At 32.4% G+C, this 57,671-nt stretch carries 55 protein-coding genes (1 of these 55 cut by a window edge); 21 read left to right on the forward strand and 34 right to left on the reverse strand.

Annotated features, from left to right (window positions below):
• The 7 genes in view from hemE to hemB are tightly spaced (at most 24 nt apart) and all read left to right on the forward strand, a layout consistent with a single transcriptional unit that may run on beyond the window.
• Positions 1-309, forward strand: the 3' end of a protein-coding gene (gene hemE, locus Ollyesu_RS04600) for a uroporphyrinogen decarboxylase (RefSeq protein ID WP_279302625.1). The gene continues 717 nt to the left of window position 1, outside the view; 309 of the gene's 1,026 nt are visible here — the last part of the coding sequence; its start codon lies beyond the left edge, outside the window; the stop codon is at positions 307-309.
• 2 nt (positions 310-311) lie between these two features.
• Entirely contained in the window at positions 312-1,667 is a 1,356-nt protein-coding gene (locus tag Ollyesu_RS04605) for a potassium transporter TrkG (RefSeq protein ID WP_279302626.1), read from the forward strand.
• Between the two features lie 2 nt (positions 1,668-1,669).
• A complete protein-coding gene (locus tag Ollyesu_RS04610; protein WP_279302627.1) occupies positions 1,670-2,425 on the forward strand; it encodes an EI24 domain-containing protein in 756 nt (251 codons plus the stop codon).
• On the forward strand, positions 2,422-2,961 hold the full coding sequence (locus tag Ollyesu_RS04615) for a GNAT family protein (RefSeq protein WP_279302628.1): 540 nt from the start codon (positions 2,422-2,424) through the stop codon (positions 2,959-2,961). The genes Ollyesu_RS04610 and Ollyesu_RS04615 overlap by 4 nt, the downstream gene beginning before the upstream one ends.
• Positions 2,951-3,853 (forward strand): oxygen-dependent coproporphyrinogen oxidase, encoded by a 903-nt coding sequence (gene hemF, locus Ollyesu_RS04620; protein WP_279302629.1) that lies wholly within the window; start codon positions 2,951-2,953, stop codon positions 3,851-3,853. The genes Ollyesu_RS04615 and hemF overlap by 11 nt, the downstream gene beginning before the upstream one ends.
• Positions 3,854-3,877: 24 nt before the next feature.
• The gene (locus Ollyesu_RS04625) at positions 3,878-4,588 is read left to right on the forward strand and encodes a class I SAM-dependent methyltransferase (RefSeq protein ID WP_279302630.1); all 711 of its coding nucleotides are present in this window, start codon (positions 3,878-3,880) and stop codon (positions 4,586-4,588) included.
• Positions 4,589-4,592: 4 nt separating this feature from the next.
• On the forward strand, positions 4,593-5,582 hold the full coding sequence (gene hemB, locus Ollyesu_RS04630) for a porphobilinogen synthase (RefSeq protein ID WP_279302631.1): 990 nt from the start codon (positions 4,593-4,595) through the stop codon (positions 5,580-5,582).
• A 19-nt stretch (positions 5,583-5,601) separates the two neighbouring features.
• Here the strand turns inward: hemB and Ollyesu_RS04635 are convergent, their stop codons facing one another.
• From Ollyesu_RS04635 to Ollyesu_RS04650, 4 genes are read right to left on the reverse strand one after another with little or no spacing between them, the layout of a single operon-like run.
• Positions 5,602-6,816, reverse strand: coding sequence for a hypothetical protein (locus Ollyesu_RS04635; RefSeq protein ID WP_279302632.1), 1,215 nt, complete (start codon positions 6,814-6,816; stop codon positions 5,602-5,604).
• 2 nt (positions 6,817-6,818) lie between these two features.
• A complete protein-coding gene (locus Ollyesu_RS04640) occupies positions 6,819-7,271 on the reverse strand; it encodes a hypothetical protein (protein ID WP_279302633.1) in 453 nt (150 codons plus the stop codon).
• A gap of 3 nt (positions 7,272-7,274) precedes the next feature.
• Positions 7,275-7,994 carry a hypothetical protein gene (locus Ollyesu_RS04645; protein ID WP_279302634.1) on the reverse strand — a complete coding sequence of 240 codons (720 nt, stop codon included), beginning with the start codon at positions 7,992-7,994 and terminating at the stop codon, positions 7,275-7,277.
• Positions 7,991-8,230, reverse strand: coding sequence for a hypothetical protein (locus tag Ollyesu_RS04650; protein ID WP_279302635.1), 240 nt, complete (start codon positions 8,228-8,230; stop codon positions 7,991-7,993). Before Ollyesu_RS04650 ends, Ollyesu_RS04645 begins: the two co-directional genes overlap by 4 nt.
• A gap of 104 nt (positions 8,231-8,334) precedes the next feature.
• On the opposite strand from Ollyesu_RS04650, the gene Ollyesu_RS04655 reads away from it, so the two are divergent.
• From Ollyesu_RS04655 to Ollyesu_RS04680, 6 genes are all read left to right on the forward strand, one after another.
• Positions 8,335-9,420: a hemolysin family protein gene (locus tag Ollyesu_RS04655; protein ID WP_279302636.1), complete on the forward strand. Its 1,086-nt coding sequence runs from the start codon at positions 8,335-8,337 to the stop codon at positions 9,418-9,420.
• Positions 9,420-9,893: a methylated-DNA--[protein]-cysteine S-methyltransferase gene (locus Ollyesu_RS04660; RefSeq protein WP_279302637.1), complete on the forward strand. Its 474-nt coding sequence runs from the start codon at positions 9,420-9,422 to the stop codon at positions 9,891-9,893. The genes Ollyesu_RS04655 and Ollyesu_RS04660 overlap by 1 nt, the downstream gene beginning before the upstream one ends.
• A gap of 48 nt (positions 9,894-9,941) precedes the next feature.
• Positions 9,942-11,096, forward strand: a complete 1,155-nt coding sequence (locus Ollyesu_RS04665; RefSeq protein ID WP_279302638.1) for a serine hydrolase — start codon at positions 9,942-9,944, stop codon at positions 11,094-11,096.
• A gap of 11 nt (positions 11,097-11,107) precedes the next feature.
• Complete coding sequence (locus Ollyesu_RS04670) at positions 11,108-11,821, forward strand: 3'-5' exonuclease (protein ID WP_279302639.1); 714 nt, start codon at positions 11,108-11,110, stop codon at positions 11,819-11,821.
• Between the two features lie 263 nt (positions 11,822-12,084).
• The gene (locus Ollyesu_RS04675; RefSeq protein WP_279302640.1) at positions 12,085-12,414 is read left to right on the forward strand and encodes a DUF1877 family protein; all 330 of its coding nucleotides are present in this window, start codon (positions 12,085-12,087) and stop codon (positions 12,412-12,414) included.
• A gap of 151 nt (positions 12,415-12,565) precedes the next feature.
• Positions 12,566-13,021 carry a nuclear transport factor 2 family protein gene (locus Ollyesu_RS04680; RefSeq protein WP_279302641.1) on the forward strand — a complete coding sequence of 152 codons (456 nt, stop codon included), beginning with the start codon at positions 12,566-12,568 and terminating at the stop codon, positions 13,019-13,021.
• Positions 13,022-13,128: 107 nt separating this feature from the next.
• Here the strand turns inward: Ollyesu_RS04680 and Ollyesu_RS04685 are convergent, their stop codons facing one another.
• Positions 13,129-15,666, reverse strand: a complete 2,538-nt coding sequence (locus Ollyesu_RS04685; protein WP_279302642.1) for an immunoglobulin-like domain-containing protein — start codon at positions 15,664-15,666, stop codon at positions 13,129-13,131.
• Positions 15,667-15,847: 181 nt separating this feature from the next.
• Between Ollyesu_RS04685 and Ollyesu_RS04690 the strand changes: the two genes are divergently transcribed.
• A complete protein-coding gene (locus Ollyesu_RS04690; RefSeq protein ID WP_279302643.1) occupies positions 15,848-17,536 on the forward strand; it encodes an ABC transporter ATP-binding protein in 1,689 nt (562 codons plus the stop codon).
• A 282-nt stretch (positions 17,537-17,818) separates the two neighbouring features.
• Here the strand turns inward: Ollyesu_RS04690 and Ollyesu_RS04695 are convergent, their stop codons facing one another.
• From Ollyesu_RS04695 to Ollyesu_RS04725, 7 genes are all read right to left on the reverse strand, one after another.
• On the reverse strand, positions 17,819-18,445 hold the full coding sequence (locus tag Ollyesu_RS04695) for a hypothetical protein (RefSeq protein ID WP_279302644.1): 627 nt from the start codon (positions 18,443-18,445) through the stop codon (positions 17,819-17,821).
• Entirely contained in the window at positions 18,445-19,098 is a 654-nt protein-coding gene (locus tag Ollyesu_RS04700; protein ID WP_279302645.1) for a 3-oxoacid CoA-transferase subunit B, read from the reverse strand. The genes Ollyesu_RS04695 and Ollyesu_RS04700 overlap by 1 nt, the downstream gene beginning before the upstream one ends.
• 82 nt (positions 19,099-19,180) lie before the next feature.
• Positions 19,181-19,882 (reverse strand): CoA transferase subunit A, encoded by a 702-nt coding sequence (locus Ollyesu_RS04705; protein ID WP_279302646.1) that lies wholly within the window; start codon positions 19,880-19,882, stop codon positions 19,181-19,183.
• Between the two features lie 86 nt (positions 19,883-19,968).
• Positions 19,969-22,338, reverse strand: coding sequence for a transglycosylase domain-containing protein (locus tag Ollyesu_RS04710; protein ID WP_279302647.1), 2,370 nt, complete (start codon positions 22,336-22,338; stop codon positions 19,969-19,971).
• A gap of 10 nt (positions 22,339-22,348) precedes the next feature.
• Positions 22,349-22,831 (reverse strand): gliding motility lipoprotein GldH, encoded by a 483-nt coding sequence (locus Ollyesu_RS04715; protein WP_279302648.1) that lies wholly within the window; start codon positions 22,829-22,831, stop codon positions 22,349-22,351.
• A complete protein-coding gene (gene ricT / locus Ollyesu_RS04720) occupies positions 22,818-24,077 on the reverse strand; it encodes a regulatory iron-sulfur-containing complex subunit RicT (RefSeq protein WP_279302649.1) in 1,260 nt (419 codons plus the stop codon). The genes Ollyesu_RS04715 and ricT overlap by 14 nt, the downstream gene beginning before the upstream one ends.
• Before the next feature lie 187 nt (positions 24,078-24,264).
• Positions 24,265-25,329 carry a rhodanese-related sulfurtransferase gene (locus Ollyesu_RS04725; RefSeq protein ID WP_279302650.1) on the reverse strand — a complete coding sequence of 355 codons (1,065 nt, stop codon included), beginning with the start codon at positions 25,327-25,329 and terminating at the stop codon, positions 24,265-24,267.
• A 433-nt stretch (positions 25,330-25,762) separates the two neighbouring features.
• Between Ollyesu_RS04725 and recA the strand changes: the two genes are divergently transcribed.
• The 4 genes from recA to Ollyesu_RS04745 all read left to right on the forward strand — a co-directional run bounded on the left by recA (position 25,763) and on the right by Ollyesu_RS04745 (position 29,360).
• Positions 25,763-26,767: a recombinase RecA gene (gene recA, locus Ollyesu_RS04730; protein ID WP_279302651.1), complete on the forward strand. Its 1,005-nt coding sequence runs from the start codon at positions 25,763-25,765 to the stop codon at positions 26,765-26,767.
• A 97-nt stretch (positions 26,768-26,864) separates the two neighbouring features.
• Complete coding sequence (locus tag Ollyesu_RS04735; protein ID WP_279302652.1) at positions 26,865-27,269, forward strand: hypothetical protein; 405 nt, start codon at positions 26,865-26,867, stop codon at positions 27,267-27,269.
• A gap of 30 nt (positions 27,270-27,299) precedes the next feature.
• Positions 27,300-27,842, forward strand: a complete 543-nt coding sequence (locus Ollyesu_RS04740; RefSeq protein WP_279302653.1) for a sigma-70 family RNA polymerase sigma factor — start codon at positions 27,300-27,302, stop codon at positions 27,840-27,842.
• A complete protein-coding gene (locus Ollyesu_RS04745) occupies positions 27,843-29,360 on the forward strand; it encodes a hypothetical protein (RefSeq protein ID WP_279302654.1) in 1,518 nt (505 codons plus the stop codon). It begins immediately after the preceding gene.
• Between the two features lie 80 nt (positions 29,361-29,440).
• On the opposite strand, the gene Ollyesu_RS04750 is transcribed toward Ollyesu_RS04745, so the two are convergent.
• Complete coding sequence (locus tag Ollyesu_RS04750) at positions 29,441-30,178, reverse strand: lysophospholipid acyltransferase family protein (protein ID WP_279302655.1); 738 nt, start codon at positions 30,176-30,178, stop codon at positions 29,441-29,443.
• 102 nt (positions 30,179-30,280) lie between these two features.
• Here Ollyesu_RS04750 and trpS point away from each other — a divergent pair, with 102 nt between their 5' ends.
• Positions 30,281-31,249, forward strand: a complete 969-nt coding sequence (trpS, locus tag Ollyesu_RS04755) for a tryptophan--tRNA ligase (protein WP_279302656.1) — start codon at positions 30,281-30,283, stop codon at positions 31,247-31,249.
• Here the strand turns inward: trpS and Ollyesu_RS04760 are convergent.
• Positions 31,246-35,760 (reverse strand): T9SS type A sorting domain-containing protein, encoded by a 4,515-nt coding sequence (locus tag Ollyesu_RS04760; protein WP_279302657.1) that lies wholly within the window; start codon positions 35,758-35,760, stop codon positions 31,246-31,248. The two genes, trpS and Ollyesu_RS04760, sit on opposite strands and share 4 nt — an antisense overlap.
• A 291-nt stretch (positions 35,761-36,051) precedes the next feature.
• A complete protein-coding gene (gene dprA / locus Ollyesu_RS04765; RefSeq protein ID WP_279302658.1) occupies positions 36,052-37,155 on the reverse strand; it encodes a DNA-processing protein DprA in 1,104 nt (367 codons plus the stop codon).
• A 106-nt stretch (positions 37,156-37,261) separates the two neighbouring features.
• Between dprA and Ollyesu_RS04770 the strand changes: the two genes are divergently transcribed.
• Both Ollyesu_RS04770 and Ollyesu_RS04775 read left to right on the forward strand, forming a co-directional pair.
• Complete coding sequence (locus tag Ollyesu_RS04770) at positions 37,262-38,197, forward strand: SPOR domain-containing protein (RefSeq protein WP_279302659.1); 936 nt, start codon at positions 37,262-37,264, stop codon at positions 38,195-38,197.
• A gap of 177 nt (positions 38,198-38,374) precedes the next feature.
• Positions 38,375-38,884, forward strand: a complete 510-nt coding sequence (locus tag Ollyesu_RS04775) for an acyl-CoA thioesterase (protein ID WP_111658880.1) — start codon at positions 38,375-38,377, stop codon at positions 38,882-38,884.
• Here Ollyesu_RS04775 and Ollyesu_RS04780 read toward each other — a convergent pair whose 3' ends face one another.
• The 19 genes from Ollyesu_RS04780 to Ollyesu_RS04870 all read right to left on the reverse strand — a co-directional run bounded on the left by Ollyesu_RS04780 (position 38,885) and on the right by Ollyesu_RS04870 (position 57,556).
• Positions 38,885-40,117, reverse strand: a complete 1,233-nt coding sequence (locus Ollyesu_RS04780; protein WP_279302660.1) for a peptidoglycan DD-metalloendopeptidase family protein — start codon at positions 40,115-40,117, stop codon at positions 38,885-38,887.
• 3 nt (positions 40,118-40,120) lie between these two features.
• Complete coding sequence (locus Ollyesu_RS04785; RefSeq protein ID WP_279302661.1) at positions 40,121-40,894, reverse strand: DUF4292 domain-containing protein; 774 nt, start codon at positions 40,892-40,894, stop codon at positions 40,121-40,123.
• Positions 40,894-42,258, reverse strand: a complete 1,365-nt coding sequence (locus Ollyesu_RS04790) for a tetratricopeptide repeat protein (RefSeq protein WP_279302662.1) — start codon at positions 42,256-42,258, stop codon at positions 40,894-40,896. The genes Ollyesu_RS04785 and Ollyesu_RS04790 overlap by 1 nt, the downstream gene beginning before the upstream one ends.
• 66 nt (positions 42,259-42,324) lie before the next feature.
• Positions 42,325-43,344 (reverse strand): sugar phosphate nucleotidyltransferase, encoded by a 1,020-nt coding sequence (locus Ollyesu_RS04795; RefSeq protein WP_279302663.1) that lies wholly within the window; start codon positions 43,342-43,344, stop codon positions 42,325-42,327.
• 84 nt (positions 43,345-43,428) lie between these two features.
• Positions 43,429-43,863 carry a dUTP diphosphatase gene (gene dut, locus Ollyesu_RS04800; RefSeq protein WP_279302664.1) on the reverse strand — a complete coding sequence of 145 codons (435 nt, stop codon included), beginning with the start codon at positions 43,861-43,863 and terminating at the stop codon, positions 43,429-43,431.
• Between the two features lie 49 nt (positions 43,864-43,912).
• Positions 43,913-45,337 carry an oligosaccharide flippase family protein gene (locus Ollyesu_RS04805; protein WP_279302665.1) on the reverse strand — a complete coding sequence of 475 codons (1,425 nt, stop codon included), beginning with the start codon at positions 45,335-45,337 and terminating at the stop codon, positions 43,913-43,915.
• A gap of 54 nt (positions 45,338-45,391) precedes the next feature.
• Positions 45,392-45,853 (reverse strand): hypothetical protein, encoded by a 462-nt coding sequence (locus Ollyesu_RS04810; RefSeq protein WP_279302666.1) that lies wholly within the window; start codon positions 45,851-45,853, stop codon positions 45,392-45,394.
• Positions 45,854-45,876: 23 nt separating this feature from the next.
• On the reverse strand, positions 45,877-46,338 hold the full coding sequence (locus tag Ollyesu_RS04815; protein WP_279302667.1) for a hypothetical protein: 462 nt from the start codon (positions 46,336-46,338) through the stop codon (positions 45,877-45,879).
• 168 nt (positions 46,339-46,506) lie between these two features.
• Complete coding sequence (atpG, locus tag Ollyesu_RS04820) at positions 46,507-47,367, reverse strand: ATP synthase F1 subunit gamma (RefSeq protein WP_279302668.1); 861 nt, start codon at positions 47,365-47,367, stop codon at positions 46,507-46,509.
• 75 nt (positions 47,368-47,442) lie between these two features.
• Positions 47,443-49,023, reverse strand: coding sequence for a F0F1 ATP synthase subunit alpha (gene atpA, locus Ollyesu_RS04825; protein WP_111658571.1), 1,581 nt, complete (start codon positions 49,021-49,023; stop codon positions 47,443-47,445).
• A 6-nt stretch (positions 49,024-49,029) separates the two neighbouring features.
• On the reverse strand, positions 49,030-49,566 hold the full coding sequence (gene atpH / locus Ollyesu_RS04830) for an ATP synthase F1 subunit delta (protein ID WP_279302669.1): 537 nt from the start codon (positions 49,564-49,566) through the stop codon (positions 49,030-49,032).
• A 7-nt stretch (positions 49,567-49,573) separates the two neighbouring features.
• The gene (locus Ollyesu_RS04835; protein WP_279302670.1) at positions 49,574-50,074 is read right to left on the reverse strand and encodes a F0F1 ATP synthase subunit B; all 501 of its coding nucleotides are present in this window, start codon (positions 50,072-50,074) and stop codon (positions 49,574-49,576) included.
• A gap of 94 nt (positions 50,075-50,168) precedes the next feature.
• Entirely contained in the window at positions 50,169-50,357 is a 189-nt protein-coding gene (atpE, locus tag Ollyesu_RS04840) for an ATP synthase F0 subunit C (RefSeq protein WP_013993139.1), read from the reverse strand.
• Between the two features lie 38 nt (positions 50,358-50,395).
• Positions 50,396-51,586 carry a F0F1 ATP synthase subunit A gene (gene atpB, locus Ollyesu_RS04845; RefSeq protein ID WP_279302671.1) on the reverse strand — a complete coding sequence of 397 codons (1,191 nt, stop codon included), beginning with the start codon at positions 51,584-51,586 and terminating at the stop codon, positions 50,396-50,398.
• A gap of 475 nt (positions 51,587-52,061) precedes the next feature.
• On the reverse strand, positions 52,062-52,286 hold the full coding sequence (locus tag Ollyesu_RS04850) for an AtpZ/AtpI family protein (protein WP_279302672.1): 225 nt from the start codon (positions 52,284-52,286) through the stop codon (positions 52,062-52,064).
• Positions 52,255-52,641, reverse strand: coding sequence for a polymer-forming cytoskeletal protein (locus Ollyesu_RS04855; RefSeq protein ID WP_279302673.1), 387 nt, complete (start codon positions 52,639-52,641; stop codon positions 52,255-52,257). The genes Ollyesu_RS04850 and Ollyesu_RS04855 overlap by 32 nt, the downstream gene beginning before the upstream one ends.
• Before the next feature lie 12 nt (positions 52,642-52,653).
• Entirely contained in the window at positions 52,654-55,200 is a 2,547-nt protein-coding gene (locus Ollyesu_RS04860; RefSeq protein ID WP_279302674.1) for a hypothetical protein, read from the reverse strand.
• A gap of 151 nt (positions 55,201-55,351) precedes the next feature.
• A complete protein-coding gene (locus tag Ollyesu_RS04865; RefSeq protein ID WP_279302675.1) occupies positions 55,352-56,062 on the reverse strand; it encodes an ABC transporter ATP-binding protein in 711 nt (236 codons plus the stop codon).
• Between the two features lie 24 nt (positions 56,063-56,086).
• On the reverse strand, positions 56,087-57,556 hold the full coding sequence (locus Ollyesu_RS04870) for a DUF5687 family protein (protein ID WP_279302676.1): 1,470 nt from the start codon (positions 57,554-57,556) through the stop codon (positions 56,087-56,089).
• Positions 57,557-57,671 lie beyond the last annotated feature (115 nt).

The raw sequence follows: 57,671 nt of genomic DNA on the forward strand, positions 1-57,671 counted from the left end.
TTTGGAAAAGGGTGTTGGTTTGCGTTAAACGAAATGTCAAAATCTGGTGCATCAGCATTAGGTATAGATTGGACGTGTTCTGCAAGAAACGCTCGTTATTTAACTGGTGGAAACATTACTTTACAAGGTAACTTTGACCCAACACGTTTGTTTTCGCCTCCAGCAGAAATTAAAAGAATGGTCATCCAAATGATTAACGAGTTTGGTAAAGACAAATACATCGTTAATTTAGGACATGGTATATTACCTAATATTCCATTAGAAAACGCGAAAGCCTTTATTGATGCTGTGAAAGAATATAAAGCTTAAAAATGGATAATTCGTTTAAAAGACTAACTAAAAGATATACGCTTTTAAAAAAAGGCTGGACACCTCAACAAAATCTTTTTTATGGTTTTTTAACTTATATTATACTAGGTGCCATTTTACTGTGTTTACCGATTTTTCAGAAAACAAGTGCTCCAATAATAGATCATATTTTTATAGCTACTTCTGCTGTATCTACAACAGGATTAGTAACAATCTCTATATTTGATACTTACAACTTTTTTGGACAATTTATTATCATGTCCTTAATTCAATTAGGTGGTATTGGTTATCTATCTTTTACCACTTTTATGTTATTATCTACTACCAGAAAAATGACCCTTTGGCATAAAAAAATATTATCCACAGAGTTTACATTACCGAAGACTATTAAAATTACCGATTTTATTAAATCAGTAATTTTATTTACTCTTATTATGGAAATCATAGGTGCTATCTTATTTTTTATTGCATTTAAAATGGAAAATATGGCTACATTAGAAGCCATTTGGTCCTCTATATTTCATAGTGTTAGCACTTTTTGTACTGCTGGTTTTAGTTTATTTAACAATAGCTTTATGGGTTATGTAGATAATGGTTTTATAAACTTCATAATTTCTATGTTAGCTATTTGTGGTTCGCTAGGTTTTATAGTAATCACAGACTTTGGAATGATAGTAAAAAATAAAAACCACAGATTAAGTTTTACAACAAAAATAATAATTTATGGCTTCTTAATTTTATTAACTTTTGGAACTCTCTTTTTTTATTTTTCAGAACCTTCAATCATAACTTTAGAAGGGAAATCAAGATTTTTAGCAGCTTTTTTTCAATGTATGACAGCTATGACAACAGTTGGTTTTAATTCTGTTGATTTTGGAGGATTTTCTCAGGCTATGATACTAGTTTGCTTGTTACTAATGTATATAGGTGCATCTCCATCTGGAACCGCTGGTGGTATAAAAATAACTACCTTAACTGCGGTATTTGCTATAATGAAAAGCAGATTAAAAGGTAGTAAAAACATAACATTTTTAGGAAGAGTTATTCCATATGAAAGACTATACATAGCAACTTCTGCATTTATATTTTACACAACTATAATTTTTATTGGAGGCTTTTTAATTATTTTATCACATGATTTAAAATTTGAAGATGTTTTTTTTGAAGTTGCTTCTGCGTTAGGAACCGTTGGAATAAGTCGAGGTATAACTGCTGATTTGACTATGTTTGGAAAAGTTATTATAATTGTTTTAATGTTTATTGGTCGCTTAGGTGTATTGACATTTGGATTAGCAATCTGGTCGAAAAATATTACCAATGAAGAAAGAGAAATTTTAAAAGAAGATATAGCTGTTTAATTATGATACAAAACATAATAAAAGGTATAAACGGTTATTCTGGTGCATTTGCACTTATTTCAAAGCTTAAGCTTTGGAAATACTTCTTTATACCTATTGTTATTAGTATTATTACTGCAACAATTATTGGTGTTTCGGCTTATGGATTCTCTGATAATATAGGTGGTTTTATCGCTAAAATTTGGTTTTGGGAATGGGGAAAAGAAACCTTTACTACTATCTCAACCTTTATTGGTGGTGTTATTGTTTTAGCAATTGGAATCATCCTATATAAACATATTATAATGGCATTGTCTGCTCCTTTTATGAGTCCAGTGTCTGAAAAAATTGAAGCACATTTAACAGGCGTAACTAAACACCATCACAGAAAAACCACATTTCAAGAACAACTTATACGAGGTATCCGAATAAATGTAAGAAACCTTGGTCGCGAGTTACTTATAACACTACCCATTTTGCTACTTAAATTTATTCCTGTAGTTAATATTTTTTCAACAGGATTGCTATTTTTAGTACAAAGCTATTATGCTGGGTTTGGAAATATGGACTATACTTTAGAGCGTCATTTTAATTACAAAGACAGTATTCGTTTTATAAAAAGAAACAGAGGAGTAGCTATTGGTAATGGTGTGGTGTTTATTTTGTTTTTATTTATTCCTGTTATTGGAGTTATTTTAGTTTTACCACTTAGTGTGACAGCTGCTTCTTTAAGTACTGTAAAACTGTTGAAAGTAAATCAACAAAATATAGAATCATGATTGGGACATTTGATAATTTTGAAATTAATCCAATCCATAGTGGTGACGCTTGGAAAGTTTGTGATTTAATGGTTGCCAATCAAGACCGCTTTCAGCGTTATTTCCCTAAGACTTTAGAGCAGAATTTAACTCCAACCTTATCGCAATTATTTGTTGAAAAAAAAGTCAAACAATTTAATAGTAAAGACGAATTTTTATTCACTTTAAAACATACAGAAACCAGAGATTTAGCAGGATTGATTTATATTAAAGAATTAGATTGGAATACAAAACAAGGTGAATTTGCTTATTGCATTGGCTACCCATTTGAAGGTCAGGGATTAACATCAAAAGCAGTCAAAATACTTTCTGATTATGCTTTTAATACCTTAGGTTTAAAAACACTTCAAATTATTGCTTTTAAAAACAATATTGGAAGCGTAAAAGTAGCCACAAACAATAGTTTTAAATGGGTTAAAACTATAAAACAAGGATTTACTCCTGTAGGTGAAAATCCTTTAGACATGGAGTTATACGAATTATACAATGAAAAATAAATTCTATCATTACATACAAGAATTACAAAACAGCATCACTTCTGGATTAGAAGCTATAGATGGTAAGGCTACCTTCCAAGAAGATATTTGGGTACGACCAGAAGGTGGTGGTGGACGCACGCGAGTAATTGAAAACGGAAACGTTTTTGAAAAAGGAGGCGTAAATATTTCTGGTGTACATGGTATATTACCAGACAGCATGCAAGCTTATTTTGGAGTCAAAGATGCCGATTTTTTTGCTTGTGGATTAAGCTTAGTATTACATCCAAAAAATCCAATGGTACCAACCGTTCATGCTAATTGGCGTTATTTTGAAATGTATGACAGAGATGGTAATATAGTAGACCAATGGTTTGGAGGTGGACAAGACCTAACGCCTTATTACTTGTTTGAAGAAGATGCTAAACACTTCCATCAAACGTGTAAAACAGCGTGCGATAAACACAATCCTGAGTTTTATCCAAAATACAAAGCTAGATGTGATGAGTATTTTTACAATACACATCGTAACGAAGGTCGAGGTATTGGTGGTTTATTTTTTGATTACTGTAAAGCGTCTAATGACATGAGTATGCAAAATTGGTATGATTTTGTGACCGAAGTTGGAGATAGTTTTTTGGAGGCTTACCTGCCTATTGTAGATAAAAGAAAAGATTTAGAGCACACCAAAGCACAACGTGATTGGCAAGAAATACGTCGTGGTCGTTATGTCGAGTTTAATTTAGTACACGACAAAGGGACCCTTTTTGGTTTAAAAACAAACGGAAGAATAGAAAGTATTTTAATGAGTTTGCCTCCACATGTGCAATGGGTGTACGACCACAAACCAGAAGCTGGAAGCGACGAAGAAAAACTAATTGAGGTATTACAAAATCCAATAGATTGGATTTAATATTATTTTTTGACTAAATACTTAATGAAAGATATATACAATCAAAAATTCATAGAAGAGCTCTTTAATAAAATGAGTGGTTCCTATGAACGTGTAAATTATATAACGTCATTTGGTTTCAGTGAACGTTGGAGAAGACAATGTGTAAAATCCATTGAAATAAAGAAAAATGATACAGTTTTAGACCTAATGACTGGCATGGGAGAATGTTGGAAACCTATTTTAAATACAATTGGTGTAAATGGTAAATTAATAGGTTTAGATTTTTCTGAAGGAATGTTAAATATGGCACATAAAAGGAGATCAAAATATCCTAACTACCAAATAAAACTTTTAAAAGAAAATGTTTTTAAAAACACAATTCAAAATAACTCAATAGATTCTGTTATATCTGGTTTTGGTTTAAAAACATTTTCAGACAAACAGTTGCATGACTTTTCAGATGAGGTAAATAGAGTTTTGAAAACTAATGGATCATTTTCTTTTATTGAGGTTTCAGTTCCCAAAAACAAGTTGTTAAAATTTTTTTATCTCAATTATGTGAGGTTTTTTATACCTATTCTAGGTTTTCTTTTTCTAGGCAATCCTGAAACTTATAAGATGTTAGGTGTTTATACTTCAAAATTTAATAATGCAGAAAGAGTAAAAGAAATCTTTGAAAAAAAGGGATTTAATGTTGAATATATAAATTATTTTTATGGTTGTGCAACAGGCATAAAAGGTCAAAAGAATTAAAATTATGTTCCCACTAAGAAGAAACCGAAGACTAAGAACCAACGAAGCTATTAGAAGTTTAGTTAGAGAAACTATTATCTCGCCTTACGACTTTTTAGTGCCACTTTTTATAGTAGAAGGAAAGGGTGTAAAAGAAGAAATTGCGTCGATGCCAAACTACTATCGATACAGTTTAGACTTGTTAGAACAAGAAGTCAAGGACCTTTGGAAACTGGGTTTAAAATCTGTTTTACTATTTGTTAAAGTACCAGACCAATTAAAAGACAATAAAGGGACTGAAGCACTTAATCCTGATGGATTAATGCAACGTGCCATTAAAACAGTTAAAAACGTATGTCCAGACATGCTAGTGATGACAGACGTGGCGTTAGATCCATACTCGTCTTTTGGACACGATGGAATTGTCTCAGATGGAAAAATAATTAATGATGATACTGCAGAAGTTTTAGCAGACATGAGTCTCTCTCATGCACAAGCAGGAGCGGACTTTGTGGCACCAAGTGATATGATGGATGGTCGTATTTTAACCATTAGAGAAGCGTTAGAGGACGAAGGGTTTATAGATACAGGAATCATGAGTTATTCGGCTAAATACGCATCTGCTTTTTATGGTCCTTTTAGAGACGCTTTAGATTCTGCTCCTGCAGATATTAAAGACGTGCCAAAAGACAAGAAAACCTATCAAATGGATTATGCTAACCGTTTTGAAGCCATTAAAGAAACCGAAATGGATATTGATGAAGGTGCAGATATTGTCATGGTTAAACCAGGTTTATGCTATTTAGATATTGTTAGAGAAATTAAAAACGTAGTAGATGTTCCAGTTGCAGTATATCAAGTGTCTGGCGAGTATGCTATGCTTAAAGCTGCAGCAGAAAAAGGGTGGTTAGATCATGATGCTGTGATGCTAGAACAAATTACAGCAATCAAACGTGCTGGTGCAGATGTCATTGCAAGTTACTTTGCAAAGGATGTAGTGAAGTTAATTTCTTAACTATGCTTATCTAAAAAAATTATTTAGAAGTCACAGACTCTCCAGAAGTTAACGCCCAATTTATACCAATGATAGTAACTAAATTGTTATCACTTATTGGAAAATCTTTACCAAATCCTCCTGTTAAACTCATTTTCTTATTGATTTGATACGTAATATTTCCAACAGAACGATATTGTTCGTCATCACCATCACGTTGTAAATATTCATATGAAAGATTGAATTTGCCTAACTCTAACTCTAACTTTCCACCTATATCCCAAAAATTAGTATCAAAATAATTTTGCTCTGCATCTATATTAAATCCGTTATCAATATATCTACTAATTGCATATAGATGAAAATAATTTTTATCGTTAAACGGAAGCGCTAAATCAAGGGTAAACCATCCTCCCAAACGTTTTGCGGAATTACTACTAAATGTATTCTCTTTAAACAATAAACTGTAAGCTACAGCTCCATCTAGTCTTAAAATAGGCTTGATGTTTTTTGGGTTATAATAGAATTTAACAATCCTTTGGCTGATATCATTAAAGTAAGCAGTTGCAAGGCTTTTCCCGTCAGTATATACTGATTTAAATTCAGGGTTCTGACTTAAGACCGTATTTGCGGTATCAATATAATTTTTTGGTATTGTTTTGTTCTTTACATATTCATCAGCCATTTCTCTAGTAACTATTAAATTTGAAAAAACAAGAACACTATTATATTTGTTGAGTGCAGCGTTAGCATAAGGTTGTCCTACATCACTTAATATATTAACTAGTTTATCGGTTTGTTTTCTACTATACAATTGTAATAGCGTTGTTCTTAACCCAATAGCAATTAATTTTTTTTCTTCTTCAAAACCTTCAAACGCTTTATTAGTGTAAGCTAGAGAAAACGAAGAATTAGTTTGAATAGGTTTTAAAATAGGATCAATAACATATTTTCCTTTGTTATTAGTTCTTAATCCACGATAATCTTTATAAGATTTATCTTTTGTATTTGGAATAAGCCAATACGGATTAGTTTCTAAAGCAATATTACCTTCAGAAAAGCCATTAGTTACATAAAGAGCTAAGCTTTTAAGGTTATCAGGTGTGTTTATAGCTGTTGGCGATTCTTCAATAATTGTAAATGCTGGATTAGCGGTACTTTCAAAATTGAAATCGTTGACCGAAGCTTGGTTGTCTTCTTGAGCGTTAACTATAATAACATTTAGCGATAGAAAAAAAATAAGAACTTTTTTCATATTTATTGGTTTAATGATTTGATAAATTCTCTATGAATACTTTTATGGTCTTTATTTAAAACAATTTCAATATTCTTTTCTACTGTAAACTGTTCAGCAGACACATTGTTATATTCATTTTCAAAATCAACAAGGGTAGAATAATACGTTTTACGGTTGTCTTGGTCATAAACACTATATCTAATAAGCGTTCTTTCCTTAACTTTTTCCAAGTTTGGCTCTTGATTTATATCTACTATAAAAATAAATTTTGCAGCTAAGATAGCTCGTTGTTCTGCTTGCTCTTTAGTAAAAGTTGCTGTATTAGAGTCATTGCTTAATACTTCAAAATCTGAATCATCATTCTTTTTTTTAAGTGCAAATACCGTAGGTCCAACTTGTTTTCCAATAGTTTCTACATCTGTAATGTTTATTGTTATCTTTTGATTGTTATTAAAAGTTTCAAATGCTTCCATAATCTATTTTATTTTACTGTTTAACACCTCTTTTACCTCGCTAATGTCCATCTTATAGTTAACTAATTTTGGGATTTTTATAGCTTTAGTAATAGTACTATCCTTAGTGGTTAATAACGTTAGTTCAATTATTTTATCCTCTGTAAATTTAGCTTCAATTGTTACTTTATTTTCACCTTTTAGTTTAGATACTTTTAATTGTTGAGTTTTTATAAAGTCTTTTAATCCTTCATCTTCATACCCAGAGATTGTATCTGCTCTAGCTTCAATTTTATCAAGTTTTGCTTGTGCAGCTTTATCTTTATTTAAAAAGTAAAAAGATATAGTCCCTCCTAAAATTATTGCAATTGTAGCTCTGGCAACCCAACGTTTGGCACTTATCACTTCTTCTTGTAGACCTTTGACTATTCTATTGTAAGCGTCATTTATTTTTAAAGGACTTCTTAAATCTAGGGTTTCTAATTGTGCTTTTTGACCAACTGATATTTTAAATTGAGCCAATAATAAAATAATATATGGTAAAATAAAGGCTAAATAAACTTTGTAATCTGTTGTCGCTGTAATTAACGAAGAGGTTAACCCAAGAAAAGTATAAAACCCTAATAAAGCTTTTAAATAATTACTTTGATTTTTTAAGTGTTTTTTTAAATTAGTAAACGTGTCATTTACTAATGCTTGACCTTTTTCTAACCAAAAAGTGTCAAAATCTTTTAGCTCGCTCATGACTCATTAGATGTTATAAACACGCGTTGTTTATGTCCTGAAGGACATTCTACTACGATATAGTCTGTAATAGTGCCTGTATTAGTTAGTGTATTTTCTCTTGTAGGTTTAAAGTCTAATTCTTCTACTGGTCTAGCAACTACAGTATCTATGGAAGAAATGACAACATTAAATTTAAGGGTGCAATCACCTTTAGAACAGGGCACCTCAGTGATTTTGTAAGTTTTAGTATCCATAATTTAAATATTAAAATTTGGCTACTAATTAGTGTATAGGGAATACTTTATTGACTACAAGTTAAAAAAATATAGCTATTTTTACAAAAACTATAATCTAATTAATGGCTTTACTAATCTTTTATGGAGTAATCTCCATCTTCTTTTCGTTTTTGTGCTCCATACTTGAAGCAGTATTATTAAGTGTTACACCAACTTTTATAAATGTAAAAAAACAAGAAGGTAAACACTACGCAACAAAACTTGAAGCTCTAAAAAGAGATGTGGATAGACCTTTAATAGCTATTTTAACTCTCAATACCATTGCCCACACTGTTGGAGCTATTTTAGTTGGTAAAGAAGCCGAAGGGTTATATGGTAATGGAGATGGTTATGGCGTATTCATAGTGTCTGCGGTAATGACTATATTAATACTAGTTGCTTCTGAGATTATTCCAAAAACTATTGGAGCGACCTATTGGAAAAGCTTAGCAAATTTTACTACTAAAGCACTTAACATTTTAATTTTTCCTTTAAAATGGACTGGTTTATTATGGTTGATGCAATTAACAACAAAATTGATAGGCGGTAAAGGTCATGGAAGTGTTTTAAGTCGAGAAGGGTTTTTAGTGATGGCAGATATGGCTCATGAAGAAGGTGTTTTTGAAAGTAACGAAAGTAAGATTATTAAAAATCTATTAACTTTTAAGGAAGTTTTTGCAAAGGATATAATGACACCACGTACAGTAATGAAATCTGAAAACGAAACGACTACAGTAGAAGATTTTTTTAGTAAAAACATGAATCTTCGTTTTTCCAGAATCCCTCTATATGCAGATACAGAAGACAATATTAAAGGTCTAGTTTTAAAAGATGAAATTTTTAAAGAAATGGCTTTGGGTAATGGTAATAAAAAACTATCAGACCTTAAAAGAGATATAATAATAGTCAATCGTGATTTGGCTATTCCAACCCTTTTTGAAAAGCTTGTCGAAACCAGAAACCATATGGCTTTAGTAGTAGATGAGTATGGTTCCGTAAGCGGAATTGTAACCATGGAAGACGTGATTGAAACCTTATTAGGCATGGAGATTATGGATGAAAGTGATAACGTTAGCGATTTACAAAGTTTAGCTAGAAAAAGCTGGGAAGCACGTGCTAAAAAACTGGGCATTATTGACCAAAACGGAGAAGTGTCCAAGCCAGAATAATGGAAGAATGCATCATCAAATCGCCTTTAGGTTACACCAAAATAGTAGGTGATAAAGATGGTATAAGTTCTGTAACAGTAATCAATTCAGAAGAAAAAGTAACCGATATTATTCCAGATGTTTTAGAAGATTGTGTGCTTCAGCTTAACGAGTATTTTGAAGGCACACGACAACAATTTAGCTTAAAACTAAATCCGCAAGGGACTATTTTTCAAAAACACGTTTGGGAAGAACTGCAAAACATCCCTTACGGAAAAACAACTTCTTACCTTTCGTTATCAAAAAAACTTGGAGACGTTAAAGCTATTCGTGCTGTTGCCAATGCTAACGGTAAAAACCCGTTATGGGTTATTGTTCCGTGTCATCGTGTTATAGGAAGTGACGGCAGTTTAATCGGTTACGCTGGCGGATTACACAGAAAGCAGTGGTTGCTAGAGCATGAAAGCCCATACAAACAACAAACCCTGTTTTAAATTCAATTCCTTTTAATTTTCTATATTTAATATTCTAAACTATTGTTAATGAAATTTTTAAAAAAGCTCTTAAAAATATTGGTTGTTCTTTTTGGATTACTAATCGCAATCCTTTACATCACAGACACAGACTATCTTCTTAAAGCTGTTCGTACCATTTATATGCGTGGTTATACTACTGCGTTTTTAGACGATTATAAGCGCTTTGATAACCAAGTGATTGAAAACGGAACACCTCTACCTTGGCCAAACCACAAAGATTACAATACAGCTACAGAAACTGAAACCTTACAAAAAGCTAATAAAGATTGGGGAACAGTAGCTTATGTTATTATTAAAAACGACAGTATTTGGTTTGAAAACTATTATGATGGTTATAACGAAAACTCCAAATCCAACTCCTTTTCTATGGCTAAAAGCTATGTGTCAGGATTAATGGGTAAAGCCATAATGGAAGGTTATATAAAAAGTTTAGATCAACCTGTTTGCGACTTCCTGCCAGCATTTTGCGATGGTGAAGCAGCAAAAATGACGGTTGGAGATTTATCTAGCATGGCATCAGGAACCAATTGGGACGAGGCTTATTACTCACCTTTATCAATAACCACACGTGCCTATTTTGATGATGATTTAAGAAAAGTAATGAATGGATTAAAAGTGGTTACAACACCTGGACAAGCCTTTAAATATGCAAGTGGAGACACACAAATGCTAGCGATGGTTATTGAAAAAGCAACTGGTAAAAAACTATACAATTACTTAACCGATAGCTTTTGGAAGCCATTAGGAAGCGAAAATCCAACCCTATGGCAATTAGATAGTGCAGAAGATGACTTAGTAAAGGCTTATTGTTGTATTGCGAGCAATGCAAAGGATTTTGCACGTTTTGGTAAATTATATAAAGACCATGGTAAATGGAATGAGCAACAACTATTAGATTCGGCTTTTGTGGCAAAATCACTAAAACCACGTTTCTCATCTAGTCCAGAATATGGTTACGGTTGGTGGCTTAAAAGCCAAAATGGAAAAGACTTTTATATGATGCGTGGACACCTAGGACAATATGTTATTGTACAGCCAGATGACAATGTCATTATTGTTAGATTAGGACACCAAAAATCTCCAGATGCTGGAATTGGTGCTTACACCAAAGATATATCGCTATATATTGATGAGGCTTATAAGATGATGAATGCTAAATAATTAAATGTAATATGATTTCTAAACTCAACCTAGAAAACATCCTATTTTTAGATATCGAAACCGTTCCAGAAACACAATTCTTTAAGGAATTAGACGCAACCAAACAAGAGCTTTGGGACGCTAAATCGAGCTACCAAAGAAAAGATGAATTTACTGCTGAAGAATTTTATAATCGTGCAGGTATTTGGGCAGAATTTGGAAAAATTATTTGTATTTCGGTTGGGTATTTTACTATTCAAGGCGATACGCGTTTGTTTAGAACCACGTCGTTTTATAGCGAAGAACGAGAACTTTTAAAAGAATTTAAAAACTTATTAATCTCTCATTTTAGTCAAGCAAAACATTTGCTATGTGCGCACAATGGAAAAGAATTTGATTTTCCGTACATAGCAAGACGAATGATAATCCATAATATAGAATTACCATATAAATTAAACTTATTTGGTAAAAAACCATGGGAAGTACCACATTTAGATACTTTAGAATTGTGGAAATTTGGTGACTACAAAACTTACACCTCATTAAAACTAATGACAAACGTGTTAGGTATACCATCACCAAAAGATGATATTGATGGCAGCGAAGTCTATCGAGTTTATTATGAAGAAAACGATATTGACCGCATTATCACGTATTGCGAAAAAGACACCATTGCTGTAGCGCAAATCTTTTTACGACTTCGTGGTGATAGTATTTTGAGTGATGAGGAGATTATTCATGTATAGTAATTAATAGTAAAAGTAATCATATCCCGAAAAACTCAAGGGATATTCATTATTTTAGTCATTATATAGCTAGTTGTACGCAATTTGAGGAACCTATAAAAACCTACTGAATTTGGGAATTGTTTGTGAATTATACAGAATGTCTGACTCAAAAATTGAGGAGCTTAAAAAAATGGAATCAGAAGTTGCGGAGGAATTTCTCGATGAAAATTTTGCGAATATTTTTGGCAAATATCATAAAGAAAATAATACTGTTTTTTTCAATGGACAAAGGTTGGGATATTACCAGATTCTTAATAAAACAAAACGACAATTCTGAAGATGGATTTTTAAAAATACTTGACTCAAAATACATTGAATCTGGAAAAGCAAAACGTGTGAATGAATTACTTTGTGGAATAAATAGCGATGGAATAAAAGAAGTTTGCGACCGAAAACTTATGGCTAAAAAGCAAGTTTATCTTGCGAAAAGATTAGAAAATTGGACTGAACAAAACTTCTGGAATTACATTTTACCTCATTTAGAGACATATAAAAAAGCATTTCAAAAAGCGGTAGAATTAAATCACGGAATAGTATTTCACTTTCACTAATGAATAAAAAACTGCGTACAACACCGTATATGATTTATTGCTAATTCTAGCCTACTTACGAAAATCCTCGCGGATTTTCTATTCGGTTTGTATTTGCTAAATTAGTCGCTTAAACAACATAACTAATCTTATACAAACACGTTAACCAAAAATGAAACCCACAAAATATATAATTCTTATTCTTTTATTATCACTCCTTTCAGCATGTAAGCAACAGGGTTGTATAACTCAGGAAAACATTAAAAAATTAGATGCCTCATGGGAAAAAGCACAATTAGAATTAGATTATGATTTTATTGAGTCCTTATTAGCAGAAGATTATATTTGGGTACATAATCATGCTAATACCATAGATGATAAAGCAGCTGTTTTAGAACGTATTAAACGCTACACAGCTAACAATAATACCGAAACCAAATCTAGAACCTCTAAAGACGTTAAGGTTATTATCACTAATAAAACTGCTATTGTAAGTGGTTATACAATTATAGATAGAGGTCCGAGTCCAGTTACCTATCATTTTATGAGGACTTATGTAGAAGTTGATGGCAACTGTTATCTTATTGCCAACCACACTATGGCTGTTCCAAAAAAAGAAAATGAATAAAAACGTTTTTTAAAATATTTAAATCCATTAATAAGAAAAATAAAAAAGTCCCAACTTTCGTTGGGACTTTTTAGCAATAACTTTTGTTAGTTTAGGGATTCAAATTGTTATTGCTTTAAGAATTTTCTAGTTTCTATAGTATCGTTAACTTCAAATTGTACTAAGTATAAACCAGCTTCTAGTTGACTTACATTAATTCCTTTTGATGTTGTAATACCTTTAGCTACTTGTTGTCCTAACATATTAACTACTGTAAACGGTAAGTTTTCTACGTTGGTCTTCACGAATAACGTGTTACCTTTTACAGGGTTTGGATATACTGAGATATCAACGCCTAGATGTTGTACAAACCCTTCGTTAGCAATTCTTGCTGTACCACATGGTCCAAGGTTTATCCATCCAGAGTTAGTTCTTTCATATAAAGTACCATTATACGTTACTTGATCTCCTGGAGAATAACTTGTACCACTGCTCCAAGGTGAAACTCCAGCACACTTATCTGCAGCTCCATTAGTTAAGCTTATTGCATCTACAGCCATGTCACCTTGCCAAGTGGTACCTGTAGTACCATCAAAACGTAGTCTAACAGCATCACCTGAGTATGACGATAGGTCTACATTAGCATCTTGCCAAGCATTACCTTGGTTTCCTGATCTTGTCCAAAGAGTTGTCCATGACGATCCATTATTAGTACTAATAGCTAGGCTTAAACTTCCCATAGCAGACGATCCGTACATGTGATATTTAAAGCTAAATGTTGCTTGATTTTGACCTGCTAAATCAAAACAAGGTGATACTAAAATAGCACGTTTGCTTGAATAGTTTGGTGCAGAAGACTCCATATAAGCATATTGTGATCCTGCAGCTGCGCTTGATGGTCCTGTGTTGCTTGAAGGTGTTGATCCGCTTCTTCTTGTCCAGTTAAAATCGTCTCCACTTCCTTGTGTCCATGCTCCGAAGCTAGATTCAAATCCTTCACTATAAGGGAAAGACGAAATTGCTCCTGTACATCCTGAAGGTGCAGGACTAACGACAATAGTTCTAGATACTTGATCCGCTGCATTACCTGCAGCATCACTTACGTTATAATTTCTAGTGTAAGTTCCAGCAGAGTTTGTATTAACTGTTCCAGTAATAACTATACTAGAGGTTAAATTACCATCTACATCATCTGTAGCTGTAGCTCCTAATTCGGTATATGTATCACCAACTGTTAAATTAATAGTTGCATTTCCGTTTAAAGTTATTACAGGTTTAACTGTATCTGCAGGAGCACTTCCTACACAAAAGTTTGTCACTTCAGAAGTTGTAAACGAACCTCCAGATGCTAAAGTAGTTGAACCATTAGTAACACTATAAGATCCATTTCCATAAGAACAGCAAATACCGTCTCCATAAGCATCAGTAATTGTAAAGTCATAACATCCATCTGGTAAACATAATGTTTCAGAAATTGTAGAACCATCTGCTTGAGAACCATAAGTCCCACCAGAAGCTACTGTTGTTCCGCTAGAATTTTTAATTGTCCAAGCTGTTTCTTCAGGATAATTATCAAAAGTAATAGTAATATCTACTTCGTTATCGTTACATGCAGTTTGACACGGAGAACATGAAGAACCTCCACAATCAACTCCAGTTTCATCTCCATTTTGAACACCATCTGTACAAGTTGGTGTTGTACCACCTCCTCCACACTTATCTGATAGTGCTAATGCAGCACGAGGACCTCCATTTAATAATGTCGCTCTCATACGTGCTTTTTGTCCTTGCGTGAATAAATTCATACATGAATCATTTGTGTAATCCATATAATTTTGAACCATATCTGTAGATCCACAAGACACCTTTCCTACTGGACATCCACCATTAGAGGTTTGATGCGTTGGTGTATCACTAACAAAATCGTTACCACAATTAGAGTCTCCCCAAATGTGTCTTAAATTTAAGAAGTGTCCTACTTCGTGCGTTGTAGTACGTCCTCCATCAAAAGGAGCAGAAACATTACCAACACGACCAAAATAATTGTAAGCCATAACAACTCCATCTGTAGCTGCGCTACCTCCTGGAAATTGAGCATACCCTAAAATGGTGTTTCCGCCACTTGTCATTTGTGGTACAATCCACATATTAAGATATTCGCTAGTATTCCATGGATTAACACCTCCTGTAGATGTTCTTTTCATGTCGTCTGTAGTTCCCCAATCTTGACGTGTAACCTGTTTTCTTGTAATACCTGTAGTTGCATTTCCATTAGGATCAACAGATGATAAACAAAATTGAATTTCAGAATCTGCAGCTTGTGACCAAGTATTGTCTGCATCAGGATTTGTACGTCTAAAATCCTCATTTAAAACATCTAATTGAGATTGAATTTGTGCAACACTTATGTTTTCTGTTGAATTTCTATATAATACGTGTACAACTACTGGAATTGTAATAATACTACCATCTATTCTGGCGTTTTGAGATTGTGCAATACGCTGTTGCGTGTAGGCTTCAATTTGATCCATTCGCTGCTGTAATGTAGGATCTAATTGTTTTCTGTACTCTAAATTTTCCATTGTCGAACAATTTCTTTCTTGCTGTGCAAAAACAGAAAAAGCCAATAAAAAACTTAAAATTGATAAAGTAATTGTTTTTTTCATGTGAATAATTTAATGGATTATGTTTTATATTGTTAATTTGACACTGAAATTATCAATTATTTACTTATAAATCATTTATTTTTTTAATTTTTTCGATAAAAAACATGTTAAAAAATACCATTCGATAACATGTGTGGTTTAACCCTCAATCAATTGAAAGAAATAAATTACTTTTACATAAATGAACAGTGTTTTACTTAATATAAATAACCTATCAATTAGTTTTAAAAATGATGGTATAAGTCAATCCATTATTAAAAACATTTCTTATTCTATATATGAAAATGAAATCGTTGGTATTGTAGGTGAGTCTGGTTCTGGAAAATCAGTGTCTTCTTTGGCTATACTTGGCTTATTACCAAAACGTATATCTAAAATCACATCTGGTCAAATTACATTTAACGAGTCAGATTTAACACAACTTAGTAATAAACAGTTTCAAACCATAAGAGGTCAAAAAATAGCGATGATTTTTCAAGAACCGATGAGTTCTTTAAACCCATCTATGACCTGCGGGAAACAAGTTGAAGAAATTTTGTCTCAGCACACCAAATTGTCAAAAAAGCAGATAAAAGACGAAACCCTTTTGCTTTTTGAAAAAGTAAAACTACCAAATCCAGAACGCGTTTATAAAGCTTATCCACATGAGATTTCTGGAGGGCAAAAACAACGTGTTATGATTGCTATGGCTATTGCCTGTAAACCTCAACTATTAATTGCTGACGAGCCAACCACTGCTTTAGATGTAACCGTTCAAAAAGATATTATAACTCTTTTAAAAGAGTTACAAGCCGAAACAAAAATGAGTATCATTTTTATTACGCATGATTTAAGTTTAATCTCAGAAATAGCTAATCGTGTACTAGTTATGTACCAAGGTGAAATAGTGGAGCAGAACAGTGTTGAAAACATTTTTAATGATCCTAAACACCCTTACACTAAAGCTTTAATACAATCTAGACCTTCTTTAAAAGTCCGTTTAAAGACATTACCGACTATTGCAGATGTTTTAAATGATACTGTTTCTAACACTATTGTGACTAGAGACATGAGACAAATCCAGCATAAAAAAATATATTCCAAAGCTCCATTATTAGAAGTCGTTAACCTTGAAAAAGAATATGTATCAAAATCTGGTTTTTTCGCCAAAGCGGAAACTTTTAAGGCAGTCAATAACGTTAGTTTTAAATTATATGAAGGTGAAACCTTGGGATTGGTAGGCGAATCAGGTTGTGGAAAATCTACATTAGGAAATGCTATTTTACTTTTAGATAAAGCTACAAAGGGACATATTTTATATAATGGAAAAGATATTACAAACTTAACTAAAGCCGAAACTAAAGCAATTAGAAAAGATATTCAAATTATATTTCAAGATCCATATGCTTCTTTAAACCCAAGACTTACCATAGGTAATGCTATTATGGAACCCATGAAAGTCCATAAGTTGTATACTTCTGATACTGAACGTAAAGCAAAAGCTATTGATATTTTGAAGCGTGTTGGTCTGGAAGAATCTGCTTTTAATAAATATCCACACCAATTCTCTGGTGGTCAAAGACAACGCGTAGGTATTGCACGTACTATTGCTTTGCAACCAAAGCTGATTGTATGTGACGAGTCCGTGTCTGCTTTAGACATTTCTGTGCAAGCACAAGTTTTAAATTTGTTAAATGAATTGAAGGAAAATTTTGGTTTCACCTATATATTTATATCTCATGACTTAGCTGTAGTCAAATACATGAGTGACCAATTATTGGTTATGAATCAAGGTAAAATTGAAGAGTTAGACGATGCAGATGTTATTTACAACTCGCCTAAAAAAGACTATACAAAAAAATTAATCTCAGCAATCCCTAAAGGGTTATAGCATAAATACTTTTTTTGTTAAATACAAAACACTGTTAATAAAACTAATCGTGTTTTGAATTCTTTTTTTTAAATTTTTTAAAAACATAGTAGGTTAAGTATTTGGTAAATTTGAAACAAAAAAGTTTAACATTTTAGGTTAAGTCATGGTAGACTTGGCTTTATGTTAAATGGTTAGGTTTGGGATTTCAAACATACAACCTCATTTTAAAATAATCAGACAAAAAGCATTATTTTTCGATGAAATACATATTATTTTAACATTTAATGGATTTTTCTTACATTAAAATGCTTTTTTCAATTGTTTGGTTGTTAAAACACCTCGTGTTGGATAATAGGTTCTTCCATAATTAGAGCGTCTATCTTCACCCAATCTAGCTGCAACTTGATTGGTCATTTTAATTACAAACACTTCTTCTGCATTAGGAAAAGATAAATCTCGTCCATCTGCATCTATTTTTTGACCTTTGGAAGAGTGGTCTTGTTTTCTATAATGGTAATCTTGTGTATCGTACAACTCGTTATAACAGTGTATTAATTCATGGGACAATAACGAGACTGGAGAGTTGTAGCCTTTATTGCGTCTAAACCATTTTTTCTTATGGTTTTTTCTAAAATAAACACCATGAGTGTCATAAAATAAAATGGTATTGTATTTTGGACTATACGCATTTTTTTGAGCAGGAATAATGGTGATGTTATTATCTGTATCTGCTACTAACACATCTATAACATCTATTTGGTGTGTTTGGTCGTCTTCTTTAAAAGTAATTGTTAATGCACTTGATTTTACTAGAAAATCTAAAGCTATAGTTGTGTTTCTTAAAAATCTATCATCTATTATAGAGTAATTTCTATTCTCTAGATAACGGTATTTTTTAAAAGTGTTTTCAAGAGTTTTTATCCGCATTATATAACCATTTCAGGGATATCACCTTCTACAATTAAAGTCCCTTCTGTAGCTTTTTTAATATCTTCAACCGATACACCAGGAGCACGTTCTAATAGCTTAAAGCCTTTATCTGTGACTTCAATAACTGCTAAATTGGTTACTATTTTTTTGACACATCCAACACCTGTTAATGGTAAACTGCATTGCTTGAGCAACTTAGATGCTCCTGCTCTATTAGTATGCATCATGGCAACAATAATATTTTCAGCACTAGCTACTAAATCCATTGCACCACCCATCCCTTTTACCATTTTTCCTGGTATTTTCCAATTGGCAATATCTCCATTTTCTGCAACTTCCATTGCTCCTAAAATAGTTAAATCAACATGTTGACCACGTATCATAGCAAAACTAGTTGCGCTATCAAAAAAACTAGCTCCAGGAAGCGTCGTTATGGTTTGCTTGCCTGCATTAATAATATCTGCATCTTCTTCGCCTTCAAAGGGAAAAGGTCCCATACCTAATACTCCATTTTCTGACTGAAATTCTACTTGTATATCATTACGTACATAATTAGCAACTAATGTTGGGATACCAATACCAAGGTTAACATAGTAATCATCTTTGACTTCTTTTGCTATACGTTTTGCTATTCCTGTTTTATCTAACATGTTTTTAGTTTAAAATTATAAGTATTTAAAATTGAAAGTCTGTCCACACAAACGCTAATAAACTTTAGCGCACTTACAACTTTTAACTTTTTTGTCTAACCGTTCTTTGTTCAATACGTTTTTCATAGGTTTTACCTTGAAAAATACGTTGTACAAATATACCTGGAATGTGTATTTGATTAGGGTCTAAATCGCCAACAGGAACCAACTCCTCTACCTCAGCAACTGTTACTTTAGCTGCTCCAGCCATACATGGGTTGAAATTTCTGGCAGTACCTTTAAAAATCAAATTTCCTGCTGCATCACCTTTCCAAGCTTTTACAAAAGCAAAATCGGCTTTAAAGGCATGTTCTAACACATACATTTTACCATTAAACTCTCTTGTTTCTTTGCCTTCTGCGACTTCTGTGCCATATCCTGCTGGTGTATAAATAGCAGGAAATCCAGCTTGCGCAGCACGACAACGTTCTGCTAAAGTACCTTGCGGAATCAGCTCGACATCCAACTCACCTGATAACATTTGTCTTTCAAACTCATCATTTTCTCCAACGTATGATGATATCATTTTTTTTATTTGCTTTTTTTGAAGTAATAAACCAAGCCCAAAATCGTCCACTCCTGCATTATTTGAAATACACGTTACACCCTTCACGTTACGTTTTACCAACTCTGCTATCGCATTTTCTGGTATACCACTAAGTCCAAAACCTCCAAGCATAAAGGTCATATTATCATTGACACCTTCTAGTGCTTCTTCTACAGAATTTACTGTTTTAAGAATCATTATTTTCTAATTTTAAAGTGGTTTAAATTTAAGAAATAAAAAAGCCATTCTAAAGTGAATGGCTTTTATTTTTATGATAAATAGGTTTAAGGTTGCATTTCTAATTCGTCTGGTACATCATCTTCTGGGAGATCCAATCCTGGTGAGTTACCATCATTTGGAACATAGTTTTCGCAGTTTACTTCAATAGATAAATTAGAAGGACGCGGAAAATCTGATTTTGACACGTTCAAAGTCTCATCTTCATAACAGCTTTTCATGTACATTCCCCAAATTGGTAAAGCCATAGCTGCACCTTGACCATATTTTGTTCTGCTAAAATGCGTCGCTCTGTCTTCTGCACCAACCCAGACACCAGTGACTAAGTTTGGTACCATACCCATAAACCAACCATCGGACTGGTTTTGAGTAGTGCCTGTTTTACCAGCTATAGGATTAGTTAGTTCATAAGGATATCCTGTAACCACTTCTCTGTAGGAAGCATCCCATTTATCTCTTCCAACGGTTCTTAATCTACTACCTGAACCAGATTCAACTACACCTTGCATTAGCTTTACAGTTACATAGGCAGTTTCTTCGCTTAACACATCTCTAGTTTCTGGTACAAATTGGTATAAAACCGTATCATTTTTATCTACAATTGTAGTGACCATAACAGGCTTAGTATACACACCTTGATTTGCAAATGCAGCATAGGCGCCAACCATTTCGTAAACACTTACATCAGGAGTACCTAAAGCAATAGAAGGTACTAATGGAATCTCTGAAGTAATCCCAAGATTCTGAGCTAATTCTGCTACAGGTTGTGGGCCAACTTTATCCATTAATCTAGCAGTAATAGTGTTTACAGAGTTAGCTAACGCTTGTTTTAAAGTTAGCTCTCCACTGTAATCTCCACTATTATTTTTTGGTGACCATGGTTCTGGATTACCAAATTTATTGGCTTCAATAGTTATTGGAGCACGAGGTAGTTTATCGCATGGTGACATATGCAACTGGTTAATTGCTGTTGCATAGACAAAAGGTTTAAATGTCGACCCTACTTGACGCTTTCCTTGCTTGACGTGATCATATTGAAAACTTCTGTAGTTCATACCACCAACCCAAGCTTTTACGTGACCTGTTTGCGGATCCATGCTCATCATTCCTGGATGTAAAAAGTGCTTGTAATAACGCATGGAATCTATTGGTTTCATGATGGTATCCACTTCGCTAGGTTGTCCATTTTTATCCCATTTAAAAACCGTCATTTTTGCTGGTTTATAAAATGACGCTCTAATATCTTTTTCGCTTTTACCTGCTTTTTTTAGTATTCTCCAACGTTCTCCACGACTCATTGCATTATACATCAATTGCTCTTCTTCTTCTTTAGTCAATCCTAAAAAAGGAGCTGTTGGATTTCGATCTGGCGTGTTTTGATGAAAAAACTCAGCTTGCAATCTTGGCATGTGTCTGGCAACTGCTTCTTCTGCATATTTTTGCATTCGTGAATCAATAGTCGTGTAAATTTTTAACCCATCATTATTGATGTTATATTTACTACCATCTGGTTTACGGTTTTTAGGATCGTTAATCCAATCTTTCATAAAGTCCCTTAGATATTCTCTAAAATATGTAGCAGTTCCTGCACTGTGTGAATCTGGAGTGTATCGTAACCCTAAGTCTGTTTTTTGCAGCGAGTCTTTTTCTTTTTCAGTGATATAACCGTATTTGGCCATTTGTGCAAAAACTACATTTCGTCTTGCTTTTGTTTTAATAGCTCGTTCTCCTTTATCTTTTAATGGATTGTATAGTGAAGGGTTTTTAAGCATCCCAACTATCATAGCAGATTCTTTTAAACTCAATTCTTTAGGTTCTTTACCTCCAAAATAAATTCTGGATGCTGAGCGGATACCATCCGCATTGTTATCAAAATCAACAATATTAAGGTATTGAGCTATAATTTCTTCTTTAGTGTATTGACGCTCTAAACGAATAGCAATAATCCATTCTTTAAATTTCTGTAACACTCTTTTAACCTTATTACTAGATGCTCTTTTGGTAAATAGTTGTTTTGCTAATTGCTGAGTAATTGTACTAGCTCCACCACTTCCTGGTTTTAAAATAGCTCGTAATGTACCACGACCATCAATACCAGAATGTTCTAAGTATCTCACATCTTCTGTTGCAATTAATGCATCAACTAAATGTTGTGGTAGTTCATCATAACTTACAGGAGTACGGTTATCTCTAAAATAAAACTTACCCAGTGTTTCTCCATCAGAGGAAATAACCTCAGTTGCTAAATTAGTTTTAGGGTTTTCTAATTGTGTGTGATCAGGCATTTCACCTAAAACTCCCCAAGACGCTAATAGAAACAGTAGTACTACTGAAAGTAATCCGCCTAAAAATAACATCCAAAACCAACGCACATACTTTTCGAAGCCTGTCTCTTCTGCTTTATTTGTCTTTGCCATATTTTGACTTTTATTCTGTTTTTTCTATTCTGAAACCTACATCTGTAATACCCTCTAGGTTTACAACACCATTGACCTCTCCATTATTCCGCATTGCATGTTTGATACTAACCGTATAAGTCCCATTTTCATTAAATATTACACCTTCTTTGTACCATAATTTATTGTTTTTAACAGCTGTTAACCCTTCGCCTAACCATTCTCCATTTTTTTGGGTCATTTCATACTCTAAGGTATCTGTCAAGGTTTTTCCATGAGGAAAATTCATTTCTACAATTAAGTATAAATTACTGAATTTATAAGCATTTGTGTTTCTAACATTTACAAATACATTGTAAGGTTTAATCGAGTCAGGCACATCAATTTTGAAGCTTACAATGTCTTCTTTATTCCAAGCTGTAGACACACTTTTATACTCGTCAAAAACTGCTTTAGAGTCACAAGACATAACAAGTACTAACAATAAAACAAATAGGATATTACTTGCTTTCATTGGTTTTATTATTATTGTTTTGTGCTTTTTTTCTATTAGGCTTTCGTTTTGGCTTCCTATTATTTGATGTATTATTATTATTGGTTTTAGCTTCAACGGTATTACGTGTTGATTTTTTATTACGGTTTCTATTGTTTTTACGTTTTTTATTGTGTTTTAGACTATCAAAACGTGTTAAACTATCTTGACCAACAACGTTTTCAAACTCTGTTTTAGTATCTATAATAAGATCTGCAGCATATTCTTCTAGGCTTGCTACTTTTTCTTTTTTCTTGTTTAATTCTATAATTTCTTTGGCTTGTGCAGCTGTAATTAAATGCCAATTCATCCACTCACCTTCATAAGCATACCACATATGACCCTTAAAAATATCTGTTTTTTGGCATACTGCAGTTCCTTTTTCTGTATATAATTTAGCGTCAGTTTTTGGAAATGCTTTTAAAGCATCTAAATACGAATCTAATTCGTAATTTAAACAACATTTTAGTTTACCACATTGTCCTGCAAGTTTTTGTGGATTTAATGATAATTGCTGGTAACGTGCTGCACTTGTGCTTACAGATCTAAAATCTGTTAACCAAGTAGAACAACACAACTCGCGACCACAAGAGCCTATACCTCCAAGTCTTGACGCTTCTTGACGGAAACCAACTTGTTTCATTTCTATACGAATACGAAATTCTCTTGCGTAAATTTTTATAAGTTCTCTAAAATCTACTCGTTCTTCTGCGGTATAATAAAACGTGGCTTTACTTCCGTCTCCTTGAAATTCGATATCTGAAATCTTCATTTGTAATTTCAAATCAATTGCAAATTGACGTGCTTTAACCTTCATTGGTTCTTCTTTATCACGTGCAGTGCTCCAAATATCAATATCTTTTTGAGAGGCTTTTCTATAAATTTTCCAAACGTCGTTTTTGGTGTCTATTTTTTTACGTTTAATTTGAACGCGAACTAATTCTCCCGTAAGGGTAACCATTCCAATATCATGACCAGATTGTGCTTGAGTTGCAACAATGTCTCCTATACTTAGTGTTAAATTTTCTGAATTATGATAGTAATGTTTTCTACCGTTTTTAAAACGGACTTCAACCCAATCAAAAGGTTTTTCTCCATTTGGAACAGACATGTTAGCTAACCAATCAAAAACGGTTAATTTATTGCAACTATCTGTGCCACATGTTCCGTTATTCTTACAACCTTTTGGTTGTCCGTCTTTACCTGTAGCGCAACTTTGACAAGCCATACTATTTATGTGTATATATTGAATCTTAAGGGTTTAGCCAAAAGATGACGATTAATAATTTAGTTGTACATACTAAAATGCAGTAACAACTCTTCTAATTTGTAAAGATAAGATTATTTAGATGACTTTAAAATATAAAAAAAGCACGATAACAATTATCGTGCTTTATGTTGTATTTAGTATGCAGTTACTTTTTAAGTGTTTCAAATATATTACGTAAATCCTTCTTATACGGTAAGTGATCTGCGCGTCCTTTTTTAAAGATATCGTTACTATTTCCTTGTCCTTTTCTAAGAGCTTTTTGCTCTTCGTATGGTAGTGCGTGAATGTTCTTACAGGTCGAAGAACAGCAGTTATCCATCTCTGTTTTACAGTCTTCACATTGTATAAATAATAAGTGGCATGCATCATTAGCACAGTTAACATGTGTATCACACGGTTTACCACATTGATGGCATTGCGCGATAACGTCATCACTAATTTTCTCTGCACGACGCTCATCAAACACAAAATTTTTACCAATAAACTTGTTTTCTATACCTTCTGCATTGACTTGTCTTGTGTACTCAATAATTCCGCCTTCCAACTGATAGACGTTTTTAAACCCTTTGTGTTTATAGTAGGCACTTGCTTTTTCACAACGTATACCACCAGTACAATACATAAGTAAATTTTTATCTTCCTTGTGCTCTCTTAAGTCTTCTTCAATGATATCCAAAGATTCTCTAAAAGTATCTACATCTGGTGTTATTGCTCCATCAAAATGTCCAATTTCGCTTTCGTAATGATTACGCATATCTACACAAACTGTATTTGGATTGTTTAACATGTCATTAAATTCCTTTGCAGATAGATGTACACCTTTGTTAGTGACATCAAAAGTGTTATCGTTTAAACCATCTGCTACAATTTTTTCGCGAACTTTAACTTTAAGCTTTAAAAAAGACATGTTGTCCTGTTCTATTGCAATGTTAAGTCTAAAATCTTTTAAAAAATCGATGTTGTCTAAATGCTGTTTAAAATCTTTAAAATGATCTGCTGGAAGAGATAGTTGTGCATTAATCCCTTCGGTAGCGACATAAATACGACCAAGGACGTCTAAACTGTCCCATTTAATAAATAATTGGTCTCTAAATTCTTGTGGATTACTAATGTGAGCATACTGGTAAAACGATAGTGTTAAACGTTCTTTACCTGCTTGTTTTATAAGTTCTGCTCTTTCATTAGCGCTTAATTTGTTGTACAGTTGCATGCTATACTTAGTTTAAGTGTTAATAAAAAGTTTTTGCAAAGGTATTATTTTTAGTGATCTAGACAATTTAAGGGTAAAAAAAAGTCCTTTACGCTTTGCAAAGGACTTTTAATAGACTAACTCGTTAATAATTTTTTAATGTTTTGGATTAAAAAATGTTACGAGTTAACCTCCATCGGCTTTACAACTACTATTAAGTAGAATAGCAACTGAAACGCCTAATGTTTTTGTAAAAACTAATCTTTTTAAATATTTCATACCTTAAAAATTTTCAAGGATTAACATTTTAAAAGTGGTATAAATAATTCTTTTTCATAGCATAATTTTTCCACTTCAATAAGTAGATGCAAAAACTTTAAAAAGGTTGCGTGAGAAAATTAAATTTCTTTAAAAAAGTAGTATTTTAGCATAGAAATTTTAATAAAAACGAGGTATGAGTAAAGAAAAAGACGCTAAACTAAAAGCATTACAATTAACATTAGATAAACTAGATAAAGCTTACGGAAAAGGGACTGTGATGAAAATGAGTGACGCAGCAGTGGTTGATGTAGATGCTATCCCATCTGGTTCTTTAGGTTTAGATATTGCATTGGGAGTTGGTGGTTACCCAAGAGGTAGGGTTATAGAGATTTATGGTCCAGAATCTTCTGGTAAAACAACGTTAACCCTTCATGCTATTGCAGAAGCACAAAAAGCAGGTGGAATTGCTGCTTTTATAGATGCAGAGCATGCTTTTGATAGATTTTATGCAGAAAAACTAGGGGTAGATATTGATAATTTAATTATATCTCAACCAGATAATGGTGAGCAAGCACTAGAAATTGCTGATAATTTAATTCGTTCTGGAGCAATTGATATTGTTGTTATTGACTCGGTTGCAGCCTTAACACCTAAAAGTGAAATTGAGGGTGAAATGGGTGATTCTAAAATGGGATTACATGCACGTTTAATGTCTCAAGCCTTAAGAAAATTAACTGCCTCAATTAGCAAAACTAATTGTACTGTAATATTTATTAACCAATTACGTGAAAAAATTGGTGTTATGTTTGGTAATCCAGAAACCACTACTGGTGGAAATGCACTTAAGTTTTATGCTTCTGTACGTTTAGATATAAGACGTTCTACACAAATTAAAGACAGTAATGGTGAAGTACTTGGTAACAAAACCAGAGTTAAAGTAGTAAAAAATAAAGTCGCACCACCTTTTAGAATGGCTGAGTTTGATATAATGTACGGAGCAGGTGTAAGTAAAGTTGGAGAAATATTAGATGTAGCTGTAGAAAAAGAAATAATTAAAAAGAGTGGGTCTTGGTTTAGTTACGATGACACCAAGCTTGGACAAGGTAGAGATGCTGTAAAGCTTATTATTAAAGATAATCCTGAACTGTTTGAGGAGCTAGAAGAAAAAATAAAAGTAGCTATTAAAGAGAGTCTTTAAAATACAAATCCCGATTAATTCGGGATTTTTTTAATTAGTGACGCAACCTTTTTGAAGTTTGTGCATCTACCAATAAACAAACTTGAGTTAATTTAAAATGAAAAAGCTTTTTACTGCTATTGTAGTCCTTTGTATGCTGTCCTCTTGTAGTTTGGATAAAAATCCTCCAGAAAGCTATTTAGAACCAGTTCCGATTTCAAGTGCATCTATGCCAGAATATTTTACTCAAGGTGAGACTTATCAAATTGATATATCTTACTTAAGACCTACAGATTGTCACTATTTTCATGATATTTATTCTGTAAGAGAAGATAATGTTATTACTCTTGCTGTTATCAATTCGGTATCAGATAATGGTAATTGTCAACCTAGTAATATGGCAAAAGAAAGTTCTTTTGAATTTTTAGCTTCTGATTCTGGTAGTTATACATTTAAATTTTGGCAAGGTGAGGATGACCAAGGTGAAGATTTTTATTTAATAATGGAAGTACCTATAGAGTAAAAAAAGTATTAACCAATACATTGTTTAAAATTGAGTTTAGACCAACTCATACATAAATGCAAATCCAATGATACTAAAGCACAAAGCGAATTATACCAGCTTTATTCAAGCAAGTTATTCTCTGTTAGCTTAAAGTATTCAAGTTCTCATGCAGAAGCAGAAGACAATTTACAAGATGCGTTTATTACTATTTTTGATAAAATAAAACAGTACAAAAACAAAGGTAGTTTTGAAGGTTGGTTAAAGCGAGTCACTATAAATACTGTGTTACAACGTTACAGAACACAAAAGGTATTTGACATAGTAAATGAAGAAGCAATAGTTGACGAAAATGTTGAGATTGAAGAGGATGATGTTAGTATAGATTTTTTATTAAAATGCATCCAAGAGTTACCAGACAGATATAGGTTAGTTTTCAATCTGTATGTATTAGATGGTTACTCTCATAAAGAAATAGCAGATATGTTAGCAATAACATCTGGAACAACAAAGTCTAATTTAGCAAGAGCTAGACAGATATTAAAAGAAAAAATAGTAGAATATAAAACGGGATTAAACTCCCAATCGTTATAAATGAGTACAAAAAAGAACATAGATCGTCTATTTCAAGAGAAATTTAAAGAGTTTGATGTCAAACCAGACCCAAAGGTTTGGCAAAATATACAATCTCAATTACAACAAGACCAAGATAAGTCTGTAGCAATTATTCCATTATGGCTTAAGCTATCTGGTATTGCTGCTTCTTTAGCCCTATTATTATTTTTAGGAAAGTCTATATTAAACGCTACTGACACTTCAGAACTACCATCATCAGTTGATTCGAATAATACAATTGACAATAAAAAACCTATAAATAATACTACAAAGGATGTTTTTATTAAACCTACAAAAGGGAATGATTCTAACACCCAAGACAACATAAATCATTCTAATACAATTGATAATTCTCAGATAGTCAACACTAATAATCCTAAAGCATTAGATAATCCAAACTCTAATTCTAGTGATAAAAACACTAACTACAATAAAGCTAACAAAACAACAATTAGTTCGGCAAATGTATCCAATAAAATCAACCCATTACATGTAAACCAACAAGACGCTATTTCTAATCAAAATAACACTAACACAGTTGCTAAAAACACCAATGTGTCGACTACAGACAAGAGTAATAGAATTAATAATAACTCAGACGTTGTTAACACAAATCTTAATAAAGATAAAAGTGTTTTAGACAATAATAAACTTGACAATAGCATCAATGACGCTATTGTCGAAAACAAAATAGAAGAACAAAATAAAGAGCAAGAAAAATCATCTATTGAGGATGCTATTGCTAAAAATAATACTGAAGACCTTATTGAAAAAGAGGAAGTAAATAACAGGTGGAGTGTTAATGCTAACATTGCGCCTGTTTATTACAACAGTTTTGGACAAGGCTCTCACATACATGAACAATTTAATCAAAATGACAAATCCGGACAAGTTAACACCAGTTATGGAGTAAAAGTAGGATATGCTTTAAATGACAAACTAACTGTTAGATCTGGTATTAATCGTCTAAATTTAAGTTACAACACAGAAGATGTTGTGGTTTACGAAAAAATTACAACCAATACAGACAACACTGCTACGCTTAAAAATGTAGATTTTACAAGCACAAGTAATGGTCATCAATTAAATATGATTAGTGCCAAAAATGTAAGTGTAATGGAGGTTAGTAAAAGCTTTAACGCAGCTATTAATCAAAGTATGAGTTATTATGAAATCCCTCTAGAAATAGAATACAAACTATTAGATAAACGCTTTGGTATTAATTTAATTGGAGGAATCAGTTCTTTTGTATTAAATGACAACGAAGTTATATCTGATTTAAATGGAACCAAAACAAAAATAGGAGAAGCTAATAATATCAATCCGCTTAGTTTTAGTACCAACTTGGGTATTGGTTTAAATTACAAGTTTAATAATACTTTGATTTTTAACCTTGAACCTACTTTTAAGTACCAATTAAATGCATTTAATGATACATCTGGTAATTTTAATCCATACATTTTAGGGTTATATACTGGATTTAGTTATAGATTTTAAGTTTAGTTTTTAGTTTAAAGTGTCCCTTTTAATAGGGAAAGCAATGATGAAAAAAGTTACTCTGTGTCAGAGTAACTTTTTTAATTTATTACACTATGTAATTCTTCTAAAATAATTTCTCTTGATTTTTGGTTCAGCGTTTTTGTGTCCTCAATAGTCAATTTTTCAGTTGGGATAAATTGATGCATTTTAGCTCTCATAATTCCAGGTCCACCACTAAAAAAAGTGTAAGAAAATCTTTGTTTATTATCCAGAAACGTAATAGGCACAATTGGAGTTTTGTGGTTAATAGCCAAACGGAATGCACCATCTTTAAACTCGTCTAACAAAATATGTTCTTCTGGAACTAAGCCTTCCGGAAAAATACAAATACTTAACCCTTGTTTCAATCTTTTTTGAGCTCTTAAAAACACAGCCTGTCTGCTTTTAGCACTACTTCTATCTACCAAAATACAAGTACGTTTATAGAAAAAACCAAACAATGGTATTTTTGCCAATTCAGCTTTACCAACAAATACAAACGGATTTTTAACAGTTACAAGCATGAGCATGATATCAACCATTGAGGTATGGTTAGCAATAAACATGTAACTTTTTTTTGGAACAGGTTTTTGCAAATATTCAATTTTGGTTATAAAACCCATACCTACTAAAATAAATCTTGCCCAAAAACGTGCTAGCTTAAAAAAATAAGGGTACCAAGACTCTTTTGAAATAGATAGTAATAAAACAGGAAATAAAATAATAATGGGTAATGCTACTAAAATGTAGAACCAAATACGATATAATGTCCAAAAAATATACTTAAATACTATCATTAGCTGTCAAAACTAATTAAATTTATTGAGCTATTCTACTAAAAAAATTACCTTTGCTTTCAAGTTTAATTAAAAAAGATTCCGCTTTAGCGGAATGTGAGCATGGCAAGAATACTTACAGGAATACAAAGTACAGGAACACCACATTTAGGGAATATATTAGGAGCATTAAAACCAGCTATTGCATTAGCAAATGATGCAAAAAACGAATCGTTTTTGTTTATTGCAGACTTACATTCTTTAACTCAAATTAAAGATGGTGAAACTTTAAGACACAACACTTATTCTACTGCTGCTACTTGGTTAGCATTTGGATTAGATATTGATAAAACTGTATTTTATAGACAAAGCGATGTGCCACAGGTTACTGAATTGGCTTGGTATTTAAACTGTTTTTTTCCTTTTAAGCGTTTGGAGCTGGCACACAGTTTTAAAGATAAAGCTGATAGATTAGATGATGTTAATGGTGGACTATTTACCTATCCTATGCTAATGGCTGCAGATATTTTATTATATGATGCACAGATAATTCCTGTTGGAAAAGATCAAGAACAACATATTGAAATGACGCGTGATGTTGCTTCACGTTTTCATGCAAAAATGGGAGACACTTTTGTGCTACCAGAAGCCAAAATCCAAAAAGACACCATGCTGATTCCTGGTACAGATGGCGAAAAAATGAGTAAAAGTAAAGGCAATATTATTGATATCTTTTTACCAGAAAAGAAATTGCGTAAACAAATCATGTCTATAGAAACTGATAGCACACCACTTGAAGACCCTAAAGATTGGTCAACTTGTAACTGTTTTGCTTTGTATAGTTTATTAGCTTCAGAAAAAGATATAACGACTATGAAAAATAATTACCAAAACGGTAATTACGGTTATGGTCATGCTAAGCAAGCTTTATATGAGTTAATCTTAGACACCTTTAAAACAGAACGCGAACGTTACAACCACTTTATGGCTAACTTAAATGAAATTGATGACGCTTTAGCTAAAGGCGCACAAAAAGCTAAGCTTGTTGCAGATGACGTACTAAAAAGAGTTAGAAAAAAGGTTGGGTATTAATTTTTAATAATTCTAACCATTTTAAATCTTTTGTTAATATCCTTTATTTTCAAAAAATAAACGCCTTCACTAAGATTAGATATATTTAATTGATTAGCATTTATTTCAGTTAAAATTAATTGCCCTAAACTATTATATACTTTTAATGAAGCTATTTCTGTCTTCGATTTTACTGTTAATATAGACTTGGTTGGATTAGGAAATACTGCAATGTCATCAATGGTGTTTTCTGAAATACCAAGTGATTCACAAGAATCAAAAACAACATCAAATCTATTTGCGAAGTTTCCAATTTCTGAAGAAAAAGAATAGGATTGAGCTGTTAAATTGTGACAAACATTTAGCGCATTATCTTTTAAATAAACAGTTTGATTATTAAAAAAATCACCTTGAAAATGATCAATAGATAAAGTAAATATTGTTGGTGATTGTATAGAGGAGAAGAACCCTAACGAAACGACTTCGTTTACAGTTAAACTACTAGAAGCTTTACCCTGAATGACAAACTTTTTATTGGATTGAGGAATGTTAAAATACACTAAAGCGTTTTGTCCTAAAGGCGCATGTTCAAAAGCATCATAGGCTTTTCCATCATCTGCATCTGAAGCATTGTTGACGTAACCTAATAAAATTTGACTATGTACTCCAGTGTCAGAACTTAGGTTAAACCATATTTTATTTTCCAAACTATTTGAAGCTCTAAAAAATTGATTGTTGTTATCAGTTACTCGCATTGTGTTATTAAAAAACACAGTTCCGTTAGATGAAGGTACATTATCTGAATAGTTGACAAAAACACCTTGAGCAGAAGGTATAAACCTATTAGGTACATTGCCTATATCTCCTCCCGCAATTTCACCTGTTAGATTAATCATTGCATAATCACTAGAATCAAAATTAAGTGCTTGGTTACCGTTTGCAGTTGCACTTGCACTGGTGTTATGTGACCATATAAGTATTAAGCCATCAATGACACCATCCGTATTTGTTCCAAGAGGATGATTATGCATGTTACGTTCTAAAAACGCATCTACATCAATAGCTGATGGATACGGATTACCAATAAAAATAGGATTATCGTCTCCAATTTCAAAATCATTTCTTGTAACTGGAACATTAATATTACCTGTATTAAAACAACCAGTAAAACTTAATGGTATTGGTGTATTACTAGACGCTCTGACAGCTAGACCTATTCCAGGTTCCAAAATTAAATTAGAATTGGCTAACACCCAATCGTCACCATTATCGTCTATCCCATCATATATTACTCCTAATCCTGGTACACAGGTATTATCATTAAAAGTCTCATAGCATGAATCCTGAAAATTAGCAGAATTAAACCAATACCTATAATTATTTATCAGCGTGTTATTGGACATTATATCACCTACTGTACTTCCGTTTAAAGGACTACTTATATAAGTTACCTCTGTATTGGAATTAGTTACTGCTGTTATTTTTTGAACTGATCCAGATCCATTTCCTTGTAAAAAGAACACGCCTGTATCGCTATTCTGCACAAAAGCACCTGTGTGATTGACTAGTATTTGTCCTGAAACAATCGTGTTATTTTCTACCTCAACATAATCTAATGAACTAATTTCTAACACAAAAGGTGCATTAATAGTTAGTGCACAAGCACTAAAACTATTAAAGGAAGATGTATTATAATTACCATTTATAATGGCTTCTTTAGTTAAATCTGGTAAACCGTTATCCCAAGTACTTCCATCCCAAGTGGTAGAATTAACACAAGGATTTGTACAGCTTATTAAAATGTTTTCTTGTGTTGTTAAACTACCACACTCGTTATAAACTGTATGTGTCACAGTATAAATACCTTCTGCTGGAAATACAAACACAGGATTGGTATATTGAGTATCATTACCAGCTCCTGTAAGATCAATAATTCCATCGTTATCAAAATCCCATTCATGGGTTTCGTAAGTTTCGTTAGCTAAAAAAGTGTAAGACAAACAATTTGAAACATCCACTGTATAAGTGAAATCTGCATTTTGAGGTGCTTCTGGTTGTACGTTAATAGTAATAGGAAGTACAACATCGCAAGCATTAGTGTTTATAGGCACGCTAAAAACACTATTAAACACACGTCTTAATTCTAGATTGACATTTGCCTGAATATCATTTAATATAACTTCGGCACTATTTAAATCGCTTACATAATAATTTGTAGTTACTAACGCGTTAGTTAGCTGAAAATGGTTAGATGGATCAGTAACATCCCAATATTGGTATTCTAGATTGGATACCAAACACAGTTCTTGACCCAATTCTGCATCTTGACCACAAATTAAATCGTAAGATGTTTGAATATTTGCACTATTAGTAACAAACTTATCTTCTATTAATTCTATATTATCAAATAAAACGCTACTATTAGTATTAGTGGTTGAATAAGCATTTAAAATTAAACTTTGATAATCATCATTAGCGGTAAAACAGAATAATGATTGTTCCCATTGATTGCTTGTAATATTGTTTTCTGAAGCAATTTGTTGAACAGGTAAACCGTTTAAAATATCTACAGTTCCACCACAGGAACCTCCAGTAAAACTACCAGAGTTAATAGCATTGTTATCACTTAAATAAACTTGGTAGCTTGCTGCTGTATTAATAATCCATTTATTTCTGTTAACCGAAAGTAAATAATTTACATTATTAAATACATTAACATTGGTCAATATTGCTTCCCCATTATTGGGTTGACCCGAAGTACAACCATATAACGCAACAGCGCCTTCACCTGTACTACCTGGAAGATTAAAATAATTAATATTACCACATTGTGATTCTGTACAAGGTATAGAAAAATCGTAAAATGAGGGGCTACCATTCATTGCAAACCAACCGTCTAATTCGCTTGGTCCATTTCCGTTAGTATTCATATGATACGCCATGTTGAATGGATTAAACGATGGTAAATTTGCTAATGTTGGATCTAAAAATTCAGAATTACATATTAAATTACAAGTACTAGCATTAATACAATTTAAAGTATTACAAATGGTAACAATGATATTTACATAAGCTGTATTACCAAAATTACCAGCAGTATCCATTGGTTTGTAGGTTAACTGAAGGTTTCCTACGGTATTTGGCGTTACTAAAAATGTTCGGTTAGGTGCTGTTCCAGTAAAGGTTGTTATTAAGTTTCCATTTAAGCTTAAATCTGTTACTTCTAGCTGTAATCCTAAGTCTGACACGTCATTACTCAATAAATCTTGTTCTAAAATGCTTAAAACAGAACCTTGACAACTATCTATGGTAGGTTGTGTTAATGGATCCTGAAAATCATTTACAGCAAAAACCAAAGGTGCACAACTACTGTACGACACAATATTACTAGGGTGATTACTTAAACTAGTTACAATTGCAGGATTACCAAACTCTATAATATTGTTATTTCCAAACTGAGTAGACAGATTATAGTCCAAATTACAAAACACGTCAAACTCATCTGGACTAGGTCGTCTTGGACTTTCTACAGTCACTGCATAAGCCATTATGTAGTCACTTACAGGAAAGTTACAGTCGTTGTTTAAATCTATATGGCTTAAACTAGATCCAGCAGAATAGGTTGCAGGAGTATGTACAGGTAAATCGTTATCTCCTAATCTAACTTCTGATGTGCTTGGACAGCCATTAGTAATAGTATTAATGTTTAACGCACTATTAAACACCCAATTGGTTCCAGTATTGACAATTAAATCGTCACCTAAATCATTATGCAATAAATTATCATATTTTAAGTAAGTGTTTCCGTTTTTAGGGTTTCCGTTTTCGTCTATTCCAGAAGCAAACCCTAATGCGTGCATAATTTCATGTAATAAAACTGCATACATGTCAAAAGAATTAGTGCCGAAAATTCCTGCTGGATTAGTATAATCACTGTACCACGAATGGAAAAAATTTACTTTAATGTAGCCATCCCAAGAATTAGCATCGTTAGAACCTGTATTTATGGCTTTCCAAACTTCACCTTCTACAATAGTTCCAGGTGGTACTGAAGCATAATTATAATAGGATGATGCAGATGCTAAAGTCTGGCTAACTGTATAATTAGATTCTATTTCAAATTTGACAGGTTCTACGACTCCTGTTGAAGGATTCTCAATGATAATTTGCTCTAAATCGGCAAATATTTGAGCAATAACATTTCTAAAATTTACATTATTATTAAAATCTGAAATACTTCCATCTAAAACATTATCAGTTAAATACACTGAAAATAATCCTTCTGGTGAAATATAATCTGGTGTTAATGGTATTGCTCTAAATTGACCTGTTTGAGTAACATTAATTTGTTTATGATGCTGATTTCCAAATCTATCCACTAAAACATCTTCAAGTTTATGCTTTAAGTTTTGATGATTGTCTAATGTAAAATGACTGTTATTTTGACATTGGTCAATAGCGTTAGTGTCCTCTATTTCTCCGCAGGTAAATAGCATTGGTTCTTCATTTTGAGCGTAAACACCTAGGCACATAATATATATGGCTAAGTTTAATAAAATTACACTCAATTGTTTTACCATGACTTACGGTATTGATAATATAGACTGTCCGCTTTTAGTAAAATTAATAACTAAAAAAATAGTAATCAATTTACTTATTTTGATTGAATACGTAACGCATTATATTTTTAGATTAAATATAAAAGTAAGCAGTAAACATGAGATAATTAATAGGAAACCCACTAATGCTGTTTTCTAGTACATAATCGTACATTATGACAAGATATTCGTCATTGATAATAATGTTCACAATCTAAAAATCAATTAAATAATCTCAAATAATTTTCCGGGAAGCTGTCTAATTACTCCTTTTAATTCCATGTTTAAAAGGATTCCTGCTAATTTATACGTTGGCATATTACAATTTAGAGCTATAACGTCTAACAGCTGCTTATCATTCTCTTTTAGATAATTGTAAACTTGTTTTTCATCAGTATCTAACTCGACAAATAATTGTTTTTGTACTGCAGGTTTTTTTAAATCTTCTAATTGCCAATTTAAGATGTAAGGCACATCTAACGGAGTTGATAGCAAATGTGCTTTTTGTTGTTTGATTAGATTATTACAACCCACGCTTTGGCTATCTGTTGTACGACCAGGAACAGCAAAAACATCTCTATTGTAAGAATTGGCTATGTCTGCGGTTACTAGGCTTCCTCCTTTTTCGGCTGACTCAATAACTATAGTAGCTTGGCTTAAACCAGCTATAACTCGGTTGCGCTTTAAAAAATTATTACGGTCAAACGCATCGCTACTCCAAAAATCGGTAAAAAATCCACCATTATTTTCGACCTCAGCTACATACTTTTTATGCACTTTAGGGTAAATCTGGTTTAGTCCGTGAGCTAAACACCCTATAGTTTGTAGTTTGTGTTTTATTGCTGCCTTTTGTGCTGTAATATCTGTACCATAAGCAAATCCAGAAACTATAATTGGGTTGTAAATAGCTAAATCTTCAACTAGTTTTTCGCAAAACGCAATACCAGAAGTTGTTATTTTTCTAGCACCAACAATACTAATAATATGCTTATTATTAAGGTTTATGTTTCCGCTTTCAAACAATAAAATTGGGCTATCAATACAATGCTTTAGGTTTTCAGGATAAGACTCGTCTGTAAAATAATGGTATTTAATGTTTTCGTCTTTAATAAATTTAAGCTCACTTTCTGCAGCTTCTAAATGGTTAGATTTATAAATTTCTTTTAAAATAATATCTCCAATACCATCAATTTTTAATAGATTTTGCCTCTTTTCTTTAAATACTGCTTCTGCACTTCCGCAATGGTTAATTAGCTTTTTTGCGGTTGTATCGCCTATTTTAGAGACGTGTTGAAGTGCCAAAATGTGCAATAATTGCTCGTCTTTCATGTTTTATATCGCTGATTTTGAAACTACAAGAAAAGAAATTTAAGCCTGTTAATAACTAATACCTGCTAAATTTTATTGGTTTTTAAAAATTTCTAACTTTGTTATTATGCAATTAGAACAATATATCAGTGATTTATTATACAGATATGACTGTGTTACGGTTCCAGAGTTTGGATCGTTTTTAACACAACGTCAATCTGCCGAAGTACACCAAAGTACCAATGCATTTTATCCACCAAAAAAACGACTGTCGTTTAACGAGCAAATACAAACCAATGATGGTTTGTTAGCACACTATATTGCAGATGTAGAAAAAATACCGTTTGAAACTGCTTTACAAAACTTATCTAAACGTGTTAAGTCTTTAAAATCTTATTTAATTGAAGGCGAAACGCTAAGCTTTGAAAATATTGGTGATTTAGTATTAAACAGTCATGGTAAAATAGAGTTTAGTCCATCATACCACTTAAATTATTTAACTGATGCTTTTGGATTGTCTCAATTTGTGTCTCCTGCTGTAACGCGTGAGGTATACAAAGAAGAAGTAGAAACTATTGAAAAAGTAGTCCCAATTGCTGTAACACCAGAAAAACGTAAAAGTAAATCCTATTTAAAATATGCTGCAATTGCAGTTGTTGCTTTAGGAATGGCTGGTTTTGGTTTTAATAACTACGTTAATAACGTCGACCAACACAATCAAATAGCTCAAGAAGAGGCTAATAAACAATTAGAAAGCAACATTCAAGAAGCTACTTTTGTAATTAGTAATCCGTTACCTGCTATTACGTTAAACGTTAATAAACAAACTGGAAATTATCATGTGGTTGCTGGTGCGTTTAGGGTAGAAGCAAACTCCGATAAAAAAGTTGCACAATTACAAGACAAAGGATTTAAAGCACGTAAAATAGGCGAAAACAAATATGGCTTACATCAAGTCGCTTATGCGAGTTATACAGACAGACAAGACGCCTTACAAGCTTTAAACACTATAAGAAAAGAACACAACAAAGATGCTTGGCTGCTTATTAAAAAGTTAGACTAAGTGTAACACTTTAAACCTATTTTAAAAGACCTTTTAATTAATATTGAAAGGTCTTTTTTATTTTAAAATGCTTAACTCTTAATTAATTCTAAATATTATGGCTGAAATTTTAAATCGGTTTACCTTTGTAGCTTAATTATAGTTCCGAGGTTTCGGAAACACATTCTTAAACAATTAATGGAAGCAAAAACACCTAAAGATTCTAGAACAATAATGACAGATATGGTTTTACCAGGTGAAACCAACCCAATCAATAATTTGTTTGGTGGCGAATTATTAGCACGAATGGACAGAGCTGCTGGCATTAGTGCCAGAAGACACTCTAGACGTATTGTAGTAACCGCTTCTGTAAACCATGTGGCTTTTAATAGAGCCATCCCTTTAGGTAGCGTGGTGACAGTTGATGCCAAGGTGTCTAGAGCCTTTAAAAGCTCTATGGAGATATATATTGATGTTTGGATAGAAGACAGAGAATCTGGCGTAAAAGCAAAAGCTAACGAAGCCATTTATACATTTGTTGCTGTAGATGAAACAGGAAGACCTGTACGTGTCCCAGAATTAGTCCCAGAAACCGAGTTAGAAATTGAACGTTTCCAAGGTGCTTTACGCAGAAAACAATTAAGTCTAGTATTAGCAGGTAAAATGAAACCTAATGATGCAACTGAGTTAAAGGCGCTTTTTGAGTAATTACATCTTATAAATCCATTCTGCAGGATTAACAGATTTGTTGTTTTTATATAAACTAAACCACAATAAGGTTTCGCCTTCACTATTAGTAAACACTTCGCCTATTTCTTGTTTAGTTTCAATAGTATCTCCAGGTTTTACGGATATTTTTTTAAGATTATGGTAAGCTGTAATATAATCTCCGTGTTTGATTAATACTGTTGGATTTCCTCTTTTTTGAACAATAATTTTTAGTACTTCGCCTTTAAAAACTGCTCTAACAATTGCGTTTTCTTCTGTTGCAATACGCACACCACTACTGTTAATAGTTAATGAAGCGTCAGTTGGATGGCGTTGTACACCATATTTTACTTTTACTAACCCTTTTTCTACTGGCCAAGGTAGTTTTCCTTTGTTATTTAAAAAGTCTGCTGCAATTAATTTAGCTTCTGCAGTCAATGCAAAGGTGGTCGAGGATTTAGCAGTAGTTGTACTTTTTCCTGCTTTTTTGTTAGAGTTGACTATAGCTTCTTTGATAATACGATCTATTTCTCGATCTATTTCTCTAGCTTCTTGCTGTTTCTTTTTAATCTGTGCAGTATATTTATTTAAATCTTTTTTTATGGCAGCCATCACTGTTTCATGCTGCTTCATATCTGCTTCCAAAGCTTTTTGGACGTCTTTATTTTCAGCAATTAATTTATCCTTATCTGCTTTTTGTTGAGCTAATTCTAAATTTAACTGTTGAAGCTTTAGGGTTTTTTGTTTAATGTCTTCGCCTTGTTGTTTTTGGTATTTAGAGTACTGATTCATGTACTGTAAACGCTTGTAAGCCTGCCTAAAATTACTAGAAGACAGCAAAAACATAACCCGATTCTGGCTTCTTTTATTTTTATAAGCAGTTTGGATGGTTTTAGCATAATTGGCTTTTAATACTTCCAACTCATCGCGTAATGCTGTTATCTTTTTTTGATTAGTATTAATCTCTCTATTAATCAAATTAGCCTGTTGATTAGTGACTTTTATCAAATTGCGTCTAACACCAAGCTTGTAGTTTAAATCTTCAATAATAGAGGTTTGACTTTTTTGTTTAGACTGGTTTTTAAACAGTAAATTATTAATCTGTTTAATTTGATTTTTTATCTCTAACCGTTTAGCTTCTAATTGGTCTATTTTGTTTTTTTGCGCTAAAGCGGAAGTACTGCCAAGTAGTACAAAACCAATCACTAAAACAAGTAAGGTGTTATACTTCATAAATTACAGCTCGATTTTTTTATAACCTGAAGGAATAGTAAACGGAAAACGAACCTCTTCGTTTAGCTTTACCGATTTTAATTCTAGGTTTATAACTAGTTGCTCATCATCTTCAATTGCAAGTATTTTAGTGCGCTCTGGTAGTGTTTTTTTATCGACTTCTTGATACGTCAAATAGTCAATATGTAAGATGCGTTTGTCTTTAGGTTGTGCAATTTCTTGGGAATCCATCTTAAAATGCGAAGGATTTACAAACAAGAACAACTCAAACAAGTCACGTTGTCTTTTAGGTTGTAAAATATATGATGTATCATTTGCTGAAATCTCATATGTATCATCTTCTAAATTAAACAATGATTGACCTAACAACATATTCTGAACTTTATAAAAGTCTAGATCTGTACCTAACAAATCACTTAAATAGGCAAAATCGCCATCAAAATAGGTGTTGTCCCATTTGTTGTAAAATGCCACTCTATTTGGTGTAATTAAGACTTTAGCAATGCCTAATTTGCTCATCCAAATAGTTTTATCTTTTTCCATTCTAAAACTAACTGTTGTTCCGTCAGATTTCCCTTTTTGAATGTATTCTAACTTTAGTTTTCCAACTAAAGTTGTAAAATCTGTTGTAGCCTTATTGCTGTTTTTAATAAGCTGTTTTGCTGTTAGTTTGGTGTTAATTTTACCATCAGACATTATGGTTTTTGAACCTTTACAGCCAGAAACTATAACCACTAAAAGAAGTATTGCAAACGTTATATTTTTTTTAAATGTCATTAATTTAAACCTTCTAATTTTTTAGCCTTATCACTAAACGTTTTTGCTTTAGAAAAATTGTTAGTCGCTGTGTAGGCTTTAGCCAATTGCTTATAAAAATCTATTTCCATTTTAGTATCTTCAATAATATAATCCAGACCCATTTCTAGGCTGTCAATTGCTTCTTTAGGTCTGTTTAAATAATTTAAAGCCACTCCATTGGCTAAATATAATACTGGTTGAGATGGAAAAACCTCTAACCCTTGATCACTTTTTCTTTCAGCTTCTTCAAACTGTTGTAAATCTATATGCAATAAGATGATGTTTCTTAAAATCCCAAAATTTTCTTCTTCTTTTTGAAGTGCTTCTTCATAAAAATTAAGTGCCTTCTGTTTTTCGCCTTTTAGCAAATAATATTGTGCTAATTCTACTAAGGTTTTACCGCTAGACTCTATTTTAGTTAACATTGCTGTCACCTCAACCAAATCAGTTTCATACTGTTGATTTTTACTAACAAACTTTACAAAATCTGCTAATACTTTTATTTTAGATTCTGGATTAATTTCTGAGCTTTGCAAAGCAATTTTCATAGACTGTATAGCTTTATCATTACTGCCTTCATCTAAATAAAATTTATATAATGCAAGATGTACCAACTCTGATTTAGGGTTAACTTCCAATAGTTTTTTGGCAGTTTCAAATGATTTTTTAACATCACCATTCTCGCTATAACGATAGATTAACCTTAGATAAGTGTCTTCAGACTCTGGGTTTTTATCAACGCGCTCTTCTAAATTTTCTATTTGGTCTTTTTTACGACCAGTCGCATTGTAAATTCGGTTTCTTAGTATATCGCGTTCTTTAGAGATTCCTAATTCATCATCCAACTCGTCTAAGATTTTTAAAGCCTCCTTAAAATCGCCTGTTTGCATATAGATATTAGCTAAATCTTCTTTGTAATCTGGATGGTATTTAACCAATTGCTTGACTGTTTTAATGGCTTTTTTGTATTCTTTTTGCTGAATATATGTGCTGTATAATTCATCTAAAAACCACTCATTATCAGGAATTTTGCTCACTGCTTCTTTTAATGCTTCTTCTGCAGCACCAAAGTTTTTAAGTTTATTATAGTTTTTTCCTAACTCGAAGTATAAAATAGCATCAGAATCGTCTAATTCTATACATTTTAGTAAGTTTTCAATTGCGCGTTGGTAATTTTCTATCCCTTTTTGCTTTAAGGCTTCAAAAAAATGTTCTTGATACGCATCGGACACATCACCTAAATCATCATTGGGAGGAGTATCTTCATCTATTTGCGCATGGTTGTGTAGAGGAAACATAAAGATTCCGAAAACTAGCATAAATATGTAAATAGATTTTTTCATTAATTTTCTGTGCTTAGACTAGCTAGTTAGGTAATTATCTTACCGTTTATCTTTAAGATTCAATTATTATTCCAAAACAGAATAATCGCCAATACTAATTTTAGTAAATGATCCATCAAACTTAACATGATTACCAATCATAGCCTCGTCTAAATTAGCATTTTTTATAGTAGTATGGTTCTGAATTAGGCTATTTTTAACGGTTGAGTTTTCAATAGTACAATTATTCCCAACTGATACATAAGGTCCAATTGTGGCGTTTTTAAGTATGACGTTGTCGCCTATATAACAAGGTTCTATAATCGTTGAATTTTCATTTTTAACAGATTTAGATACTAATTGCTCATCTCCATCAACCTTTAAAAAGCCTAGCATACGTTGGTTAGTTTCTAATGTTATGGCTTTGTTTCCGCAGTCCATCCACTCGCTAACCTCACCTGTTTTAAATATTTTATTATCTGCCATCATCCCTTTAATACCATCGTTGATTTGGTATTCTCCTCCATTAATAATGTTATTATCTAATACCTTTTGAAGCTGGTCTTTTAATTGACTAACTTCTTTAAAATAATAAATACCTATAACTGCTAAATCGCTAACAAACTGTTCCGGTTTTTCTACTAGTTCTACAATTTCTTTTTGCTCATTTAACTTAACCACACCATAAGCTTCTGGTTGATCCACTTGTTTTACCCAAATCACTGCATCTGCTTCTGGATCTAAATTGAAATCTGCACGAATTAAGGTATCTGCATAAGCAATAACTGCAGGTCCAGATAAACTGTCTTTAGCACACATAATGGCATGTCCAGTACCTAACGGTTGATCTTGTCTATAAATGGATGCTTTTGCACCTAAACTGGTTGCTAATTCTTTTAAACTTGATACTACCTCATCTCCAAACCATGCTGGATCGCCTAAAACAAAAGCTACTTCATTTATTGGTTGGTTTAATACCTTGGCAATATCTTTTACTAATCGGTGGACAATAGGTTGTCCAGCAACTGGAATTAGTGGTTTTGGTACTGTTAAACTATGTGGTCTTAGACGAGAGCCTCGTCCAGCCATTGGGACTATTATTTTCATATAATTGCCTACGAAAGCAGGTATCTTTTTAATTAAACTTTAATTATAATTAGGTCTCGACTGCGCTCGACCTGACATTCTCTTTTATTTTACTCCTGTGCTCCCAAAACCTCCTTCTCCTCTTGAGGTTTCAGAAAGCGTTTCAACTTGCTTCCACTCTGCACGTTCGTGTTTTGCAATAACTAATTGTGCTATACGTTCGCCATTTTCAATAATGAAATTTTCATTTGATAAATTGACTAAAATAACACCTATTTCACCTCTATAATCGGCGTCTATTGTTCCTGGAGCGTTTAATACAGTAATCCCTTTTTTAGCAGCTAAACCACTTCTTGGTCTAACTTGTGCTTCTAAACCAATAGGTAATTCTATAAACAAGCCTGTTTTAACAATAGTTCGTTCTAATGGTTTAAGCGTTATTGATTCTTGCATATTTGCTCTTAAATCCATACCTGCAGACGCTACAGTCTCGTAATGTGGTAAAGCATGATTGGATTTGTTGATTATTTTAATTTGCATATTATTTATTATTCCTAAACTCTTTGACTGCGCTCAGAGTGATACGTGTCTATTTTTTTAATAATTGTTTGAGTTCCTTTTTTTCAAAAAGAACAATTAATCCCAAAAATACTAAAACTAAAACGGTATTTAGATAATAGTTAGAATTGGTTTGTAAGGCTAATACAGATAGTACAATTGCAATACCTAAATAGACTAAAATTTGTTTTAGATTATAAGGTACTGGATAATGTTTTTGACCTAAAAAATAGGATATAATCATCATTATTCCGTAAGCTGCTAAAGTAGCCCAAGCTGCTGCTATAAACCCTATTTCTGGAATTAATAAAATATTAAATACAATGGTGATTATGGCTCCAACTATTGATAAATACATACCGTATCTAGTTTTGTCGGTTAGCTTATACCAAATGGCTAAATTGAAATAAATTCCTAAGCACAAATTAGCTAAAAGTACTATTGGCACAATTTGAATGGCTATCCAATAGCTTTCGTCTTTGACTAATAGCATTTTAAAAATATCTAAATACGCAATGATAAATACCAACATCAAACTTCCTGCAATTACAAAATACTTCATGATTAAAGCATAGGTTTCTTTGGCATTTTTTTCTTTGGCGTGCGAAAAGAAAAAAGGCTCTGCACCCAAACGAAAGGCTTGTATAAAAATGGTCATAAATACAGCAATTTTATAACAACCACTGTAGGCACCATTAATGTTTTTATCCATTAGATGTGGTAAAATCCATTTGTCAAAGTTTTCATTAATCACATACGCCAATCCAGCAACCATAATAGGCCAACCATAATTTAAAAGTTGTTTAAAGATGGTGATACTAAACTGTAGTTTAGTTTTAAAAAAGTAAGGTGTTAATAGTATAAATGTAAAAATACTTGCTGCTAAATTGGCTATAAAAATATATTGCACTAAATCGGTTTTATCATACCACGAAAAATCCATTCCAAACTTTGGTATTGCCCAAAGGAAGAAAAAATTAAGTGCAACATAAATCATAACATTTGCAATCTTAATTGAAGCAAATTTTATTGGTCGTCCTGTTGCTCGCAAATAGGCAAATGGTGCAACAACCAATGTATCTAATACTAGTAATCCAATTAAAAGTTTAAAGTATTTAGGGTCTATATCTAACCATACAGAGAGTTGCTGATTAAACAGCAATACACCAATTAAAAACACTACTGTGGTCACAATTAAACTAATAAATGTAGTGGAGAAGACCTTATCTTTTTCTTCAGATTTAGAAAAAAACCTGAAAAACGCAGTTTCCATTCCGTAGGTTAGCAACACATTAAAAAATGCAGCATAAACGTAAAATGTGGTGTTATCCGAGTAGCTTGTTGTTTTTAGTTTATCTGTGTGAAGTGGTACTAAAATAAAGTTCATTAGACGTGGTAAAACGGTTGCTAAACCATAAATAATAGTGTCTTTAAAAAACTTTTTTAGTACGCTCAAAGTAATTTGTTAATTAGGCTTAAATGTATTGAATTTGTAGCAGTTTAAAAAACCTTAGTCGTTTGGTGGACCATCAGGATAGTAAACGCCTTCTTTCTCTGCGACATACTCAACTTTATAGTATTTAGTCACGCCATTTTCAATGTAACTAATAGCACACTCTCTATTGCCTAATTTGAAAGGGAAAAAACCAGTTGTTGTTAAGGCATTATCCTCTGCGTTAGTCAATCTTTTAGTTAATCTGGATTTATACAACCCTTTACCTTCATGTAACTTACCTTTCATTCGTCTAAAATAAACACTATCAATTGTAATATTTTGTTCTGGAATAAGATTAGCAAAGTAGATATTAACACCCACACTACCTATTTTAACTCCAGTAGTCCAATTATTAAAATATGCACGAGTTATTTGTAATGGTGCCTCTTTTTGAAAAGCATATTGTGAGGGTTTACAACTAAAGATTGAAGTGATAATCAATAATAGCAATACATTAATTGTAATAGTAGGTTTCATTTTGTTTGGTTAATGGTTATTTATTAGTTTTTTGGAGGCGCACTTGGATATTGTTCTGCTGGTTTCTCTATGATGTTTTCAATTTTAAAATACTTGATATCACCATTTTCAATATAACTTAAAACAGCTTCATTTTGTTTCAAGTCAAAAGGTATTTTAGTCGTCGTCTCTTTAAAGCCTTCTTTTTGATTAGCTTTAGTTAAGATACGTCCTATATATAAGTTTGGATTATTTGGCTTTGTTTCTAACGCCATTTTATGTTGTCTAAAATACAAACTATCCAATTTCAAATTTTTTAATTCTGAGGTTACAGGAATAAATATATTAATACCTGAACCACCACCTCTAACACCAGCAACCCATGTTTGATAATAGGCTTGATCTGTTTTAAAAGACGCTTCTTTTTGAAGTTGTTTTGTACTTGAACATTGCATAAAAAGAATACTTGATAAAATAGTAACGCTTAGGTATTTAAAGAATTGCATAATTATGTTTTTTATAAAGGTAATTAATCAAAATGTATTCCATAAAAAAACCTTATTCAATTTGAATAAGGTTTTAGTGTATTATTATAGATTTCTGCCTATGTAGAAATGAAAAATTAGTTATATAAAGCTTCTCTTTATTGAAAATTTGACTCGCTATCGCTTCGTCTAATTGTTCAATGCTTCTGCACCTCCAACAATTTCAAGGATTTCATTAGTAATAGCTGCTTGACGTGCTTTGTTATAGGTTAACTTTAATTGATCTCTCAACTCGGTTGCATTATCTGTTGCTTTGTGCATGGCTGTCATACGTGCACCATGCTCGCTTGCAAAACTATCTCTAATCCCTTTGTATAATTGTGTTTTTAACGACTTAGGTATTAATTGCTCAACGATTTCAATTTTTGAAGGTTCAAAAATATAATCTGAATTGTTTTCTGATTCACCTTCAATTGGTACAATTGGTAAAAACTGCTCTGTCATTACAATTTGAGTCGCAGCGTTTTTGAATTTATTGTAAACGATTTCGATTTTATCAAATTCGCCTTCAGTAAATTTATCCATTAGCATTTCTGCTATGTCTGCAACATTATTAAAAGTTAAATCATCAAAAACAGAACTTTTATTGTCGATTACAATACCTTGTTTTGAAAATGCATCGTTTGCTTTTTTTCCAATTGCTAATACAGCTACTTTTTTACCAGCATATACATTAGAAATTAAATGCTGTGTTTGCTTAATAATGTTAGAATTAAAAGCACCACATAATCCTCTATTAGAAGTAATAGAAACAATTAATACATTGTTTACGTCACGTTGTTCTGCAAATTTACTTCCAGAATCTGCATCTAAAGTTGCACTTAAGCTTTGTAAAAGCTCTGTTAACTTATCTGCATAAGGACGCATTGCAGTAATCGCATCTTGAGCCTTCTTTAACTTAGCAGCAGATACCATTTTCATGGCACTGGTAATCTGCATCGTCGAAGATACTGAAGATATTCTGTTACGTATTTCTTTTAAATTTGCCATCTTTTATAGTATTAAGTATTAGTGTAAAGTTGATTTAGAATAAGTCTCTTAACACTAAATACTATTTACTTATTACTAGTTTCTATACTTAGCAGATAAGTCTTTTGCTACAGTCATTAAAGTATCTGTAACCTCATCTGTTAATTTTCCTGCTTTTAAAGTATCTAAAACACCTCTGTGTTTAGCGTTTAAGAACTCTAGGTAATCACGTTCAAATTCTTTTACTTTTTCAACTGGTACGTCTTTTAATAAGTTTTTAGAACCTGCGTAGATTATTGCTACTTGGTCTTCTACTGTAAACGGATCGTTTTGAGCTTGCTTTAAGATCTCTACGTTACGTTTTCCTTTATTAATTACGTTTAATGTTACAGCATCTAGATCTGAACCAAATTTAGCAAACGCTTCTAATTCGCGGAATTGTGCTTGGTCTAATTTTAATGTTCCAGATACTTTTTTCATAGATTTAATCTGTGCGTTACCACCAACACGTGATACCGAAATACCTACGTTAATTGCTGGACGTACACCAGAGTTAAATAAATCTCCATCTAAGAAGATTTGTCCATCTGTAATAGAAATTACATTTGTTGGAATATATGCTGATACGTCACCTGCTTGTGTTTCGATAATTGGTAATGCTGTTAAAGAACCACCACCTTTTACGATTGGTTTTAATGACTCTGGTAGGTCATTCATTTCTTTAGCAATTGCATCATTATCAATAATTTTTGCAGAACGCTCTAATAATCTTGAGTGTAAGTAGAAAACGTCTCCTGGATACGCCTCACGTCCTGGTGGACGACGTAATAATAAAGATACCTCACGATACGCAACTGCTTGTTTTGATAAATCATCAAATACAATTAATGCTGGACGACCAGTATCTCTAAAATATTCTCCAATAGATGCTCCTGTCATTGGTGCATACACTTGCATTGCAGCAGGATCTGATGCATTTGCAGCTACTATTGTTGTGTATGCTAAAGCGCCTTTTTCTTCTAAAGTTTTAGCAATGTTTGCTACTGTTGATGCTTTTTGCCCAACTGCAACATATATACAATATACTGGGTTACCAGCATCGTAAAATTCTTTTTGATTTAAAATCGCATCAATACAAACGGTAGTTTTACCTGTTTGACGGTCACCAATGACTAACTCACGTTGACCTCTACCTACAGGAATCATTGCATCAATTGCTTTAATACCTGTTTGTAATGGTTCTGTTACTGGCTCTCTGTAAATAACTCCAGGTGCTTTACGCTCTAAAGGCATTTCATAAGTGTCACCAGTGATTGGTCCTTTACCATCAATTGGGTTACCTAAAGTATCTACAACACGTCCAACAATACCTTCACCTACATTAATAGAGGCAATACGGTTAGTACGTTTTACTGTAGATCCTTCTCTAACTCCTACTGAAGTTCCTAACAATACAATACCTACGTTATCTTCTTCAAGATTAAGTACGATACCTTCTAATCCGCCATCAAATTCTACTAACTCACCATATTGTGCATTAGATAATCCGTAAGCACGAACGATACCATCACCTACTGTTAATACTGTTCCAACTTCGTCTAATGAAGCGCTAGCTTCAAAACCTGATAACTGTTGTTTTAAGATTGCTGATACTTCAGCTGGTTTTACTTCTGCCATTTTATTTTAATTTAAAGTAAATTCTCTTTTTAATTTATTTAATTGGTTAGCGATACTTGCGTTATACTCTGTATCTCCAACTCTTAATATGAAACCACCTAAAATGCTTTCATCTACTATATTTTTAATTGCAGTGTCTTTTCCTGTTAACTCTTTAACTTTTGCTAAAACTTTAGTTTCTAAAGCATCCGTTAATGGTACTGCTGTAGTCACAATTGCAATTTGACTTCCTTTTTGTTCTTCAAACAACCTTGTATAAGTTGATGCCACTTCTGGTAATAATGAAGTACGCTTATTAGCAATAAGTACGTCTATTAAATTGGTTGTTGCTTCGTTAGAATTTTTAAAAATTTCTAATAATGCAGACTTTTTAACTGACGAACGTATTACAGGACTGTAAAGCATATCTTTTAAGTCTTTACTTTGCGCTACAGTATTTGTAATTAGCTCCATATCAGAATTGACAACCTCAGCGGATTTCTTTTCTGTTGCTAAGCCAAGTACTGCTTTTGCGTAACGTATTGCTGCTCTTTCTCCTGCCATCTTTTGACTAGTTTAATTTTGCATCACCTAACATAGACTCTACTAACTCTAATTGTTTGTCTTTGTTAGATAATTCTTGACGTACTACTTTTTCTGCAATCTCGATAGAAAGACTAGATACATGACTTTTTAATTCAGCCATAGCAGATTTTTTTTCGCTTTCAATAGCAGCTTGTGCTTGAGCAATCATGTTGTTTGCTTGCGTTTGAGCTTCTGTTTTAGCGTCGTCAATCATTTTATTTTTAAGTTCTCTAGCTTCTTTAAGCATAGCTTCACGTTCTGCACGTGCTTCTTTTAATAACTTATCGTTATCTGCTTGAAGATTTTGCATTTCTAACTTTGCTTTTTCTGCAGCGTCTAATGCATCTTGAATACCTTCTTCTCTTTCATTTAAAGAATTTAAAATAGGTTTCCACGCAAATTTTACCATTAAAAAGATTAATAGTAATAATAATATAGTTTGAACTACAAATAGTCCTGGTGAAAAATCATTTAATAACTTGTCCATACTTAAGTGTATTTGAAATTTTTTCTTTTTTTAATTTAAAAACACAACCTGCAACCAACCGTTGCAGATGTGTGTTTTATAGTTTGTTTGCTGCTTATTTCCCTAAGAATAAAGCACCAAATGCTAACCCTTCTAAAAGTGCTGCAATAATAATCATCGCTGTTTGGATTTTTCCTGTTGCTTCTGGCTGACGTGCAATACCTTCCATTGCTTTTCCACCAATTTGACCAAGACCAATTCCTGCTCCGATTACGATTAAACCTGCTCCAATTAAATTGTACATAATAAATAGATTTATAGTTAAATTAAAAAAACTCTTATTTAAATGAAATCTGCTCTGACATCTTCTGCATCAGGGATTTCGTGACCATGCTCATCATGATCATGATCGTGATCGTGCTCTGCTACTGCCATACCAATAAATAATGCTGAAAGCATTGTAAAGATATAGGCTTGTAAGAAAGCTACTAACACTTCAATTAATGTTATAAAAAATGATAATACTAATGATAAACTTGTCGCACCAACTACTCCTAAAGATTTTTTAAGAGTGAACATAATTGCAATTAAGCTCATTACTACAATGTGTCCTGCAGATATGTTTGCAAATAAACGTACTAATAATGAAAATGGCTTAATAATTAATGCACCTGCTAATTCTATAATTGCTAAAACTGGTCTAATTAAAATTGGAACACCTGGCATCCATAAGATGTGCATCCAATAGTCCTTATTACCACTTGCTGTATATATAATTAATGTAAATATTGCCAAACATGCTGTTACAGCTAATTGTCCTGTAACGTTAAAACCTAATGGTGTTAATCCTAATAAGTTTAATATCCAAATAAAGAAAAATACCGTCATTAAATATCCAGTAAATCTTCTATAGTGCTTTTCTCCAATATTTGGTTTTGCAATTTCATCTCTTACATAAAGTACTAATGGCTCTAAAACACGACTAAACCCTTTTGGGATAGCGTTATTTTTGTATTGTTTAGCTAAACGAGAAAACCAAAACAACATTAATAATCCAACAAATAAAACTCCAACCACACTTTTAGTGATAGAAAAATCTAATACTTTGTGTGCGTTTGTTGCATGGTGCTCTTCATCAAAAGCGACTGTTGAAGCTCCTGCATCAAGCTCGTATATTTTAGAGTGAATTTTTGTGAATTTTAATCCGTTTTTCTCAACTATAACCTGTCCACTATCATCATGATGAAACTCGCTAGACATAAACGTAGTCAATCCATTGCTAGTCCAAATAATAACTGGTAAAGGGAAACCTATGTGTTTACGCTCTCCTGCATCGTTTGTGTAAGAGAATAAATGAAAATCGTGAGAATCTTGAATATGGTGTAAAATATACTCTTCTACCTCAGTTTTTGTATCCACTTGACCTCCATCATTTGCACCATCTTTAACTGGTGTTTCCGCTAATGCAATAGTACTTGCAAAAAGCATTGAGAGTAAGACGAAAAATTTAAAAGTTTGTTTAGCTACCTTCATTGTTAAAAAAATCAAAAAAACCGCGTTTTTAAATTCCGTGCAAAGGTAGGTAATTATTTGAAAATAAATTTAATTTTTCTTGAATAACTTTTTAGACTATTTTTTGTTTAAAATATTAGCTATAAAATACACTTCAAGAAACAGAAATAGAAATAGTGGAATTAACAAATTAAAGCTTTCCATTCTGGTTAAATCATCAAGTTTAAATATGGAATCTTTGAAAACGATTGCAAAAAACAACACTTTGGTAATAAGTGCAAAAATATACAAGAACCCTAGTTGTGTTTGCCATTTAGAAGAATTTGAAAGCAGTAAAAAAAGAGCACTTATTATAAAAGAAAATACAAAATGAAACGTATAAACTGGTAACAACAAAAACCTTAGATAAATAGAATTACTATTTAGTATGTAATCATGCAATACATAAGTTGCTACAAACAGCACTAGAAAAGCCAATAGAAAAAAAATAATTTTTTTAATCATTGTCCTTAGATAGTTTTAAAACTTGACTGATAACTAAGTACATAGATATAAAAACCGCTAGAAGCGTTACAACATTTTCCCAATAGGTGGTTTGGTATTTAGTGTCTAACCATTCTCCAAAAAGATTTCCCAACCATATAGTGGCTCCCATTTGGAAACCTACAGCAATAAATCTAACGTAAGGCTTAGGCTGTTTTTTGGGTTTTGGATCCGCCATTTAAGTCTTTTACTGTGGTTTTCATAACACACGTTACATTAAAGGTTGCTCCAGGTTCTACTGCTAGTTTTTGAGTTACAACATCACCTTCTATATGTGCAGTAGATTTTAACGTTAATGTTTCTGTTAACTCTAATGTTCCGTTTAATTTTCCTTCAAAATGCGCGTTGCTACATTTGAGTTTTCCAATAATTTCGCCATCTTTACCAATGACTACTTTTCCTGTTGTTTCAATATTACCTTCTATAATTCCGTCAATACGTAAGTCGCCTTCACTATAAAAGTCTCCAACTATTTTTGTGCCTTTTGCAATAATATTTTGAATAGAAAATTGCTCTTGCTGCTTATTTTTCATGGTTTAGGGAGATTATTTATTTGCTAGATATTCATTTAAATTTTTATGAATTTGAAGCGTTTTGTAATTGTCCGAAGAAATGCCAAAGTACGGTCTGGTTATTTTGTACTTGTCTTCAGTGTTTACAATATCTGCAAATCCTTTTGCGCCTTCCACACTTTTTAAACCATGAACCACAATAAAAGTAGTCTCTGGATTAAAAACATCTATAGATGTTGTTAAATCGTAATATTCAATTTTGGGTGTGATGTCGTCTAATGTTTTTTTAAAATCACTAATTGCTTCAGTTTTATTTTTATCAAACTGGAAAACGACTTTAAACGAAGACGATTCTGCATCTGGTTTAAAGGTTTTATCGCTAACCGATTTTAAGCTGTTAACAATTGCTTGCGCTTGTAGTCCTTCTTCTGTGTTTGCAAATGCCAATGCCACGTCATTTAGACCGTCCATATAAGCTTGATAACCATTTAATCTTCCATTTGCTGTAGCTTTAAGTAATGCAAACTTTGGTACGATTGCATCTCCATCAAAAAACTGCATGTATTGGTTTGATTTGGCAATAACTTGAGCATAATCTTGATTTTCTAGGAGTTTGTATGTAGCATCATAAAGGCTTTCGGGACTACTTTCATCTTTGGTTGCTGCTAATTCAGGATTTTTTAATATTTCTGCATATCTAGAACTTGCATAATTTGAAATGATATCTGTTTTTGTTGTTAGTGCTTCTTGCTCTTCGCCTAAAATTTCATAGATTTTATACAAATTATATTTAGCAGGTAGTATTAGCTTATTATCAGGATTACTAGCTAATAAGTTTAAAAATTTACTTTTTGACAATCTATATTCTTTAAATTTTTCTTTATAAATCAACCCTAATTGGTAGTATGCGTAATTGCGCTCTTTTCTGATGCTATCCAATTCTACTTTTGCAGAAGGAATTTGAGTCATGTAATACTGTGGGTCTAAAAAGGTTTCGTCTAATCCATTATCCGTTATAACATCTGGTCCAGTTTGATCATTAAAACCTCCTGTTCTTGTAGAAGACCATCTCCAATTATCTTCGTTTTTTCGGTCTCCCCAAACACGTGTAAACTCATTTTTACCGTAAGCTACTGTACTTGGATTGTAAAAATAAAAATTTGATGCCGCTCCAGGCAACCCTCCTCTAGGCTTGGTTACATTATTTGTAGGAATATTGGTTGTTGCTAAGCCTTTTTTACGTGCTTCAATTTCTAAACGTTCTTTTTCTTGTTCAGCTTTTTGTCTAAGTTCAGCTGTATATTCTGTAAAAAAGGTTAAACGTTCAGCTTCACTCATTTTTACTAGCTTTAAAATACTATCGTTAGTTTCTGCTAAGCCTTCATAATATATAACATCATCTAAGTTTTCGCGTTTACGCTTGATGGTTCTGTAAGGCTTACTATTTTCTACCATACTTATCATTGTACTATCAAAATAGGCACCTGCTATTTTATACTTGTTTCTGTCAAAATAAAAATCGCCTAAAGTCTCGTAGTTTTTGGCAATTAATATTTTATCTAGGGAGTTTTGTCTCAACGATTTATTATAATACGCAACCGCTAATGAATCGAACTTATTTGTTAGATGAAACTGAGCAATTTGATGATAAATTTTATCTAAATACGGACGGTTTTCTCTGTCTTTTTCAAGCTTAGTTAAATGCTTTAAAAAGGCTACTTTATCTCCTTTTTCGTAATCAAAATTCTTAGCTTTTTCAACTTCTGCTGCCATTAGATAACGACGTGGAATTTTTCTGTTTAACTCAATAACCTCATTAAACGCTAGGTTTGCGCTGTCTTTGTAGGTTAATGCATTATACAATTGCCCTTTTATAAAATGAAAGCGTCCTTTTTCGTCATTTTTTTTAGTGGCTTTAGCAGCAATTTTAATTTGAGTTAAAGCACTGTCTAAAGATTTTATGTTAATGTAAGCTTGAGCCAAAATAGATGTTGCATCTGCTAGTTCTTGATCCTCTAATTCTTCCTGCTCTAAAAGTCTCTTAAGGTTTTTTATGGCTAGCTCATCGTTTTCCAGACGAATATTGGTTTTTTCTCTCCAAACTTTAGCGGTATTAATTTTATCTGACGCTGGATATTTGTAAAGTATATAGTTAAACGCTTCTAAAGCTGGCACAAAGCGTTGATCAAAATATCTGGCTTCACCTAATAATAAATAGGCTTCGTCAATTTGTGGGTTATATTCTTTACCTTGAATATTCATCCCATGTTTTTGGATAGCTTTTACTGCTTTTTCTTCTGCTGTGGTAAAATCTTGGTTTTTAGACTGTCCAGGTAAGACGATGTCTTCTTCAATTTGCATACGCTCCACTGGAAGGATGTCCCAATAGTTGTCTTTGTAGCCATTATTTAAACTTTGACGACCTTGCTCCAACGCGTTATATCCATTGAAAAGTGCATTGTACTCTGCTGTAACCGCATGGAAATTACGATTAATGAAGCTGTTTTTTTTTCTGGAACAACTGGTTACAGTTGCTAAAGCAAGAACAGAAATTAGAGAGATTTTATGTGCTATTTTCAATGCTGGTTTATTTTTACGTATTACATAAACTCCTTGTAAGCATTTTTATTATATTAAAATGGCTCACAAGTGGGTAAAAATAAGCATCTTTTTGTCTTTTTGCCAAAAAAAGGACTGAAAGTTCAAAGGTCCTAATAGAACTAAGCGGATTTTATTCTTGATTTATTGCTCCACCAAAATGTGCTTCTAACTCTTTTAAAGTTGCTTGACTAGTTTGGATATCTTTAATGACATGACCTTTTTCTAGGACTACAATACGCTCGCAAACCTCTGTAACATGCATTAAATCGTGACTAGACACTAAAACAGTAGTCCCTTGTTTTTCGGCTAGGTTTTTAATAATTTTTTTTAATCTTATTTGTGTTGTTGGATCTAAGTTTGCAAAAGGCTCATCCAATACAATAACTTCAGGATTACCAATTAAAGCAGCAACAATCCCTGCTTTTTTCTGATTTCCTTTACTTAAATCGCGAAGGTATTTTTTCTTACCAATGACTTCGCCATTAAAAAACTCTTCAAATTGAGATAAAAAAGATTTGACGTCTGCTTTATTCATTCCTCTTAAGTCGCCAATAAAATCAAAATATTCTTCTGGTGTTAAATAGGTAATTAAAAACGATTCGTCTATAAAAGAGCCTGTAAATGTTTTCCATTCTTCGCTTGTATTTACAACAATATTATTGTTGGTGATTTTACCTGTTGTTGGTCTAATTAAATCTAATAAAATATTAAATAATGTTGTTTTTCCTGCACCATTATTACCCACTAATCCAAAGCTTTGTCCTGTTGGGATATCAATGTTTGAAACATTTAAAACTTCTACTCCTCTATATTTTTTTGATATATTATTTATTGTAATCATAATTGTTTGTCTTTAAATATTGAATTACTCTTCTTTTCCAAAAGCAGCGACCATTTCATGTTTGTCTTTGAGGTATTTGTTTTCAATGACATTCATAACATAATTTTTAAAAATTAATCCTAAAACACCAATAGTTGCTACTGCAATAAATCCAGAGTTTTGCCCAACAAACTTGTTAAATACCCAAAACACAAGCATTGGAAATAGCATTAGTGGAATAATAATTATAAATTGGGTTGCACTGGTCCCTTGTGTATTGCCAAACCCGCTTTTATTTAAGTCTATTCGTTTTCGGTTAAAAGAACCTGCAAACAGTAAAAACAGTGAGTTAAACCCTATGTTAAAAATGGCTCCAGCAGTAATCATTAAAAATACATCTAAACCAAAATATAAATACGGAATGCTTAAAAAGTATAAGATAGCTGTCATAGATACCATCAATACCCATTTAGATTCTAAAAATTTTCTGTATCTAAAACTCTGGGTCATTAACATTTTATAATGTGCACTATCCCAAGCTGGTATAAATTGTCCATAGTTTAAGGTAAAACCACCAGTGACAAATAATGCTGCAAACATTAGCATTGCTGGCATCTTTGTACTATATATATCATTTGTAAAGAAGATTAATCCGTAAAAAAGAAACAAAAAAGACATTAAAAACACCGTTTTAGTTCGTTTATTTCTCCAAATTAATCTGATGTCATTTTTTATAAATGGTGCAACGTCTCCAAACTTATCAGCCCAAGATAAATCAACAGAATTAGCCTCTTTTACTTTGGTTGCAACAGCTTCATCCAAATAGACTAGATGACGTAATTGCTTGTAGTTTAAGTAATATAGAATAGCCAAAATGATAATTATCGATAACGAATATATTGGATGAGCATAAATAGCATCAAACACTTGACCGCCTAAACCAACAACATCGAAAATTTCGAATTTTTGCAAACCAATTAAACTTACTAATACAACAACAATACCTACTAAAGCTACATTGTTTTTATTAATCAAGAAATTTAAAAAGTTAGCTGATTGAATAATTAAAATCATGGCAAACAACCATCCTAAAACTCCTATTACATTATAGCCTTCTTTTATTAATACTATCGAAAACGGTATGTAAAAAAACAAGCCTAAAATATTAAACCCAGAAAAAGCAGACTTACCTAAAACGTAATGCACTAAAGTGCTTTTTTTTATAGGTAGTGTTAGTAATGGTTTAATATTCATTACTGGTAACTTCTGCATTAAATATCTAAAAATTAAATCTCCTAAAATGGCAAAAAGTAAAAACGAATTTACTATTTGCAAAGGATCAGAATCTGGAAATTCTTTTTTAATAAGATAATATCCACCAATACCTATAGCTAAAAAAGAAAGTATAATATATAGTGCAAAAAAGCCCATAATTATTTTAACTGCTAGGCTTTTGCCAAAACTAGCCGAACGAACAAAAGACTTCCATTCTAAACTTAAAAATTTACCTATCATAGAAAACGGTTTTGGTTGGTTGTAATGTAAGTCTATAAAATTATGGATTTGTTACAAAATAATTTTTTTGGAAAGTTATATTTAGCAAGTATCTCAGCTTTGGTTAGTTGGATTT

It is taken from the genome of Olleya sp. YS (assembly GCF_029760915.1).
GTDB lineage: Bacteria > Bacteroidota > Bacteroidia > Flavobacteriales > Flavobacteriaceae > Olleya.

What these genes read in the sequence shown, in the direction of transcription:
- hemB (WP_279302631.1), top strand. Translation starts at nt 4,593, where the DNA reads ATGTTCCCACTAAGAAGAAACCGAAGACTAAGAACCAACGAAGCTATT.
- Ollyesu_RS04750 (WP_279302655.1), bottom strand. Translation starts at nt 30,178, where the DNA reads ATGATAGTATTTAAGTATATTTTTTGGACATTATATCGTATTTGGTTC.
- Ollyesu_RS04810 (WP_279302666.1), bottom strand. Translation starts at nt 45,853, where the DNA reads ATGAAACCTACTATTACAATTAATGTATTGCTATTATTGATTATCACT.
- Ollyesu_RS04635 (WP_279302632.1), bottom strand. Translation starts at nt 6,816, where the DNA reads ATGAAAAAAGTTCTTATTTTTTTTCTATCGCTAAATGTTATTATAGTT.
- ricT (WP_279302649.1), bottom strand. Translation starts at nt 24,077, where the DNA reads ATGGCTTGTCAAAGTTGCGCTACAGGTAAAGACGGACAACCAAAAGGT.
- Ollyesu_RS04870 (WP_279302676.1), bottom strand. Translation starts at nt 57,556, where the DNA reads ATGATAGGTAAATTTTTAAGTTTAGAATGGAAGTCTTTTGTTCGTTCG.
- recA (WP_279302651.1), top strand. Translation starts at nt 25,763, where the DNA reads ATGAGTAAAGAAAAAGACGCTAAACTAAAAGCATTACAATTAACATTA.
- dprA (WP_279302658.1), bottom strand. Translation starts at nt 37,155, where the DNA reads ATGAAAGACGAGCAATTATTGCACATTTTGGCACTTCAACACGTCTCT.
- Ollyesu_RS04775 (WP_111658880.1), top strand. Translation starts at nt 38,375, where the DNA reads ATGGAAGCAAAAACACCTAAAGATTCTAGAACAATAATGACAGATATG.
- Ollyesu_RS04660 (WP_279302637.1), top strand. Translation starts at nt 9,420, where the DNA reads ATGGAAGAATGCATCATCAAATCGCCTTTAGGTTACACCAAAATAGTA.
- Ollyesu_RS04710 (WP_279302647.1), bottom strand. Translation starts at nt 22,338, where the DNA reads ATGGCAAAGACAAATAAAGCAGAAGAGACAGGCTTCGAAAAGTATGTG.
- Ollyesu_RS04770 (WP_279302659.1), top strand. Translation starts at nt 37,262, where the DNA reads ATGCAATTAGAACAATATATCAGTGATTTATTATACAGATATGACTGT.
- Ollyesu_RS04715 (WP_279302648.1), bottom strand. Translation starts at nt 22,831, where the DNA reads ATGAAAGCAAGTAATATCCTATTTGTTTTATTGTTAGTACTTGTTATG.
- Ollyesu_RS04650 (WP_279302635.1), bottom strand. Translation starts at nt 8,230, where the DNA reads ATGGATACTAAAACTTACAAAATCACTGAGGTGCCCTGTTCTAAAGGT.
- Ollyesu_RS04645 (WP_279302634.1), bottom strand. Translation starts at nt 7,994, where the DNA reads ATGAGCGAGCTAAAAGATTTTGACACTTTTTGGTTAGAAAAAGGTCAA.
- atpH (WP_279302669.1), bottom strand. Translation starts at nt 49,566, where the DNA reads ATGGCAGGAGAAAGAGCAGCAATACGTTACGCAAAAGCAGTACTTGGC.
- Ollyesu_RS04705 (WP_279302646.1), bottom strand. Translation starts at nt 19,882, where the DNA reads ATGATTCTTAAAACAGTAAATTCTGTAGAAGAAGCACTAGAAGGTGTC.
- Ollyesu_RS04670 (WP_279302639.1), top strand. Translation starts at nt 11,108, where the DNA reads ATGATTTCTAAACTCAACCTAGAAAACATCCTATTTTTAGATATCGAA.
- Ollyesu_RS04785 (WP_279302661.1), bottom strand. Translation starts at nt 40,894, where the DNA reads ATGACATTTAAAAAAAATATAACGTTTGCAATACTTCTTTTAGTGGTT.
- Ollyesu_RS04795 (WP_279302663.1), bottom strand. Translation starts at nt 43,344, where the DNA reads ATGAAAATAATAGTCCCAATGGCTGGACGAGGCTCTCGTCTAAGACCA.
- Ollyesu_RS04640 (WP_279302633.1), bottom strand. Translation starts at nt 7,271, where the DNA reads ATGGAAGCATTTGAAACTTTTAATAACAATCAAAAGATAACAATAAAC.
- Ollyesu_RS04665 (WP_279302638.1), top strand. Translation starts at nt 9,942, where the DNA reads ATGAAATTTTTAAAAAAGCTCTTAAAAATATTGGTTGTTCTTTTTGGA.
- Ollyesu_RS04655 (WP_279302636.1), top strand. Translation starts at nt 8,335, where the DNA reads ATGGCTTTACTAATCTTTTATGGAGTAATCTCCATCTTCTTTTCGTTT.
- trpS (WP_279302656.1), top strand. Translation starts at nt 30,281, where the DNA reads ATGGCAAGAATACTTACAGGAATACAAAGTACAGGAACACCACATTTA.
- Ollyesu_RS04625 (WP_279302630.1), top strand. Translation starts at nt 3,878, where the DNA reads ATGAAAGATATATACAATCAAAAATTCATAGAAGAGCTCTTTAATAAA.
- Ollyesu_RS04700 (WP_279302645.1), bottom strand. Translation starts at nt 19,098, where the DNA reads ATGTTAGATAAAACAGGAATAGCAAAACGTATAGCAAAAGAAGTCAAA.
- Ollyesu_RS04695 (WP_279302644.1), bottom strand. Translation starts at nt 18,445, where the DNA reads ATGCGGATAAAAACTCTTGAAAACACTTTTAAAAAATACCGTTATCTA.
- Ollyesu_RS04735 (WP_279302652.1), top strand. Translation starts at nt 26,865, where the DNA reads ATGAAAAAGCTTTTTACTGCTATTGTAGTCCTTTGTATGCTGTCCTCT.
- Ollyesu_RS04610 (WP_279302627.1), top strand. Translation starts at nt 1,670, where the DNA reads ATGATACAAAACATAATAAAAGGTATAAACGGTTATTCTGGTGCATTT.
- Ollyesu_RS04615 (WP_279302628.1), top strand. Translation starts at nt 2,422, where the DNA reads ATGATTGGGACATTTGATAATTTTGAAATTAATCCAATCCATAGTGGT.
- Ollyesu_RS04685 (WP_279302642.1), bottom strand. Translation starts at nt 15,666, where the DNA reads ATGAAAAAAACAATTACTTTATCAATTTTAAGTTTTTTATTGGCTTTT.
- Ollyesu_RS04690 (WP_279302643.1), top strand. Translation starts at nt 15,848, where the DNA reads ATGAACAGTGTTTTACTTAATATAAATAACCTATCAATTAGTTTTAAA.
- Ollyesu_RS04780 (WP_279302660.1), bottom strand. Translation starts at nt 40,117, where the DNA reads ATGAAGTATAACACCTTACTTGTTTTAGTGATTGGTTTTGTACTACTT.
- atpG (WP_279302668.1), bottom strand. Translation starts at nt 47,367, where the DNA reads ATGGCAAATTTAAAAGAAATACGTAACAGAATATCTTCAGTATCTTCG.
- atpB (WP_279302671.1), bottom strand. Translation starts at nt 51,586, where the DNA reads ATGAAGGTAGCTAAACAAACTTTTAAATTTTTCGTCTTACTCTCAATG.
- atpA (WP_111658571.1), bottom strand. Translation starts at nt 49,023, where the DNA reads ATGGCAGAAGTAAAACCAGCTGAAGTATCAGCAATCTTAAAACAACAG.
- Ollyesu_RS04680 (WP_279302641.1), top strand. Translation starts at nt 12,566, where the DNA reads ATGAAACCCACAAAATATATAATTCTTATTCTTTTATTATCACTCCTT.
- Ollyesu_RS04760 (WP_279302657.1), bottom strand. Translation starts at nt 35,760, where the DNA reads ATGTGCCTAGGTGTTTACGCTCAAAATGAAGAACCAATGCTATTTACC.
- Ollyesu_RS04790 (WP_279302662.1), bottom strand. Translation starts at nt 42,258, where the DNA reads ATGAAAAAATCTATTTACATATTTATGCTAGTTTTCGGAATCTTTATG.
- Ollyesu_RS04865 (WP_279302675.1), bottom strand. Translation starts at nt 56,062, where the DNA reads ATGATTACAATAAATAATATATCAAAAAAATATAGAGGAGTAGAAGTT.
- atpE (WP_013993139.1), bottom strand. Translation starts at nt 50,357, where the DNA reads ATGTACAATTTAATTGGAGCAGGTTTAATCGTAATCGGAGCAGGAATT.
- Ollyesu_RS04855 (WP_279302673.1), bottom strand. Translation starts at nt 52,641, where the DNA reads ATGAAAAATAAGCAGCAAGAGCAATTTTCTATTCAAAATATTATTGCA.
- Ollyesu_RS04815 (WP_279302667.1), bottom strand. Translation starts at nt 46,338, where the DNA reads ATGCAATTCTTTAAATACCTAAGCGTTACTATTTTATCAAGTATTCTT.
- Ollyesu_RS04605 (WP_279302626.1), top strand. Translation starts at nt 312, where the DNA reads ATGGATAATTCGTTTAAAAGACTAACTAAAAGATATACGCTTTTAAAA.
- dut (WP_279302664.1), bottom strand. Translation starts at nt 43,863, where the DNA reads ATGCAAATTAAAATAATCAACAAATCCAATCATGCTTTACCACATTAC.
- Ollyesu_RS04835 (WP_279302670.1), bottom strand. Translation starts at nt 50,074, where the DNA reads ATGGACAAGTTATTAAATGATTTTTCACCAGGACTATTTGTAGTTCAA.
- Ollyesu_RS04745 (WP_279302654.1), top strand. Translation starts at nt 27,843, where the DNA reads ATGAGTACAAAAAAGAACATAGATCGTCTATTTCAAGAGAAATTTAAA.
- hemF (WP_279302629.1), top strand. Translation starts at nt 2,951, where the DNA reads ATGAAAAATAAATTCTATCATTACATACAAGAATTACAAAACAGCATC.
- Ollyesu_RS04675 (WP_279302640.1), top strand. Translation starts at nt 12,085, where the DNA reads ATGGACAAAGGTTGGGATATTACCAGATTCTTAATAAAACAAAACGAC.
- Ollyesu_RS04850 (WP_279302672.1), bottom strand. Translation starts at nt 52,286, where the DNA reads ATGGCGGATCCAAAACCCAAAAAACAGCCTAAGCCTTACGTTAGATTT.
- Ollyesu_RS04725 (WP_279302650.1), bottom strand. Translation starts at nt 25,329, where the DNA reads ATGCAACTGTACAACAAATTAAGCGCTAATGAAAGAGCAGAACTTATA.